The organism is Caballeronia catudaia, from assembly GCF_001544755.2.
Classification (GTDB): Bacteria; Pseudomonadota; Gammaproteobacteria; order Burkholderiales; family Burkholderiaceae; genus Caballeronia; species Caballeronia catudaia.
Genome location: NZ_FCOF02000014.1, coordinates 115,343 through 171,477, shown reverse-complemented (window position 1 = coordinate 171,477; position 56,135 = coordinate 115,343). Strand labels below are relative to the sequence as shown.

Genomic DNA, 56,135 nt, shown 5'->3' with positions numbered 1-56,135 from the left:
GAATAGACCCATGTCCTTCATCTTCTCGACGATCGCATGCGGGTATTCGTCCTTCGCATCGAGTTCGTGCACGTAGGGTTTCACTTCCGTCTTGAGGAAGCGGTCGAGCATGTCGAGAATCAGCGTCTCGTTCTCTTCGTAGTCGCTCATGTCCTGCTGTTGATCGGCGTCGAGGGTGGCCATTGTGTCTCCTGTAGTCGGGTGTGCTGCTTACGCGAGGGCTTTCGCCAGCGCGAGCGCGGGTTGCGTGTCGAGCGACAGCACCGCTTCGCAGATGCGCTCGGCGTCATGGCGCGAGACGTTGCGCTGCGCGTTGTCGAAGAACTTCGCGACGATGTCGTCGTTCGTGAGCGGCCGGTCCGACGAGCCGCGGTTGATCGACTCGCGATGCGTGAGCGTCCGGCCGTCGCGCGTATGAACGATCACCTCGCCCGTGTAGTGGCGCGGGAAGGTCGAGTCCGGGTCCGCCTCGTGCGTGACGCGGGCGGCCACGGCGCGCACGGCTTCGTCCGCGAGCGCATCGGCTTCGAGATCGTCGAGCGTGAAGCGGCCGCGCACGAGTCCGGTCGCGACGATATACGGGATGCTGAACTGCGCGTCGTAACTGTTCGACGGCTTCTGCTTCGGCGCGACCGGCTCGCAGACGATCGGGATCGTCGGGCCGGGCACGCGCACGATCACGCGCTCGATATCGCTTGCCTGCAAACCATGCGCGCGATGAAGGGCGACCGCCGCATCCGACGATGCATGCGTGAAGTGGCACGCGGGAATCGGCTTGAGCGCGACGCCGTCGATTTCCCATGTCTCGCCGAGGCCCGCCGTCGCGATGTCGATATCGCCGGCTTCGAGCGGCGTCTTCATGTAGAGCGCGTAGAGACCGAAGCGGCCTTCATAGGTTGCGCCCGGACCGATGTAGCCATGCTTCGCAAGCGTCGCGGCCGTCGTGCCCGCCACCGCGGCCCAGCCCGGATGCAGACGCTTGGTCCATGCGCCGTCCTGCAGGAATTCGAGGTTACCCGAAGCCATCGACAACACAATGCCCTGCGCATGCTCCGCCTGCCCGGCCGACAAGCCGAGAAGCCGCGCCGCGCCAAGCGAGCATCCGAACGCGCCGACGAGCCCTGTCGGATGAAAACCCGCGTTATGAAAGCCGCTCTTCGCGGCGGAGCCGACACGCGTCGACACTTCCATCGCGCAGAGATAGGCCGTGAGAAGATCGGCGCCGCTCGCGTTCTCGCGTTCCGCGAGATTGAACGCCACCGGCAATGCGCTCGCCGTCGAGTGGATCACGCCGCGTGCATGCGTATCGTCGAAGTCTAGGCTGTGAATCAGGAGCCCGTTGAGCAGCATCGCATCGCGCAATGCGAGTTTTTGCGTGTGGCCGAACACCGTCGCATCGCCTTTGCCGAGTTCCTGCATCGCGGCGAGCGTCGACGTCGCGCAGGGCAGCTTCAACGTCGCATAAGCCAGGCCGATGCTGTCGAGGATCAGATGCTTCGCGCGCTCGCGCACGCTCTGCGGCACGTCGCTCAATTGCAGATGCGTCGTGAACGCGGCCAGTCGTTGCGACACGGACTGCGCTCGTTGCTGGATATCATGGCGCGCATTCATCGTGCGGCTCCCTGTTGGTTGAACGAGAGATCGCTCGCCGTCGCGTCTTCATCGGGCGAGGCTTCTTCGAGTGAATACTGGTTCGCGTCCGCACCGAGGCTCAACACGGCGATCACGAGCAGCAGCAGGATGCCCGCGACCATGCCGAGCACGCCGAACAGGCCGAACTGCGCGAACAGGATCACGGCGATATACGACGTGAACATCGACGCGACGCGTCCGCACACGCCCGCCACGCCCGTTCCGCGCAGGCGCAGCGCAGTCGGGAACAGCTCGGGCACATAACCGAAGAGGCCCAGCGTGACGATGCCGAAGATGCAACTGACAAGCGTGAAGCCCACGATGGCGATCGCCGCATTGGCCGTCATCTGCGGATAGATGAAGCCGAGCACGATCGTAGCGATGCTGTAGAACACAATGCCCTTCGCGCGTCCGAGGCGGTCGGCGGTTGCGTAGCCGAGCAACGCGCCGAACGGGGCGCCGAACGACATCAGCGTCGTGAAGCCGAGCGAGGTCACGACGTCGCGTCCTTCACGAACGAAGAAAGTCGGCAGCCATGCGACGAAGCCGTACACCGCGGCATTCACCGCGACCGCCGTCAGCGCGGCAGTCAGCGTGCGGCCGATCATGCCGCGCCGGAACAGCGCGGACAGCGGCACACGCGGCACTTCGAGATTCTGCGTGCGCGCACACTCGGGCAGAGGTCCTTTGTGGCGCGCAACTTCGGCTTCGATCGCGCTCACCGTCGCTTCCGCCTCTTCGATACGCCCTACCGCTTCGAGCCAACGCGGCGACTCCGGCATGCTATGACGCAGCGCCCACACGATCAACGCGCCGATGCCCGCGATGCCGAACATCCAGCGCCAGCCGAGATGCGGAATCACCACGTAGCCGACGCTCGTCGCGATCACGAGCCCGGAGTTGACGATGAGCGCGAGCAGCGAGATCCATCGTCCGCGCCAGGCAGGCGGTATGAACTCGCACAGCGTTCCGGCCGCGACCACCAGCTCCGCGCCGAGGCCGATGCCCATGATGAAGCGCGCGCCGATGAGCCACTGGATATTCGGCGCGAACGCGGCGACGAACGACATCAGACCGAAGAGCGCCAGATTGAACTGATACGACGAGCGGCGTCCGAAACGATCGCCGAGATAGCCGGACAGGCCCGCGCCGATCACCATGCCGAAGAAGCCCGACGAGACGAACAGCGCATTGAGTTGCAGCGTCGAGAAGCCGCTCTTGAGCATCGCGGCGGACACGCCGCCCGCGAGGTAGACGTCGAATGCGTCGAGGCACGCGCCCGCGCTGATGAGACCGAGCATCTTCCAGTGAAAGCGCGACATGGGGAGCCGGTCCAGCCGGGCGCCAGAGCTTACGTAATGACTCACAGTTGTCTCCGGTACTGTGACGGTGAATGGCATCGCGGCCGCTCGTCGAATGGCGCCCTTGTCTGCGATGCGAAATGAGCAACCGGCGCGGATCAGGCCGGCGCGATGCGTTTCAGTCTTCGGCGGTGCCGTGGCCGCGCTTGGCGATCAGCGCGGTACGGATGAAGTCCATGACGGGCTTGCCGTCCTGATTGAACGCGCGCGTATGCACCGTAACGATGCCCTGCGTCGGGCGCGATTTCGATTCGCGCACTTCGAGCACCTCCGATTCCGCATAGAGCGTGTCGCCCGCGAAAACCGGGCCCGTCAGGCGGATTTCCTTCCAGCCGAGATTGGCGATCGCCTTGCCGCTCACGTCGTTCACCGACATGCCGAGCACGATCGCCACTGTCAGGCCGCTGCTCACGAGAAGCTTGCCGAACTCGCTCTTCGAGGCGTGATGCGCGTCGCAGTGCATCGGATGAAAGTTCATCGTCAGCAGCGAGAACTGGATGTTGTCCGCGTCCGTGATCGTGCGGCCCGGGCGATGCTCGTAGATATCGCCGACGGTGAAATCCTCGAGATAACGGCCGTAGCTGGCCCGGTAGCGCTGCTTGCCCACTCTGTCCGAATGCATGTTTCCGTCTCCTGTCTCAAACGTTGCTTTGTACGGACAAAGTATCCGGCGCTGAACCGCCAGCGTCAAGCAGGAATGCGCTGCGGTAAACCCTTGTTTAACTCGCGTGGGAAGGTGGTTCGCTGGCGTTCTGTAGCGTCTCCGATGGCTTCGGGCCGCTCGAATATAGTGTTCGAGTATTCGAGGGATCACAATGAAGGCATCCCTTTCGGCTTCGCCTAACGTTGAGAACGTTCAAGAGCGATCGTTCGTTTTCGTCAGGCACAGAACCTTTTGCTCACCCTGCGAGGAGACCGCATGACAGCCCATGACTTCTCCCAGTTTTCCTGGGACGAACAGGAAGACGTCAAAGCCGTGCTTGCGGATCGCCGGCTCGAACTTCGTGATTTCCAGATTACGGACAATGTGGTTGTTCCGAAGGACAGCGGAACCGGCGCCACGCGGCAGATCTCCGTCATGCGAATCACCAACGGCAAGAAGGCGAGCTACGACACCGATCACTTCGGCACCTGGCTCACGGATTTCGCTGATGCTGTGGACGCTGGCGAGTTCGATGACTGAGTGAAAGCGCTGAAGCGCTCAGCCGAAGCAGCCGCACGAAGCAAGTGCCTTCCTTTGGAAGGTTTGTAGTGCTTGCAAGCTCGCCTATCGTTGTCGGCGGCACTCGTCCCCACGGATCACGGCTGGCGTTTGCCGCGGCCACCAGCGGCCTTGTCAGTCGGCTCACGTGAACCTGCGGCCGGCTTGCTGGCGGGCTTGTTGCGTCGCTTTTGCACGCTGAATGGATTACTGGGGGACGAGCTTGTGACTTTACCTGCGGCCACCGCGCCTGGCGCCGCAGGCTTGCGTTTGTTTTCACCGCTTTGCAGGCGCGGTCTTTTACCGAGCACCTGAATGCCGCCCGGCGCAACTTGCGGCACTTTGGGCTTCTTAGGCTTTTTGGGTTTCTTGATGATCTGGCCTGTCGCGCTGGTTTGCGGCACACGGTGTTCGGCTTCAAAACCCGGCACTTCTTCACGGGGCAGCGTTTGCCGGATGAGCGCTTCAATCGCGGCCAGTTGCGGCGCTTCATCGGCACACACGAGGGACACCGCCACGCCGCTGGCGCCCGCACGCCCGGTACGGCCGATACGATGCACATAGTCTTGCGCCACGATCGGCAGATCAACGTTGATCACCAGAGGCAGGTCGTCGATATCCAGCCCGCGCGCAGCCACATCGGTGGCGACCAGCATATCTACTTCGCCTGTCTTGAAGCGCTCCAGAGCACGCAAGCGCGCGGGTTGCGGTCTGTCGCCGTGGATGGTGTCGATTGCATAGCCCGCTTCATCCAGCTTGGCCGCCAGGTAATCCACGCCATTGCGCGTTTTGACGAACACCAGCGCGTGTTCCCATTTGTTCTCAGCCACAAGGTGCATGAAGAGCTCAGGCTTGTTCCTTTTATCCACCGGCACGACCCACTGCCTGATCTTGCTGGCCGTGGCATTGGGCGGACTGACACTGATATTGATCGGGCCGCGTAGAATGCTCGCCGCCATGGCGCGGATATCATCGGTAAACGTGGCAGAGAACAGCAGGGTCTGGCGCTGAACGGGCAAGGCAGCAAACACAGCGTTGAGTTCGCGTGCAAAGCCCAGATCCAGCATGCGGTCGGCTTCATCCAGCACCAGCGTTCGTACCTGATCGAACTGCACCGCGTTCTGGCGATTGAGATCCAGCAAACGGCCCGGCGTGGCGACGAGCACATCCACGCCTTTGCGCAACTTCATCATCTGCGGGTTGATGCTCACCCCGCCGTAGGCGGCAAGAAATCGCAAATCGAGGCCTTTGCCGTAGTCGATAAAGCTTTGCAGCACTTGTTCCGCCAGTTCACGCGTGGGCACCAGCACCAGAACACGCGCGCGGTTGCTGGACACCGCCGGGCCGTCCTGCACCAGCCGCTGCAACAGCGGCAGTGCAAATCCCGCGGTCTTGCCCGTGCCGGTCTGTGCCGCAGCCATGACGTCCTTGCCACTGAGCACAGCAGGAATCGCCTTGGCCTGCACCGGCGTAGGTGTCTGGTAATTGAGGTCCTGCACATTGCGCAGCAATGGATCGATCAGGCCGAGCGAGGCAAAAGACATGCGCGTATTCCAAGCCAAAACCCCAATTTTAGCTGTTACCGCACTGATTGCACCGCGCAGATCGCGATGGTCAAATGATTAGACGGCCATCGGAACGCCGAGACCCCGGCACGAGTTTCACCTCGCCGCCATTCAAATCCAGCGAACGCATGAAGTGGAGGGCGTGGTTTTCGACGGGCGCCGGCTGCAGACCGTTCACGGCCCGCGCTATCGGATGCTCGTGATCGGCGGCGGCCAGCTTTCGCGCTATCTTTGCGAAACGGCGTTCTACGTCGGCGCGCTCGGCTCGCGCAGGAACAACACGGCGCGACGCGACCAGTTGCATCGCAGACGGCTTTCGTTAAACCTGACTACAATCGGCTTTTCCGTCTGTCACTGGAGGCGAGCGTGCCTGGATTACTTCCCGATGTCGACCGCGAGGGCCTGCTCGAATATTCGGTCGTGTACACCGACCGATCGATCAATCATATGTCGCAGCGCTTTCAGGGCGTCATGCGCGACATTTCCGATGGCCTGAAAAAGGTCTATAACGCGAAGTCCGTCATCGTCGTCCCGGGCAGCGGGACTTTCGGCATGGAAGCCGTCGCCCGCCAGTTCGCGACGAACAGAAAATGTCTCGTCATCCGCAACGGCTGGTTCAGTTTCCGCTGGTCGCAGATCTTCGACATGGGCGGTATTCCCTCCGAGTCGACGGTGTTGAAGGCGCGTCCGGTCGAACAAGGAAGGCAGGCCGCATACGCGCCGCCGCCGGTCGAAGAAGTCGTCGCTGCGATCATGAAGAACAGGCCGGACCTGGTCTTCGCGCCGCATGTGGAAACCGCATCCGGGATAATGCTGCCCGATGCCTATTTGCGCGCGGTGGCCGACGCGGTTCATGCCATCGGCGGAATGTTCGTGCTGGATTGCATCGCGTCCGGCACGGTCTGGATCGACATGCAGGCGAGCGGCGTCGACGTGCTGATCAGCGCGCCGCAAAAAGGATGGAGCGCGCCGCCCTGCTGTGCACTGGTCATGCTCGGCGCCCTCGCCCGCGAACGAATCGACGCGACGACCAGCACCAGTTTCGCCTGCGACCTTCGCAAGTGGCTGCAAATCATGGAAGCCTACGAAAATAACGGCTTCGCCTACCATGCCACGATGCCCACGGACAGTCTTGCGAAGCTGCGTGACGTCATCAAGGAAACCGAGGCTTACGGCTTCGACAAGGTGAGAGCGGAGCAGCTCGAACTCGGCAAGCGCATTCGCTCGCTTCTGGCTGACAAAGGCTTCAGAAGTGTGGCGGCCGAGGGTTTCGAGGCGCCCGGCGTGGTGGTCTGCTACACGGACGACGACGGCATTCGATCCGGCAAGAAGTTCGCCGATGCCGGCGTGCAGATCGCGGCTGGCGTTCCTCTTCAATGCGACGAGCCTGACGATTTCAAGACCTTCCGCATCGGATTGTTCGGCCTGGACAAGCTGCATGATGTCGACGGTGCGGTGGCCCGGTTCACCAAAGCGCTGGACAGCATCGTATAGAACGCGTTTCCGGCCGGCCCATGACGCGCGAGCATTGGCATGCACGTTTCCACAGCGATCCCGGCAACGTCTGGCTACGACACACCGTTGCCAGCCTCATGCCCCATGCTGTGTCGAGACATGCGCTATAAGTGCTTCACCGAACTCGCTATTTCGACAACAACCCGAACACCGCGACGCCGCTCCTCGTACCTACATACACCTTGCCGTTGGCGATCATCGGCGTGATGAATTTGTTGCCTTGGCCGAACTGGTCTCGTCCGCCGGCATCGTTGCTGCTGTAGAGCTCGCTGTCGAGGTTGGTCGCGTCGTAGGCGCGCAGCACGCCGACCGTGCCGTTCTCCGCCGCCCACAAGATGCCGTTCGTCGTGCCGTTGGCGGAGATGCCGGGCGTCACCCCCGGGAAGCCGAACGGCTCCCGCGTCTGACTCGTCGGCGTTCCCGAGAGCGCGGCGTTCGAAATCGTGAAGGCCTTGATCGTGTCGCCGACCGCGCCGAAATACACCGTGTTGTTGAAATAGGCGGGCGCCCCGAACATCGGTCCGCGTATCCGGCCGACGAGCTCCTGATAGATGTGATCTCCGTTCGAATCGAACTTGCCCAGCGAGTAGCGGTTCACGACATAGATGGTTGGGTTCTTGCCCGCGCCCACCGCGAGATGACGCACGATGCCGTTCGCGTCCGCGAAATCGGGCAGTACCATCGCGCCGCCCGAACCGAGATCCTCATCCTGATTCGATTCCTGCATCGTGTTCGACGGCTGGAAGTAGTCCTGCACGCGCAGCGGCGCCAGGTTGAGCCTCAGAAAGCCATTGCCATGATTCCCGTGGATCGGCATCTCGTGCTCGTTTTGCGTCACGTCGAAGGTGCCGTTGGCATCGAGCAAAAAGATCGCCTCGCCGTCCGACGCGGGTCCCGCGCCGCTCATCCAGATCGAGCCCATCTGGCCGTTCGGCGTCACGTTCAGCACGCTCGACTGCTGCAGCGTATTGGCGTCGTAGCCGATTACCCAGCCGGTGTACGGCATGAAATCGCAATGCGAGGTCCACGCGGTATAGACGGCGCCTCTGAGCAGAAGCAGCGACGCGCGCTCGGCGTACTGGCCCGGGTCGAACGTGAGCGTGCCGTTCTGGCTGCCCGCGCCGTTGCCCGGATAGGTCGCGCGGATTTCCGTGGGGCCGTTGAAGAGTTCGGCGCCCGTCGCGACGTCGAGGGCGTGGATGCGCTGGTGATAGCCGCCTGAGCCATCCTTCGACATGCCGACGACATACATCGCGCCATTCGGCCCGCGCGAACGGTCGATGACCGGCGTCGCCGTGATGCCGATCTTCGGCGTGATCTGGCTGCAACCGTGGTCGTCGCTCGGGCTCTCGCCGCTGCCGAGAGTCGAAACTTTCCAGAGCACCGTGCCGTTGTCGGCATCGAAAGCGTAGACACTGGCGTTTTCGGTCGCCACGTACAGCACGTTGTGCGTGCCGCCCGCGATCGACACGCCCGCGAGAAACAGCGGCTCGGCGTCGACGAGGCCATCGACGGAAAAGAACGCAAGTTTGCCGAAGGTGCTTGAACGGACGTTCGCGGGCGTGAGGATCGTTTCCGCCAGTTGCTGGCCGGTGCGAGCGATATCGTTGTGCCAGGTGACGACATCCATCGGGTTGCCGGAGGCCGCCGTGCCCGCGCCCGATGCCTTCGATACGCTTGGCGGCGTCCTGCTTGCGGCAGCCGATGTTGCATCGGTACTGGAGTCGCCGCCACTGCACGCGCCGATGATTGCCGCGATCAGCACGGCGCCGAGTGCCGCGGCATAAGCGGAAAAACGCGCATTCATTGCATTCTCCTTCTCCGGAGGGCCGGAACAGGCAACGCGGTGGCGAGCGACGAGGATGCCGCATTACAGCAATCGTCGTGCAAGGCAGCAGCCTGTATCCTAGACCAGCGCAACAGGAAAGCCAGGCGCGCTGCACGCTTGGATGAACAGCGAGCAGATCAAGAATAATACGATTGGCTTCGGTTCGTATTACCAGCGACTTGCATCGAAAAAGTTATCCGACGAGCATCGAAAGATTGACTGAATCGGAAGCCGCAATTTTCGACAGGAAAATTGCGTCTCGATGACGCGCTGTTCGGGCTCCGATAACGAATGTGTCCAAGGGCACACATTTATCTATCCATTTCGTGCGCAACACCTTATCTCTGAATTGGGCTGCTAATCTTCCATCCGATGGTAATGCCATATGAAAGAACCAGGTGGGCTGCGACAGTCTTTCGCGCCCGCCTGATTCACTGCTTTCGAAGTGCATTCACCGGGGACCATGGAAGTGCCGATGAGGACGATCTCGGTAAGTCGCGAAACGGTGGTGCCCGGCCGCGTTAAATCCGGCATGCGTGCGTTTGCTCCCTCACTAACTCGCCGCACTTTGCTTCGCGACATGGCCGCGCTCGCGCTTGGCGCAATGTCGCCTTTCTCGTTCGCGCAGCATGGCGGGCTGGGACTCGTCACGCCGCCGATCCGCCTCGACGATATCTGGCTCGTCGACCAGACCGGCAGAAAGCGCCTGCTGAACGACTCGCTTCGCCGGGGCATCACCGCATTGCAGACCGTCTACACCGGTTGCGGCACGGTATGTCCGCTGCAGGGCGCGCTTTTCAGCGCGGTTCAGGAGAGGATCCCGGGAATCCGCGCCCGTCATCCTTTGCAATTGTTATCGGTTGGAATCGATCCGCTTTCGGATTCACCTTCGGCATTGCGCGCCTGGCTCGCGCGGTTTCATGCGGGTCCCGCGTGGATCGCGGCGACACCGTCACTGACCGATGTAGACCGGATGCGCGTGGCGCTGTCGGGCAGCAAGACGCCCCTGGGCGACATCGCAGACCATGCCACGCAGGTCTATTGCTTCGATGCCAACGCGATGCTGCGCTGGCGAAGCGCCGACCTTCCTCGCGTCGACGATGTCTGCGATGTGCTCGGCGCGCTTGCACGTACATAACCCGACTCATGTACGGGAGCAACCATGCCAGGAATTTGTTCGAAAAGGCACGTCTCCAGCTTGCTCGTCCGATGCGTGCGCTTCTCGCTGCTGATTGCGTTATCGCTGGCTCTGGCAGGCGTATCGCCCGCTGTCCGGGCGCAAACCTCAGCGCCCATCACGCTGAGCGGCACCAGCATGTGCGCGGACGTCAGCGGCCAATCGCTGACGGCGGGAGCCCCCGTGATTTCCTGGCCCTGCTGGGGCGGCGCAAATCAGCAATGGCTCCCGATCGCGACCGGCGCGCGGTACAACCTCGTCAATCTGAACAGCGACCTGTGCATGGACGTGTCGGGTCAAAGCCCGGACCCGGGCGGTCCGATCATCCAGTGGACCTGCAATGGCGGCTTGAATCAGGCCTTCTCGTTGATGCCGCAAGGCACGGGCTACGCGATCGTCGCGGGACATAGCGGCTTGTGCGTGACCGCGTCGAGCACAACCTCCCAGGGTGTCCAGCTGACGCAGCAGGTGTGCAATGGAAGCGCGACACAGACGTGGCAAGTGAGCGGCCTGCCAGCGCAGAAACCTACCTTGCCTTCGAAGTGGTCGGCGCCCGTCACGCTGCCGCTCGTTCCGCTGCACGCTGCCAATCTCCCCAACGGCAATGTGCTGGTCTGGGCGGCTGACAGCCCGCTCAACTTCACCAATAGCGGGACCCCGCCGGGCCGGACGTACACGGCGATCTTCAATCCATCGACTGGCAATAGCACGCAAGTGATCGTGACCAATACCGGACATGACATGTTCTGCCCGGGCATCGCCAATCTCCCCGATGGCCGGATTTTCGTGACCGGCGGATTGAGCTCGAGCCGGACCAGCATTTACTCGCCTTCGACGAACTCGTGGACCGTGGGCGATCAGATGCACATTCAACGCGGCTATCAGGGAAGCGTGACATTGAGCAACGGCAATGTGTTCCTGGTGGGCGGCTCCTGGAGCGGAGGGCTCGGGGGCAAGACCGGTGAAACGTGGACACCGGGCTCGGGCTGGCAGATCAACGGGGCTATCGTCGACGATTCCATCCTCACGAACGACAATGCAGGCGTGTTTCGCTCCGACAATCACGCATGGCTGTTCGCGGTCGGCAATGGACGGGTGTTTCACGCGGGACCCAGCCGGGCCATGCACTGGTTCGATTCGGCAGGCAACGGCAGCGTCACCCCGGCCGGCAACCGCGGAAGCGACCGCGATGCGATGAACGGCAACGCGGTCATGTATGACATCGGCAAGATTCTCGCTGTCGGAGGCGCTCCGAGCTACGACCAGTCGCAGGCCACGTCCAATGCGACGCTCATCGACATCAATGGAACCGCGCAGACGCAAACCATCGCGCCGATGAGCTATCAGCGCGCGTTCAGCAATAGCGTCGTGCTGCCGAACGGGCAGGTCGTCGTGGTCGGCGGACAGACTTTTGCCGCGCCATTCTCGGACGACAACGCGATCCTCACCCCGGAGCTGTGGGACCCGTCGACCAATGCGTTTTCCCCGCTTGCCCGACAGGCCGTGCCGCGCACCTATCACAGCGTCGCGCTGCTCCTGAACGACGGACGCGTGCTGAGCGGCGGTGGCGGCTTGTGCGGAGGATGCGCGACCAATCACACCGACGTGGAGATATTGACACCGCCCTATCTGCTCAATACGGACGGGTCCGCCGCGTCCCGGCCGAGTCTCTCGTCCGTTCCGTCCGACGCGCAGCTCGGCACGACGATCGTCGTGACGGCCAGCAGGAGCGTGCGCGCATTCGCGCTGATGCGATCCTCGTCGGTCACGCATTCGCTGAACAACGAACAGCGACGCGTGCCGCTGACGTTCACCGTCGGCACCGCAGGCGAATTTCACTTGCGTATTCCTTCCGATCCCGGCGTCGTGGTCCCCGGCTATTACATGCTGTTCGCCCTGAACTCGAACGGCGTGCCGAGCGTCTCGCGCGTACTGCTCCTGCATTGAAATGGCGCGGCGACACCCCTTGGCAACGCGGGCTGCCGCGATCGGCCTTGCGCTTGCCGCAATGACGCCGCTTGCCCGCGCGGAGGCCACGTGTGACCCTGCCGATCTGGGATGTGCGCTGTTCAACGGACAGCATCCGATGGCCGCGCATCTGCGCGACGACGACCGCCCGTTGCCTTCCTGGACGACGCGATGCGTCAACTGCCACGCGAGCACGTCGAAGGCGCCCGCCTTTGCGCCGCCGCTGACGCACGACGCCCTGCTCGGCGCGACGAGCCGCCGGGGTGGACCGATCAGTCACTATGACGCGACGGCCTTCTGCCGTGCGGTCAAGGACGGCATCGACCCGGCGAGCGTCCTGCTACGCAAGTCGATGCCCCGCTATCAGATTGCCGATGCCGAGTGCATGGCGCTCTGGCGGTACGTCGTGCGTCAATGACCGTGTGCTGGTCGAAACTCACAACTTGTAGCGAAGCCCCGCACATATGAGCGCCTGCCGATCGTTGCTGGAAGGCGAACTCTGATTATTGATCGACGCAACCGCCGCACGCGTCACGCTGCCGCCATCCGTGTTCACGAGATAGATCGGGAACCATGGATGAAGAAGTACTGCAGCGACGTGAGAATGCGTCAGGCTGCGCGCAGTCCTGGCGCGAGCCTTGCTCCGGACTTGATCGAGGAAGATGGATTGGAGGGGAAGATGAAAACAATAAGAATCGACCGGCTGCGTCCGACTCAACTGACGCATGGCCTACGCGAAATCCGCGACAAGACCCAGGCGTACGCAAAGCTCGAGGGCCATGACCTGGAGATGGCAATCGCGGAAAAGCCGGTTCCAATCGTGTACGGCCCAGGCGCCGTGCCCTATGCAATCGATCATCATCATGTCGCCACCGCCCTCTGGCGGGCGCATGTCAAGCGCGTCCCGGTCGTCCTCGTCAAAGACCTCTCGACGCTTTCGATGGCCGAGTTCTGGCTCACGCTGGAAAACCATCGCTGGACTTATCCGTACAACGCCCGCGGTCAGCGAGTGCCCTTTCCCGAAATGCGTGAACACATCTGGGACCTCGAAGACGACGAATTCCGCAGCGTGTCGGCGTCGGTTCGCGACGCGGGAGGATATGAGAAGACGTCCGTTCCGCTCGAGGAATTCCGATGGGCGGACTTTTTCCGTCATGCCTTTCCGCTGCCTCAAAGCGACGCGGAGTTCGATTCGCTCGTCAAGAAAGCGTTGAAACTGGCGAAGAGCGAATCAGCAATAGGACTTCCGGGGTATTTGGGAGGTGGCTAACTGACCGGCGGTCTCAAGGAAAACGTCCACCCGTCGAGATGTTGGCGGCCTGGCTCCGATTCGGCCCGCGCATCGAAGAGACTGAGCCACGCCACGCCCGCCGCCGCCAGCGATGCGGCGATCGCCGATCCGACGCCGCCGCAACCCACGACGAGCACGCGCGCGCCAACAGCGCCACCGGACGTTTTTTCTAATGTGGTGCGCGCGCCGGCCGTTGCTTGAACATAAGCATGCACACGACGATGAACGTGAAAAGCCCGATCGACGCGCCGTAGCGGCTCATCGCCAGACCGCCGTGCGCAACGGGCTTATCCAGGAAATCGCCAACTACCGCGCCAAGCGGTCGCGTCAAAATGAACGCACACCAGAAGAGCATCGTGCGCGAGACGCGGGTTGCATAGGTCGCGATCGTCAGCAACAGCAACAAGCCACCGAAGATGCCGGCGGCGCCTGAATAGCCCAACCCAACGGTATCAGCGACCCAGTCACCCAGTGCGGTGCCGAGCGTCTGCGAAAACAGGATCGTGACCCAATAGAACATCTCCGCCTTCGGAGACCGTATTGCAGCGACGGACACCGATCCCATCACGCGACGCCACACAACGAGCGAAACAAGCAATAGGGCGAGTAAGTGCGCGCTTCCGCCTGCATACCCAATGCCGAGAGAACGATCCGCGAAATCAGCGAGGGTCGTGCCAACGGTCGTCGTCGCTATGATCGTGGTCCAGTAGAGCGGCGCATTGAAACGCTGCGCTTTGATCTGCGCGAACACCGCAACGATAAATACCGCTCCGAAAATAAAGCTGCTGACCAGATAGCCGAGGTCCATGGACATGGATACGGCGTCTCCACCCGTTTCGCCAAGGGTCGTCGCAGCGATCTTGATAGCCCAGAACGCCACGGTTATCTCGGGAACCTTGGCGTATGCGTTGCTTGCTCGATCCATCCCTTATCTCACTGTACTGAAACGGTTAAAGATAAAGGTTTCAAGCTTAAGAAAGGCTTAGGAGCGCGGAGAAATGTCGGAAGCCAGCCAGCGCCGCCATTCGCAGATAAAGAAAGATTGATGTTCAAAGAACATCAATCTTTCCAAAAGTCGCAATTCCCGTTTGTCGAAATTCCGGCGACTATCAGGTACACAACAATACGCCGGGATGCAGTGCATCCCTATCTGGAGACATTCGATGCACCCCTCCGCTCATACCGCGTCCCCCGGACACTCGAAGAGCGCCGCCGTGCTGCGCGTCACGGCTGGCAACTTCCTGGAGCAGTTCGACTTTTTCCTGTTCGGCTTCTACGCGACCCAGATCGCCGCTGTCTTTTTCCCTGCGGCGAGTGAATTTGCTTCGCTGATGCTGACCTTCGCCGTCTTCGGCGCGGGCTTCCTGATGCGGCCGCTCGGCGCGGTCATTCTGGGCGCCTATATCGACGATGTCGGCCGTCGCAAGGGTCTCATCGTGACGCTCTCGATCATGGCGAGCGGCACCATCCTGATCGCATTCGTGCCGGGCTACGCGACCATTGGCCTCTTCGCTCCGGCCCTCGTGCTGCTCGGCCGTCTGCTGCAGGGTTTCTCGGCGGGCGCGGAACTCGGCGGCGTGTCGGTGTATCTCGCGGAAATGGCGACGCCCGGCAAGAAAGGCTTCTTCACGAGCTGGCAGTCCGCGAGCCAGCAGGTCGCCATCGTCGTTGCCGCGGCGCTCGGCTTCGCGCTCAATCAATGGCTCGATACGGCGGCGATCGCCGCGTGGGGCTGGCGCGTGCCGTTTTTCGTCGGCTGCATGATCGTGCCGTTCATCTTCATTCTGCGACGCAATCTCGAGGAAACGCAGGAGTTCAAGAAGCGTCAGCATCGCCCGACGATGGCCGAAGTCTTTCGCACGCTCGTGCAAAACTGGAACGTCGTGATCGCGGGCATGATGCTGGTCGCCATGACCACCACGAGCTTCTATCTGATCACCGTGTATGCGCCGACCTTCGGCAAGACCGTTCTGCATCTGAGCACGGCCGACAGCCTCCTCGTCACGCTGTGCGTGGGCGTGTCGAACTTCATCTGGCTGCCGATCGGCGGGGCGCTGTCGGACCGCATCGGGCGCCGTCCGCTGCTGCTCTCGATGACGATTCTCGCGATCGCCACCGCCTATCCCGCGCTGTCGATGCTCGCGCACGCGCCGAGTTTCATCAATATGCTGCTCGTGCTGCTGTGGCTGTCGTTCATGTACGGCATGTACAACGGCGCGATGGTCGTCGCCCTGACGGAAGTGATGCCGGTCGAGGTGCGCGTGGCAGGCTTCTCCCTGGCATACAGTCTCGCCACGGCGGTCTTCGGCGGATTCACGCCCGCCATTTCGACTGCGCTCATCCACATGACGGGCGACAAAGCCGCGCCAGGCTACTGGATGAGCTTCGCAGCGGCTTGTGCGCTCGGTGCGACGCTCTTGCTCTACCGGCGCCGTCCGGCCGCGCTTCGAGCTGCCTGACCGATCAACCTCGCCAACCTCACATCACGCAAACCGATGAAAGCCATTCTTCTCAAGTTCTGTATCGCCGCGCTGCTTCCCGCCACGATTGCTTGCGCGAGCGTGCAAGCGGCTGAACTGCACGTCATGAGTTCGGGCGGATTCACCGCAGCCTATAAAGTGCTCGGTCCCAGGTTCGCGGCGGCGACGGGCAACACGCTCGATACCGCATTGGGACCGTCGATGGGCAAATCGCCGGAAGCCATCCCGAACCGGCTCGAACGCGGCGAGCCCGCCGATGTGGTCATCATGGTCGGCTACGCGCTCGACGCGCTCATCAAGGAAGGCAAGGTCGTGCCCGGATCGCGCGTCGAACTCGCGGACTCGCGCATCGGCGCGGTCGTGCGCGACGGCGCGCCGAAACCCGATGTCGCTTCGGTCGATGGGCTGAAGCAAACGCTGCTGCACGCGAAATCGATCGCCTACTCGGACAGCGCGAGCGGCGTCTATATCGAGCGTGAGTTGTTCAAGCGGCTCGGCATCGAGGACCAGGTGAAGGCCAAAGCGAAAATGATCCCGAAGATTCCCGTGGCGTCGGTCGTCGCCAACGGCGACTACGAAGTGGGATTTCAGCAAGTCAGCGAACTTCTTCCGGTGAAGGGCGCCGCGTTCGTCGGCAAGATTCCGGAATCGATGCAATCGGTCACACGTTATGCCGCCGGCATTCCCGTCGGCGCGCGGCATCCGAACGAAGCGAAGGCGTTGCTCGACTATCTCGCGTCGCCCGAAGTCCAGCCGGTCGTGACGTCGACGGGCCTCGATTCCGTGACGACACACTGAGCGCGGCACGACGATTCAGCCCGGCAAGTCCGCGGGCCGATCGAACGATTCGCCGGCGCGTGGCCCGGCGCGCAATGCGCTCGACAGACGCGCCCTGTCGCATGAACGCTCCCATATCGACACGAAGATCACCGCGCAGGCATTGCTGATCACGCTCGTCATGGCGCGGGCCTCGGACATGAAGCGATCGATGCCGACCAGGAGCGCGACGCCCGAAAGCGGCAGGTCGGGAATGACGGACAGCGTCGCGACGAGCGCGACCAGTCCGCTGCCCGATACGCCCGCCGCGCCCTTCGATGTGAGCAGCATCACCGCGAGCATGGTCGCGATCTGGGAAGCCGACAACGGCACGTCGCAGGCCTGTGCGATGAACATCGATGCGAGCGTGAGATAGATCGCGGTGCCGTCGAGGTTGAACGAATAACCGGCGGGCAGTACGAGCCCGACGAGTCCCTTGTCGCAGCCGAGCGCTTCGAGCTTGACGATCAGGCGTGGCAGGACCGGTTCCGTCGACGATGTCGCAAGCACGATGACGAGTTCCTCGCGGATATAGCGCAACAGCCGCCAGAGCGAGAAGCCGTGCAGCCGCGCGAGCGGACCGAGCACGAACACGACGAACGCCGCGCACGCCGCGTAGAACGTCACTATCAGCATGCCAAGCGAGCCGATCGAGTGGATGCCGAACCGTCCGACCGTGAAGGCCATCGCACCGAATGCGCCGAGAGGCGCGAGCCGCATGATCATCGCGAGGATTCGGAACAGCACGTTCGCGAAGCCGTTGATCAATTCCTGTACCGGACGCCCGGCGCTTCGGCTGGCGTTCAATGCAAAGCCGAACAGAAGCGCGAGCAGCAGCACCGGCAGCACCTCCCCTTTCTCGAAGGCGCCGACGAGCGTTTCAGGAATCGTATGCAACACGAATTCGACGAGTCCGCGAGGCTGCGTATGCGTCGCGTACTGTGCGAGAAACGTGGTATCGAGATGCCGCGCGTCGATATGCAATCCCGCGCCTGGACGAAGCACGAACGCGGCGGCAAGTCCCAGAACGAGCGCGGCGATGGTGAGGAAGTAGAACAACGCCAGCGCCTTCAGAATGGCCTGCCCTATCTTCGAGCCGCTCGCCAGCGAGGTGATGCCGCCGACGATCGTGCAAAACACGATCGGGGCGATCATCATGCGGACCAGGCCAACGAACGCATCGCTGAGCAGTTTGAGCGATGCACCGGCTTGCGGCCAGAAGTGGCCGACTGTCATTCCGAGCGCCATTCCAAGCAAGACCTGCACATAAAGCAGCCTGACCGACATCGCCCACTTCATTTCGATGCCTTCGCTGTCTTGGCGCCCGCAACGGCGGTGTGCTTCGTGTCGAGGATCGTCTGGTAGAACTGCTGCGCCGCCGGCGTGAGCGGACGCCCCCGGCGCCTGACGATTCCAACGCGCCGGGTCACGACCGGATCGACGAGCGGCACGCCTGTGAGGATCGGATGATCGTGGGCGGGCATGGCCATCGAAGGCACGGCGGCGACACCCAGCCCCGCTTCGATCAGCCCAAGCAGGGTCGTGACATGGCGAGTCTCGCAAACGCTCGGTTGCTTCGGAGACACGGCGGTCAGCGCCTGATCGAGCAGCAGCCGGTTTCCCGACGTCTTGTCCACGGAGACGTAATCATGCTCATAGAGCTCGCTCCATGACACGCGCTTTTTCCGGGCAAGGGGATGATCGCGGCGGCAGGCCGCGACGAACCGCTCCTGAAGGAGAATCTTGAATTCGACCTCGGGCTCCTGACTGCCCATGAAACTGACGCCGAAATCGGCTTCTCCGCTGATCACCGCGCCGAGCACTTCATTCGCACCCGAGTCGAGCAGCTTGACCCGGATCCGTGGATAGCGGCTGTGATAAGTCGCAACGACGTTCGGCAGGAAATAATACGCAACCGATGGCACGCATGCGATCGTCACATGGCCCAGACGACTCGTGGAAACGTCGCGTATGCCGAGCAGCGCGACGTCGAGGTCGTCGAGGAGTTGTTCGGCGCTCGGAGCGAAAACGCGCCCCACCGTCGTGAGCGTGACACTTCGGGTCGTTCGCTCGAAAAGCCGCACGCCAAGGGCCTCTTCGAGCTTCTCGATGCGGCGGCTCAAGGCGGGTTGGGAAATGCTGACCGCCTCGGCGGCCTTACGGAAACTCCCCAGTTCCACCACCGCTCGAAACGCCTGCAAATCGTTCAGGTCGAAGTTGACGCCCACGAGCCATCCCCCGTAAATGCGGCTATTTTGCACGATGCGCGCAAGAATGCCTCAGGCACCATCGGCAGAAACAGCGACGTCACTCCGCAGGAAAGAGATGCTCGCTCATAAAATCCACGAACGCGCGTACCTTCGGCGGCGTCATGCGTCCCGAGGGCCATTGCGCGCGAAACGGAATGCGGTCGTTCAGGTCATCGCGCAAGACGGTCGCGAGCGAGCCATCGGCCAATTGCGTGCGTACCGCGAAATCGGGCCGTTGGTCAATCCCAATCCCTGCTCGGCCAGGGCGATGAGCGGTTCGACCGCGCTTGCCACGGCCGTCGATGGCAGTTCGACTTCGAGCGGCGTCCGCCAATTAACGTTCCTCACGATTCCGGGGCAATCCGAAGAAACTATTTATATTCAGTAAGTTAAGGTCATTTCTCGTCCGTCGAGGTCTATAATGTTCCGACCCAATCCGGCATTTTCAGAACCGATTTACTGGAACAGCGCCGTTCCGCTGATGGAAGCATGGGCGAAGCACGTTCTTGGCAAGTGATCGCGCCGCCCTCCTTCTTATTGAGATTCGGCTCGAAATATACATGTTCACCCGGTTACGATTTGTACTCCTGTTAAAAACGGAGGTGACATGTCGTTTCCAGAATGGGGGCGTTCGTATAACGCGCTGTACTTACCGTTAACGAGCGACTGGCAATGTTCGCTCGTCCCGATCCGCGACATGCCGGACGTTGATCGCGGCTGGAAGCTCTCTTATGACGAGCGGCAGAAGGCACGCAAGCAGCGCGAAGAACAAATCGATCAAGACCGCCAAGACTTCGACCGGTTATTTCGGGTTTCCATCGATCGCCGCACGGCGCGCTCCCGTAGAGATTTCGCGATGCGTATGCGGCATTCATCCTCCGCGATGCGGTACGCGATGGTCAACTCGTCCCTGCCATCAGCCGCGCTTGGCGGGGTAGTCGGCGGGTCGCCCGACAATACGCGCCGCAAAGCTGGCCGAAGCGAGCGCCCGATCCAAAGCCGACCGTGTACGGGCTCCGCAACGGCCAGTACCTGCCGCTCGATGCGGAGGGGTTCTTTTTCGGTGACACTCCATATGTGCCCGCACGAGTTGCGGCCAAAATTGCCGCCACGGCGAGCGCGGGCGCTCGTTCCGGCGGCGTTGATGGCGAAAGCGGTTTCGACTGTCTCGGCGCGGCTGAAACGGTCGCCGGGGCCGTGCTTGGCGGTGCGAGTCCGCGCGGCGATGACGGCGGCAATTCGATGCTGAAAAGCTTTGGCAATGCTGACGGCAGCGATGGCGGTTCGTTGCTCGGGGACGCGCAGCCGTTCGAGTATCAGCCGGATGCTTTCGACGATGATGTAACGGAACCAGCGGCGCGGGGTGTTCGTATGACGGGGAATGAGCCGGGAGGTTTTGCCATTAACCCCAATGGCCAAGATGTTGATTACTTCGATTCAAACGGCAATCTCTCGGCTCAATATCATGGAAGCCACGGTGATCCGCACGGACATAATATTTCTGGCGGCGTGCGGGACAACACGCATCTTCCAATGTCGCCGATCAATTTTAATTAGACTCGCGCCAAATAGAGGGCTGTCATGAGCAACGCAAACAAGACATGGGGTTGGCATCATGCAAAAGGCGCCGAATGGATCAAAGCCGTTCTAGGCGGATATTCGTCTTTCCACGACTCCGCCGTACGTTCATTCTGTCTGCGGAGAATTCGACAAACGCACGTAGATGCTAATGGCCTACCCTTAACGGGAAATCGCATGCGCGAATTGCTCGACCTTCGGCTGGAAGTGCTTCACAACCGCTATGGTGCACCGCCCGTTTCGGATCGCCCCGATTACATCGCCGTGCTTGATTTCCTAGACATTCGAACATCGGATATTGACGTAAATGGCATGATTGAAGAGGCGACGATCATGGAAATGACACTTACGGAAATGCCCGGTGAACTAATTCAACTGGACCTTACGCCAAATGTCGGCCTCGATATTCGGCTAACGTGCAAGGAGGTCGTGGTAGTCGATATGCGCCCATACAAGCACGATATTTTGTAGAAGTGGTGGCATATCGTTGCAAAAGACCGCTCCTTTTGCAACGGATTTGGGTCCGCGAAAAGGCGCGAACTGTCCGCATCCGGCAGCGTGCATTCGCATCAGCAGGGCGCATGGTTCTCGCTCGCGACGGTCATCGGCGTGCCGCTCGGCACGTTCATCGCCGAGCCGCGCTTGCGGTGATCGCGTCGATATCGCAGGCGATGTCGCTGCCCGACCTGCCGCCCCGCGTGGCTGCGCGCATCGGGGACTTCGGCCGCAACCGCCATGCTTCAACGCGCCGTAGAACGCGCGCAGGTTCGCATCGAGTTGCCCGTCCTTGATCCAGTTATGGATGTTTCGAAACGTCAACACACGGTCGAATCGCTCATGCGCGTCGAAGCCGCGGAACTGGCCTGCGTGCAATCTATGCGGGCAACACGATCGCCCGGAAAGAAGTTTCGGGAGGTCATGACGCCGCTGGCCGACAGACTCGGCGCCGCCATCGGCGCCAGCCGCGCGGCAGTGGACGGCGGGCTACGCGCCCACTGCCGCGCGGCGCGCCTGAGGCGTCTGGAACGAAAAGCGCGCCGAATGCTTTCCCTGCGCCCGCGGCGCCCGCTGCATCAAGCCGGCTTGATATTCGACGCCTGTTTGCCCTTGGGCCCCATTTTTTCGTCGTAAGTCACCTTCTGCCCTTCCGCCAGGGTTTTGAAGCCATCTGAACGGATTTCAGAGAAGTGCGCGAAAAGATCGTCTCCGCCGGCGTCCGGCGTGATGAACCCGAATCCCTTTGCGTCGTTGAACCACTTGACCGTGCCAGTTGCCATGATGAACGTTACCTTCGTGAATTGGTTGAAAGCGGCCGCCCCTTGCGGTCGCCAACTCCATATTGGCCTGAAGGCATCGTTTCGGCAACTGTCGCGATTTCCGCGATTGCGTCGGACGTGCCGTACCGCATTCGTCCACGCCGGGATGATCTTCGGCGATTCTGTCGTGATGATCGGCCGGGAATGGAGCGACGATCATCGAAGCCCGCGTTCCGTCGACGGCAAGAAGTTCACGAATCAGCTCACAGCGCTTCGGCTCGACCCAGGATTGCGCCGGTATCACCGTCCGAAAGGTCTGAAGGTTGTCATCGAGTTGGGCGACTGTGCGCACGCCCGGAATGTTCGTCGGGATGGCAGGGTGGCCGAGGACAAATTGCAGTGCCGCGGCTTTGAGCGGGAACGCGTATTCCTCGAAGACCTGCACCATCTGCGGCGACGTGAGCGCTTTCTGCTTGTGGGTGAAAAGTCTCGATTACAGGTCGAGCCCGAGTTGAGTCCGGCCGAGCGGCGTCAGATCGTCGACCGTGGCACGGCCGGTGAAATCGACTTCGAAATGATCCGCCGGGAAGTCAGGCGGGCTTTCGCCCTTCAGGAAGCTCGGCAACTGACGCTTCAGATATGCGTCATTCTTGGCGCACGCGGGCGCGGAAGCGATGTACATCACGTTGCTGTAGCCCGCACCCTTGTGCTCGTCCTCGACCGCATGGATGACGTCGCTGTGCCAGAACACGGTGTCGCCCGCTTCCATCTTCGGGATGGACGACAACGCCTCGAACAGCGGCGCATGAAATTCCGGCTTGATCGAGAGCGCGCGGCCGGGCATGGCGCCGCACAGGTCGTCGTCGGCGACATCGTCCTGAAGGGCGCGCAGCAGGATATACACCATCGAATCGGCGATGGGCACGAGTTGCAGCGTGCCGTCGCCCGGGCCTTGCGGCGTCAATGCGGTCCAGCCCTGAAACGTGCGGAACATCGAGCAGACGGCGGGCGATGCGATCTCTTCCACATCGGGCCGGAACGCAGCGTCGAACGCATCGTACTCGCGCCAGTCGCCGGAGAACACATGGCGATACACCTTGCGGAAATTGCTTTCGATCCATCGCTCGACCGAGCCGCCATCGCAATGCGCCGAGAGGCCGAGCGACGCCGAACCGGGCGGCCGGCGACGCAGACGGTCGGCATAGACGGGCACGCGCTCCGGATCGAAGTGGACGCGTCCTTCGCTTTCGCTGCGCCAGAGCTGGTTGAGGAAGACGCGCGCGGCGGTCAGCGACTCGGACTGACGCGCCAGCACTTGCGGCTTCGACCAGTACACGCCATAAATCTGCGGCTTGCTCGATGCCAGTTGTCCGAAGTATTTGTCTTCGGCGCGGTTTTCGAGCCGCTTGTCGAGATGATTCCGCTCGACGTAGTGCGCGATCTCCTCGTCCCAGTCGCGCACCTGCGCGCGAGGAAAGACATTGCGGATCACGCATGCGCCGCGCGATTTGACGAGCGCGATCTCGTCGGCGCTGACGCGTCGTTCGGTGATGTCGGCAAACTGGATCTCGGGGATGACGTTCTCTCCCCGATCACGCTGCGCGGCGATCCGCTTCGCTTCCTTGCCAATTGCCTTTTCGACCTCGGCGAAGACCTCGCGGTAATTCGGCAGCGCGGCGCGCAGTTCTTTTTTTGCCTGTCGGATCGCGCTCGGCAAGTCATCGATTTTCAGCGCCATGATCGTCTCCATGTGAATTTCCATGCGAAAAGCATATGACGTCGACGCGTCCCACGGTGATACTATTCAGGCAATTCATTTGCGCTTTCGGCCATGAAACCAGCGTACGAACATGTCGAGTTCGGCGACGACTGCTCGGTCCGGGTTTACCATCGGCGGCTTTCGCGTATTCCGTTCGAATGGCATCACCATCCGGAGTACGAGTTGACGCTGACGATGAACAGCCACGGCAAGCGCTACATCGGCGACTCGGTCAACGACTATCAGGCCGAGGATCTCGTTCTCGTGCCGCCGGATCTGCCGCATACGTGGTCATCGAACCGGTCGATCGATTCCTCGCTGCCACAAGTCGCCATCGTCATCTGGTTCGACGGCGAGTGGGCGCGACGCATGGCGGACTGCTGCCGCGAATACGAGCCGATTCGCAAGCTCCTGCGCCGTGCCGCGTGCGGACTCGCTTTCGAGCCGCCTGCCGGAGAATGGATGCGCGGCCGCCTGGAGCTCCTGCTCTCGAACGCGCCGCGCGAACGCCTGAGCGCGGCGCTCGACATTCTGTGCACGCTCGGCGACGCGCCCGGCCATCCGCTCGCCTCGCCGAGCGCCTTCAATCAGACGAACACAGGCCCGTCCGGTCACGAGCCCGAGCGGATCAACCGCGTCCTGTCGATGATCGATGCCCGCTTTGCCGAACCGTTGCGGATCTCGGAGCTTTGTGCAGCCGCCAGCCTGTCGGAACGCACGCTGACGCGTTACTTCGTGCAGCATATCGGCGAGAGCGTCGGACGCTATATCGCCCGGGTTCGCATCGGGCATGCGTGCCGGATGCTGGGTGACACGTCCCTGCCCGTTTCCGTCATCGCTGCGCGCTCGGGTTTTGCGAATGTCGCGAATTTCAACCGGCAGTTCAAGGCGGCGAAGCAGGCGACGCCGGCCGAGTATCGGCGGCAGTTCCGGGTGGCTGGCAGCGCGGACAAGGACACGGCGACGAGCCTGACCGAGCGGCCTCCGTCGCTGCAGCAGAAGCGGAAAGTCGCCGGGCGGCGCAATGTCGGAGCGGGTGCTGTTTAGCCTGCATCACTCACGTCGACTGTGCGCGATGCACTCCGAAATCCGCGGCTCGTTTCTCCCGAAATGCGGCGACGCCTTCCAGACGATCATCGCCATTGAGTCATGACGACCGGTGTTTCAAGGCTGCGGACAAGGTCATCCGGATGGAGGAAGGCAAGGTGCAGCGGGTGTCGACTGCGGCGGATGTGTGAGGGGGAACGGAACGAAACGCCCGCCGCCCCCACCAAGAGCGTCCACCCGCAGACGCAACTCACGCACCGATGATATTGCGCTCCGGCCCATACGGAAAACCGGTGATATTCGTCGCGCCCTTTTCACCGACGACGAGAATGTCATGCTCACGATAGCCACCCGCCCCGGGCAGGCCTTGCGGCAGCATGATCATCGGCTCCATCGATACGACCATGCCGGGTTCGAGCACTGTCTCGATGTCCTCGCGCAGTTCGAGCCCCGCTTCGCGCCCGTAGTAATGCGAGAGCACGCCGAACGAGTGGCCGTAACCGAATGTGCGGTATTGCAGGACGCCATATTCCGCATAGATCTTGTTGAGCTCGCTGGCGATATCGCAGCAACGCGCACCCGGTTCGATGAGTTTCAACCCCGCTTCATGCACTTCGACGTTGATTTTCCACAGGCGAAGATGCGCGTCTGAACAGTGATCGAAGAACATCGTGCGTTCGAGCGCGGTGTAGTACCCGGCGATCATCGAGAAGCAGTTCAGGCTGAGGATGTCGCCCTTCCGTACCCTGCGCGTCGTGACGGGGTTATGCGCGCCATCCGTGTTGATGCCGGACTGGAACCATGTCCAGGTGTCCATCAGTTCCGAATCGGGAAACCGCCGCGCGATCTCGCGCACCATCGCCTGCGTCGATGCGAGCGCAACTTCGTGCTCGGGCACGCCTTCATGCACCGCCGCCGCGAGCGCCGCGCCGCCCACGTCGCACACATTCGCGCCGTGCGTGATGACGTCGATCTCTTCGGCCGACTTGATCATCCGCATGCGCATGGTCGGCACGCTGATATCGACGAATTCGACGGACGGCAACGCGGCCTTCAGCTTCGAAAGCGTTTCAACGGGAAGCTGATCGAACTCCAGGCCCACGCGGCCTCTGTTCTCGATCTCCCCTTGCACCCCGCGGAAGAAGTTGTCGCGCTGCCAGTCCGTATAGACGACGTTATAGTCACCGACGGTGCGCCGCCAAGGCTGACCGCCATCGATGTTCGCCGAAATCGACACGACCTTCCCCGGCGTCACCACGAGTCCGTACTTGCGCCCGAACGAGCAATACAGGAAGTCGGCGTAGTAGTTGATGTTGTGATACGAAGTGAAGAGCACCGCGTCGATGTTCTCGCGCGCCATCATCTCGCGCAGCTTGCCGTGACGGTTCGCATACTCGGCGTCGGAGAACGTGTGCGTGGCCTTGTCGCCGTTCTCGATCCGGATGAGGTTCTCCATTTTCATGCGCTCTTCTCCTTTGAAGATTCGGGTGATGTGAGCGAATGTTAAGGAGCCTCAGGCTTTGGAACGTTTCCGGATTCGACACTGAACGCCGCCGTTTTCGACATCGAGGGTTAACGTGATCTAACGGCCGCGCGCCTCGCGAAGACACGCATCGCCTTTGCGTTTCGCGATGGCGGCGCTCGCGGCGGCATAGTCCTCCGAGAACGCCCGTTGCGCGAAACAGGGCGCGGAGCGCGATAGCAAGGCATCGACCGCCGCGAACTGCTTGTCGAACACCCACGGCCGGCGTGCGAGCGTGCGGTCATTGAGCCAGTAAGGACTCCAGTCGCGTGTGGTCTCGATGATCTCGCGCGCGAATTCCGGACCGTATTCGAGCCCGCCCTCGATCACGACATCGATATACGACTCGACGAGCGGAAACCTGGCGTCCGCCGCCGGAAGCCCTTCGCCGGGCGCCTCGCCGTCCGCCTTCGGCACATAGACCCAGACCGTTCCCTGCGCCGGCAACTGCTGCCACGACACGGCCTCGATCAGCGCGCGCGGCACCTCGACGCGCACGTATCCCTTCTCGCGCTCATCGAACGCGGACATGTCGTTGCCGGCAACGGGATAGATCACGCCATTGATCGTCATCGGTCCTTCGCCGTCGAACGGACGTCGCAGGCCGAGCGCGGTGAAGCCCGAGCGCGCGCGGTCGCTCCAGCTTCGCACATAGCCGAAGGCCGCCGAGACGCGCACCGGAATGGCCGCAACGGGCTTGGCAACCGTGGCGTTGCGCGATGGCGTGTTGATGAGCGAGCCGTAGCCGAAGATGAACTGCGTCGGCTGATCGGGAAGACGCGTGCCCCAGAAGTCGGCGGTCTGCGCGTGCGCCGCGGTGCCGACGAGCGACAGCGTCAGGATGAATCCTCGAAGCGTTGGCATCGATAACTTCGTCAGGTATCCGACGTTTATTGACTTGCTCATATGCGCCCCGGAAACCGCACGGCAAGCGCGCTCCTGAAGCGCGCGCCGATCTTCGCGAAGCCGGCGCCGGTCGGATGCAGCTCGTTGGCCCATTCCTCGGGCGCTAGCGTGCCCTGCGTCTGGACCAGCACCATGTCGTTGGCCGGGTCGCTCGCGAGCCGCTGCAACATGGCGTGGAAGTGGACGAGAATCGTCTTCACGATCAGACTGCCGGGCGCAAGGTCGGGCCAGCCACGATCGACGAGCGATGGACGCAGCCACGGCCCCGCGAGATGGCAGGCTCCGGTGCCGGAAGGAATCGCAAAGTCATACGCATGTACGAAGATCGTCGCATGCGGCGCGAATTGGTCGCGAATGCGGATCAGGTCGAGATAGGCGCTCTCGACCACGCCGAAGATATAGCCGAGGCGCTGCAAGTCGATGCCGCGCGCGGGATCGTTGCGGGCCGCGCTTGCATCGTTGAGCCAGAAACGGAACTGGTCGCCGACCACGTCGTTGCCGCCGCCGGAAAAAAGCAAGCCGTCGATGGGGCCATTGGCCGCATCCCGCAACTGCGCGATGAGGCGGTTGCGTTTGGTCACGCCGAGGAGCGTCGTGGTCGCGTCGCTGTAGTGCGCGAGCTTGAGGATCAGCGGCGCGGGCGTGCCGGTGGTCTTCAGCGCCTCCAGCACGTCCGTGGCGTGAAGCGGGTCCGGCAGCGGATAGTCGAACCAGGAATCGCCGTCGCCGAGCAGAATGAGCGGCCTGGATGCGCCGGGCTGGGCCTGAAGCGCCCTCGCCTTGAGCACTTCCTGCTGATGCGCCTTCACGCGCGCCATCAAATCCTGCTGGATCTGCTCCTGCCAGCGCTCGTAGAGGTTGTTCGCCGGAACCGTCATGGTGTCTCCGTCTCCGTTGCCTTGCAGGGAGTGCGCCGATGCGCGCGCGTTCACCGGCCATTGTACTTGCGCGGGCGCGTGGCCGAAATCGGATCGAGGCGGCGTGCGGCACGCCAGATCGTGATCGGATAGCTATACTCGAAGGGCGCGCCCAAGCGTGCGACGATTCCACGGGAGCGAACATCTTGCGCGTCGTCGACGAGATCCTGCTGGCTATCGCGGTGACCATCGTCTATCTGCTGCCAGCGATACTGGCGGACCGGTCGAAACGACGCTCCGTGCTGGTGCTCGCCTTGTTCAACGTCCTGCTCGGCTGGACCATCATCGGCTGGTTCGCCGCGTTGTACTGGGCATTCCATCCCGAGAGCGCCAGACAGCTAGCACGCATCGCAAGGCGCAATCGACAGGCGTCGGCACGGCATACCATCGACGCAATCGTGTCGCGCTCGACGTCTCACCGCGGAAACCTGGCCAGACGCGAAACAGAACGTGGAGCCGAGCGGAGTCATCGCGACGAATGAGTCGTCGTATGAATGCCGCCGCGCGAGAGCGTTCGAGTGAATCCCGGTGCGACGCCTACTCGACGCGCCGCCGCGTCGAAATGGCCGATGCCGTCGAGATCACGAGATCGGCGAAGCGTTTTTCATCGCGATCCGGCTGCCAGCGCGAGCGCGCCACCGCGATGTTCACCGCGCCCATCGCGCGTCCGCTCACGTTCGTGATGGCCGCGGCCGTCGAAATGTCGCTGACGAAGTATTCGTCTTCCGTATGCGCGTAGCCCTGCTTGCGGATCTGTGCGATGCGTTCCCTGATCTTGCGCGGCTGATACACGGTCGACGCCGTGTAGGGCACGAGATTCGTGCGCGAGAGAATGTCGTCGATTTCGCCGTCCGCGAGCGTCGCGAGGATCGCAAGGCCGGGCGCCGTGCAATAGGCGGGCAGACGCGAGCCGGTGATCACATGGGCGTTGAACACGTTGCGGCTCACGATGCGCAGCACGAACACGATGTGGGTATCGTCGAGCACGGTGAGATTGGTCGCTTCTTCCGTCTCCGAACCGAGTTGCTGAAGATACGGCGTCGCACGGCTTACAAGCTCGTTCGACGTGAGGTAGTGGTAAGTGAAGTCCAGAAGACGCGGCGACAGCTCGTATTTGCGGCTGTCCGGATCTTTGAAGAGATAGCCCAGCGCGGACAGCGTGTACGTGAAGCGCTGCGTCGCGCTCAGGTCGAAGCCGGTGATCGACGAAATCTCCGAGAGCGACAACTGACGCTTGCTGCCGTCGAAGGCGGTGAGCACTTTCATGGCCTTCTCGACCGACTGCACGTAAAGCGACGACGCGCTCGGGTCCGCCGTCTCGCCTTGCGGCTTCGCCGCGGGAGTCTTGCGCTTGCGCGGGGCTTTGGGCTCGTCGTTCATCGGTCTTGTTGTCGTTCGGTTCCAACCGCAAATTATCTCACTGCGCCTGCACTTTCCCCAGCCGGTCCCATGCGCCCTCGATGTTGCGCGGCAACAGATGCTTCTTGATGCGCTCGCTCGCCGTCAGTTCGAATGTCTCCACCGCGCGGTAGTAGCGCGGCAACTGAAAGCTCGCGAGACGCTCGCGCGCCCAGGCGTGCATCGCGTCCCAGTCGACCGGCTCGTCCTTGAACTGGACGTTGAGCAGAATGTCCTGTTCGCCGATCGCGGAGGTCACGCCGATCGCCGCGCTCGCGCGAATCGCCGGATGCGCCGCGAAAATGCGCTCGATTTCCCATGCGGACACGTTCTCCCCGCGCACGCGCATGCTGTCCGTCTGCCTGCCGATGAAGTACAGATCGCCGTCGGCGTCGCGGCGCGCGCGGTCGCCCGTGTGCAGCTTGCCGTTGCGCAGCGCGGCCCGGGTCGCGTCGGGGTTCTTCAGATACGCCGGCAGAAAGGTGCCGTCCACCTTGCTTGTCAACACGATTTCGCCATCTTCGCCTTCCTTCGCGGGCTGGCCGTCCGCGTCAAGCAATTCGACGCCGATCCACGGCAGCGCCCGGCCGATCGAACCCGGCTTGCCGGTGGCGTTCATCGTCGCGAAACTCGAGCATTCGGTCATGCCGTAGCACTCGCGCAGGCGCACCCCGAGGCGGTCCTGAATCCGTTCCCACGCCGGCGCGCTGACACCCGCGCCCCACGCGACGCGCAACGTATGCGAGGTTGGCTGCGCGTCTTCGGGCAACTGCATGAGGATGTCGAGCACGCCGCCGAGATAGTGCAACTGCGTCGCGCCGGCGCGTTCGATCTGCGCCCAGAAATGCGATGCCGAGAATCGCGGCACCGCGCACAGCGTGACGGCCTCGAGAAACGGCAGCAGCAGCATCTGCGCCCCGCCGATATGGCATAACGGCTCCCACAGGAAAAGACGATCGCCCGCGCGCGCATCGGCGACCTTCAGCGCCGCTTCACTCGCGATGCGCATCATGCGGTGCGTGAAGACGACGCCCTTCGGCGCGCCCGTCGTGCCCGACGTGTAAATGATGCACAGCGGATCGTGCACGCCGATGTCGGGCGTCGTGAAGCGCGCGTTCGTCTCGCTCGCGTCGAAGGCGGGCAGACGCACGCGGCGCGATGCGCCGCAATCGATCGATGCGGTCACGGCGTCGAAGTCGCCGTCGATCACGAAGAGCTTCGGCTCCGCATGTTGCAGCAGATATTCGAGGCCAGCCGCGCGCAGCTTCGTGTTGACCGGCACCCAGACGAGCCCGCTCAACACGAGCGCGTAGATCAGGTGGATATGCTCGGGGCTGTTGCCGAGCATCACGGCGACGCGGTCGCCCTGCACGAGTCCGACATCGGCGAACCAGCGCTGCAACTGCGCGATGTGCCGCGCGGCGTCCTCGCAGGTGATCGCGTGATCGTCGAAATGCACGACGGTGCGCGCGGGCGCCATGCGCAGGCCCGCCGCGAGCAGCGGCACGCAATCCAGTTCGTCCTCTGCGTGACGATGAGCGAAATAGTCTGAGTAACGATGCATGTCCGAACCGGTTGAAAGCCCGTGACTCAGCGCGCGCGGCGCTTGAGCCAGGAAGAAATCGCGACGACGAGCGCGATGAGGATGACGAGCGTGGTCGAGACCGCGGCGAGCGTCGGCGTGATCGCGAGCTGAATGTCGTCCCACATCTGTTTGGGCAGCGTCGAGTTGATGCCGCCGCTCACGAAGATCGCGATGGTCAGATCGTCGAACGACACGAGGAACGCAAACAGGAACGCAGCGGTCACGCTCGCCATCAGGAGCGGCAGCACGACCGAGGTGATGCGCCTGAGCGGAGAAGCGCCCATGACGCGCGCGGCATCGTCCAGACGCCAGTCGAAACGCTGGAAGCCCGCGGCGAGCGTCACGACCACATAGGGAATCGCGAGCACCGTATGACCGATGACGAGGCCCAGATTGTGCCCGTGAGCCCGAAGCGCCCGAACAGATACAACAGCCCGACCGCGACGACGATGCGCGGCACGATCAGCGGCGCGACCAGCAGCGCGAACAACGGCTTGCTTGCGCGGCGCGGCATACGCGTCATCGCGAGCGTCGCGCCGAAGCCCAGCAGCAGCGACAGCAGCGCCGTGCCGAGACCGACCTCGAAGGAGCGGATGACCGCGCTGTGCCACACCGGCGAATCCATGAAGGTGCCGAACCATTTCATGCTGAAGGGCTTCGGCGGGAACGCGATGTAGTCGCTCTTCGTGAACGCGTACGGGATGACCGACAGCACCGGCGCGACCAGCACCGCCATGATCACGCATGTGTACAGCCCGAGCGGGCTCGCGGCGCGCGCGGACGGTTCGGCGTGCGTCCTGCGCCGCAGCATGAAGGGCGCGAATACGTGGCCCGCCGTCAACAGAAGCGCCAGCTTGAAACCGGCCGCACGCGAGCCGCGCGAACGCTCCGTCGTTTCGCCCGTGAGCGACGTGAGGCCGACCATACGGTCGTACACGAAGAAGATGACGATCGAGCAGACGAGCAGCACCGTCGACAAGGCGCCTGCGAAACGCATGTCGAACAGTTCGAGCACCGAGGAGATGACGAGCTGCGCAATCATCGTTTCCTTCGGCGAGCCGAGCAGCGCGGGCACGATGAAGAAGCCGAGACTCGAGATGAACACGAGCAGCCACGCCCGGCGACGAGAGCGGCAGAAACACCGTGAAGAAGCTCATGCTGCGTTGCGCGCCCAGCGTTTCGGCGGCTTGCGCGAGGCGATCGTCGATGCCGCGCATCACGGGAAGCATGGTCATCACGGCGAGCGGCAGCATCGAATGAACCATGCCGATGAGCACGCCGGTCAGCGACGGGATCGTGCCCGTCGTCTCGTGCACGAGACCCAGCGACAGCGCGATGGTCGAGAGCACGCCGGTCTTCGAGAGCAGCAGCATCCACGCGTAGGTCTTCACGAGATAGCTGGTCCAGAACGGCAGCATGATCCACAGCAGCCAGCGTTCGCGCACGCGTTCCGGGAGACGGCTCAGCATGTACGCGACCGGATAGCCGAGCAGGATCGAGAGCGCCGCCGTCATGAACGAAATCGCGAACGTGATCCACAGCACCTTGGCGTAGACCGGCGTGCGCGCGATGCGCTCGAACTGCGCGAGGCCGATCTGCCCGTCGGCGCTTACCAGACCGCCTTGCAGGATCTCGCCGACCGGCACGATGAAGAACACCAGCAGGAACAGCAGCGTCGGCACGGCCGGCAGAAAGCGCGCGCAGCGCGCCAGCCGCACGGACCATGCGCGGCGCGGGGCATCCTTCTCGCGATGCGCGTGTAGGGCAATGGTCATGACGTTTCCTCAGGCGTGCAACAGGGTCGTGCGATACGGGTCCCACACGAGACCGACTCTGTCGCCGATACGCGGGCTGAGGCTGCGCTCGCAGCGCACGGTGAGCTCGCTGCCGTCGCTCATCGACAGCTGCACGCGCGTGTCGCTGCCGAAGAAGACGACATCCGCAATCGTGCCGTCGACGAAACCGCCCTGCGGCTCGACGAGACGGGGCGCCTCGGGACGCAACAGCAGCGTATGGCGCGCGGTGGACGCGGCCGATGCGCCCGCGTTCATCGGCAAGGGAATACGTCCGCCCGCCGCCAGCAGAATCGGCTCGCCGCCCGCGCCGCGCGTCTCGTCGAGGGCGCCTTCCAGCAGATTCGAATGGCCGATGAAACCCGCCGCGAAGCGCGTGGCGGGGCGGTCGTACAGGTCGGCCGGCGTACCGACCTGCTCGATGCGCGCCTGATTCATCAGGCAGATGCGGTCGGAGAGCGTGAGGGCCTCGTCCTGATCGTGCGTCACATAGACGAAGGTCGCGCCCAGCTCCTTGTGCAGACGCCGGATCTCGGACTGCATGTGCTCGCGCAGTTTCTTGTCGAGCGCGCCGAGCGGCTCGTCGAGCAGGATCACCGACGGCCGGTACGCGAAACAGCGCGCCAGCGCGATGCGCTGCTGCTGGCCGCCCGAGAGCTCCTTCGGGAAGCGCTTCGCATATTCGGTCATGCGCACCATCGCGAGCGCGTCGTCGACGGCCGCGCGCACGGCATCACGCGATTTGCGGCGCATGCGCAAGCCGTATGCGACGTTGTCCCACACGCTCATGTGCGGGAAGAGCGCGTAGCTCTGAAACACCATGCCGACGCCGCGCTTGCCCGGCTCGACATGCGTGACGTCGCGCCCGTCGATCTCGATGCGCCCCGCGCTCGGCGCGACGAGCCCCGAGATCATCTGCAACAGCGTGGTCTTGCCCGAACCCGAGGGACCGAGCAGCGTCAGGAATTCGCCCGCCTGCACGGCGAGATCCGTCGATTCCAGCGCGACTGAATCGCCGTAGCGCTTCGCAATGCCGATCGCCTCGAGTTTCGAGCTCATCTTGCCGTCCTCAGGAAATGATCCACGAGTTGAACCGCTCGGTGACCTTCTGACGGTTCTGTTCCCACCATTGCGGACTCGGCAGCTTCATGTCCCGGATGTTGTCGGGCGCCGTAGGAAGGAGCGTCGCGCGTTCCTTGCTGATGGTCTCGAACGCCTTCTTGTTGGTCGGGCCGTAGGCAAGCGTGCGCGTGAGCAGCGCCTGGCGCTTCGCATCGGCGCAGAAGCGCACGAACTGCTTCGCGGCATCCGCGCGCGGCGTGCCTTTCGGAATGCCCCAGCCTTCGATCGAATACAGGCCCTGATTCCACACGATGTTCACTGGCGCGCCGCCGTCCCTGGCGGCCTGCGCCCGGCCATTCCAAGCCGAGATCATGTCGACGTCGCCGCTCTGGATCGCCTGCATCGCCTGCGCGCCGGAGGTCCACCAGATATTGATGTGCGGCTTGATCCTGTCGAGGCTCTTGAACGCGCGATCCACGTCGAGCGGATAGAGCTTGTCGAGCGGCACGCCGTCGGCGAGCAGCGCCTGTTCGAGCGTGTCGAGCGGACTGCGGCGCAGGCAGCGGCGGCCAGGAAATTTCTTCACGTCCCAGAAGTCCGCCCACGATTTCGGCCCGTTGTCCTTGAACTTGTCAGCGCGATACGCGAGCACCGTCGAATACACATCGACGCCGAGCCAGTTCGGCGTGATCGCCTCCGGCATGATCTCCGGATAATCGCTCGCCTTCAGGCCGATCGGTTCGAGCAGGCCTTTCGCTTCGAGATACGGGATGTCGGCGGACAGCGTGAGCGTCGTCACGTCCCACACATAGTTCTTCGTCTGCACCATCGCCGCGAATTGCGCGACCGGCTGCGATTCGCGCGCGACGCTCACCACCTTGATGCCGGTGGCCTTCTCGAAGGGATCGTAGAACGCTTCGCGATACGCCGTCGTATAGGGACCGCCGGGGTCGGATACCACGATCTGCTTGTCTTGCGCGCGCGCCGCGAAAGGCACCGCGCCGGCCACCGCGAGCGCGCCCGCGCCTTGCAGAATGCGGCGCCGCGCCGGGTTGAAGTCTTGCGTCATTGTTCAGGTCTCCCGCATGGGGTTCAGAAAGAAACGGCTCGACTCGGGTTCGACGGGGCTTCGCTCTACCTAGCGCGCTTGCTGAAGAACGCTTCCATCATTCGCGCGGGTTCGCCGGAGTCGTATGCTTCGCGCTGAATGCGCTCGCCCGCTTCGATGCAGTCGACGAATCCCGGCTCCGTCATTTCGCGGAAACGCTGCTTGTCCAGACGCATCGCGACGGGCGGCTTCCCGGCCAGGTCGGTGGCGATTTCCAGCGCCTTCTCGAACACCTTGTCTTCGTCGACGAGGTGATGCAGCAAGCCGATGCGATAGCACTCGTCCGCCTCCATCAACCGGCCGGTGAGCGTGAGTTCGATGGTGCGCGACATGCCCAGCATCGAGTTCATGATCCACGGGCCGGTCGTGCTGGCGATGCCCGCGTTGATTTCCGGCTGGCCCATGCGCACGCCCGCGTGACCCACGCGGATATCGCCGAGCAACGCCACCTGAAACGCGGAGCCCGCCGCCGTGCCATTGAGCGCCATCACCAGCGGCTTCTTCAGGTTGCGCAGCGCCGCGTAGTAGCGCTGCCATTCCTTGACCCACGCGACCGCGCGCTCGCCGTCGAAATCGTGCGCCTCCGACAGGTCCTGCCCCGCCGAGAACGCGCGGTTGCCCGCGCCCGTCATGATGATCGCGGCCACTTCGTCGTCGGCATTGAAGCGATCCAGCGCCGCGATGATCTTCTCGCGCATCGGCGTGGTCCACGCGTTCAGACGCTCGGGACGATTCAGCGTGATGACCGCGACGCGGCCGTGACTGGAAAACAGGACGTCTTCGCTCATAGTTTATCGCATAGCAATAGTTGATGGTGAATAGCAATATAGGCGCATCAAAAACTTGGTGCAATAGGGTTTACGCCCTCGCCGGCGCCGTTGATGCAAGGTCTTTTTCGAGCGGCAAGCGCCACGCCCCGCCGACTACAATGAAGCTAGCCAAACAGCCGGAACCGACACGCCATGCGTATTCCTTCGACCGCACGCACACGAAAGTGGCAAGCCGGGCGCGCCGCGATGGCCGTGTGCCTCGCGCTCCTCATGTCGCCGCTGTCCGCGCTGGTCCACGCCGAAAAGCCGGGCGTCAGTTTCTCGAACCTGGAGCCGGGCGCCCCACTGCCCGCGGGATGGAAGAACCTTCCGGTCGTGCGCGGAAAGCCGATGACGCAATACACGCTCGTTCGCGACGGCCAGACGACCGTCCTGCAAGCCGACGCTGACCGCTCGGCCTCCGCTCTGATGCACGAGGGCGATATCGACCTGGCTCAGACGCCCGTCGTCGCATGGCGCTGGAAAGCGGAGAAAGCAATCGAAGGCGCGGACAACCGGACGGGATCGAAGGAAGATGCGCCGGCGCGGCTGGTGTTCGTCTTCGACGGCGACAAAAGCAAGCTGTCGCTTTTCGACCGTACCAGCATGGAAGTGGCGAAGCGCATCGGCGGGCAGGATCTGCCCTATGCCACGCTCATGTACGTGTGGTCGACTACGGCCGCGCCGGACAGCGTGATCGCGAATCCGCATACCAAGCGCGTGCAGATGATCGTCGTCTCCGGTCAGCCCGGCGATGCGGGTCAATGGCAAAGCCTGCGCCGCAACATCGCGCAAGACTACGAGCGCGTCTTTCACGAACCGCCCGGACGCATCACGGGCTATGGTCTCCTGACCGATACCGACAATACCGGCGCCACGGCGCGCGCGTGGTATGGAGACATCCGGCTGCTGCCCGGGCCGTGACGAGCGCCGATGGCGCCATGTAATCGGGCAGACGCGCGTTCAAATGCTCACGAAGATCACCAGCGTCGACCTTGGAAACCGTGACATAGGCGAAAAGCGTTCACCCGGTCGGCGGACTCGCCTGGAGCTATGCGGGTCTTGCGCAGATCATCGCGATGGCGACCGCCCGGTCTCTTCCCGATGCACGGGACGCACGTAGTCGATGAATGCGCCCTCTTCGCCGCGACTTTCACGAGCATGTCACCGCATCTGATGCTTTCGCTTCAGGCCATGCAATCGACTTCGGAACGCGTCATCGCCGAGATGTGTCTGCCTTCATCGCTTGCGAGGATCGGACAGAACCTCGCTTCGTCGAATGTCATCGCAGCAGGTAGAAACGCCGGTGGCGATGCGCTTTAACGTAAGAACAGGAGCAAGAGAATGAAACCCGCCTAGCCTTCGCGACGCTGCTTGCGGTCGCTGTGCTTGCGCACGTTGCTGGCGAGTTCGGAAATGATCTCGGTGGCCGCACCGATGATCTGATTGAAGTTGAAACCCGCGCGCGTCATCTCGCGATAGAAGGATCGTGCAAGCATCTTCGAAAGTTGACTTGGGTTCTGCACCGATTGAGCAACGATGTCACCGATCGTCTGATCCGACGCTCGCCTGAGCGTCATTCGGGTGAAGGGCGAGGCGACGAGCCTCTGCAGTCTGTCGGCCTCGACTGCTTTCGTGACGAATGTACCGAGAATGCGGAGCAATTGCAGATCATGATCATCGAAACGCCGCCGGTCTTGCGGCCCCGACACCTGCACGACACCGATCGCCCTTCCGTTCAGCGCGAGAACGGCGAACATCTTGTCGCGTGTGTCCGAGTATTCGACGATGGCCGTCTTTTCTCCGACATGCACTTCGCCGAATGCCGCGCTATGCCCGGAGCACACTTCCGCGACCCGCTCGTCGAGCGGTATCGACACCACACAACGCTTCACGCGCAGCGCCTCGGCTACCATCGCCGCGAGTTCTTCCGGCGAACCGGCTGCATCCTGGGTGTCCGCAAACTCCGCCAGCTGAGAATCCTGCTCTTCGAAAGCATGTTCAGAACTGTTCATATGCACTCCACCGGAAGGTTTCAGTGTGCGTCAGATTGAGCATGAGAAGTTAGGAGCCTGCTAGCGCATTTCGTGCCCAGACCAGGGACGCGGCGGCTCTGCCGTTGCGGAGTGATGTCGCCATCGCTCGAACGCCGCGGCTCGCACCGCGGCGTTCGTCTTCAGGTTACTGCGGCTCGTACCACGAATAGGTCGGCAGCGTCGTCAGCGACGAGCCGATCTGGAACGTGATATCGCGCAGCGACGTCAGCGGAATGGCGCGCGGATCGCCGGTATAGCGGCGCACATCGCCGTTGTCGTTGATATAGACCACGACGTTGCCCGTGACACCCGCCACATTCGTGCTCGAGAGCGGCACGCCCCAGATATCGAAGACCTGGCCGAGCGTGAACGGCTTCACGTTCGGTGTTTCGATATGAATGATGCCGGTGTTGTCGTGCGTATGCAGCTCGTAGTTGCACCCGGAGGTGATGCCGACGTTCTTCGGGAACGCGAGCCATTGGCCGTCCTTGAAGATCGCGACATGCGAGTGCACGTGGAACGTCTCGGCCATGCCTGGCGCGCAGACTACGCCATCCACAGGCGCACCGGTGCTGCCGATCCCCGTGCTGCCGTCCTGAAAGTACAAGGTGCCGAGCAAGCCGCCAAAACTGAGCGTGCTGACCGTCGACGTGAAGGGCGGCGGATCGGTCCATGCGTAGGTCGCGATCTGGGCCGGCGGCGTGCCGATGACGAGCGTCACTTCACCGTGCTGCGTCAGCGAGAGGCTCGCCAGATCGCCGCTGTATTGCTGAAGCGCGCCGCCCGTGTTCACCCACGCGGTGACGTTGCCCGTGAGGCCTGCCACGTTCGTCGTGCTGAGCGGCTGACCCCAGACGGCGAAGAATTGACCGAGCGTGTACGACCCGCCGGACGTCACATCCATGCGGACCTTGCCCGATGCATCGACCGTATGGACCGGATAGACGCAGCCCGTCTGCCGCGCCATCGTCGGCGCCACGGTGCCGATGTTCGCCGGCAAGGCAAGCTGTTTGCCGCCCTGATAGATCGACAGGTGCGCATAGCTGTACTTGGCGCCCGCCACCGCGCAGTTGAGGCCGTTCACCGCCTGGCCGGTGCCGCCGCTCGATGTCGAGCCATCGCTCCATTGCGGGGTGCCGATCGTCGTGCCGTCGACGACCGCGGTCGCCGCGGCGAGCGTCGGTGAAGTGTTCGTCGGCGACGTCTGCGACGCGGGCGTGGGTGCCGACGCCGGCGTTGCGCCTGACGCGGGCGTACTTCCCGCAGTGGTATTCGAACCATTGCCGGATCCGCCGCCGCCGCCGCAAGCGGCAAGCAAGGCGAGCGCGGCCGCCGAGGCTGCGGCGCTAATCCATCGAATGTGTGTGTGTTTCTCTGTGAGCATGGGTCGACTCCGCCTCTTCGTTTGAAAACCTGAACGTGATGCCGGCAGCACTGCGGACGCAGGCACGCGAGCTTGCATCGAGTGCGCCTGGCATCGGAAGTAACGCGATGCGCTCCAGAGCAAAAAACGTTTGCTCCGCGAGACGATCTCGATACGATTGACGCAAGTATTGACGCCTGTCGCTGCGACGTACGGTTGAAATGACCGAATTGCCTTCGGTCAGACGCACGCCGATGGAGTCCAGCGAGTCATCGAAAAGAGAGAAACCAGTCCGGCGAATTGATTACCGGCGAAAGGGAATGTAACGTCGATGCTTCAACGTCGCAAGTAGAAGTAATGCGCGGGTTTCGTTCCACTAATTTCGTAATCGCGTGTGTGCGGTCGCGCACATACGCGTGATGGATCATTCGGCTGAGATCTAGGTTTTCTGTTTGAAGTGTGCACAGACGAACCAAACCCTCGAACCGACCCCGCACGTGCACGTCTAACGAATACATCCGAATACATCTGAAGCAAGATGAAATTGATCCACTCCAGCCGAGAATTGGAGGCAAGCGAATGACTTTATCAAAGGCGCTGTTTCACAGCGTAAGGGATTGGTTGCCCGACAACCTGTTGCTGAGCATTTATCATCGGCGCAGAATCGGGCGCTTTCCAAACCTGCGCCATCCCACGACGTTCAACGAAAAAATACTGGAACGCTGTCTTTACCCCGATCCCCGCTACGTCGATCTGAGTGACAAGCTGAAAGTGCGCGATTACGTCGCCAGAAAGATCGGCAGCGAATATCTCGTGCCGCTCGTCGCCGAGCCATCGGATTTCACGGAGGACGTTTTCAACGCGCTTCCATCTTCCTTCGTGATGAAAGCCACTCACGGAAGCGGATTCGTCAAGCTCGTAAGAAACAAGGCAGAGACTTCGTTCGAAGAACTTCATGCGCTCGCGCAACGCTGGTTATCGACCGACTTTTATTGGGTGTATCGGGAACGTCATTACCGCCCGATCGAGCGGCGCATTTTCTTCGAAGCGCTTCTTCTCAACGAGAATGGCATCGTCCCGGCCGACATGAAGTTCCATGTCTTCAACAAGGAGTCGGGCAATCCCAAGATTTTCATTCTCGTCATCTCCGACCGTTTCGGCGAACGTCCGCGCGGCGACATTTACGATGCCGACTGGAATCTTCTCGACATTTCGATGGGCAAGTACGCGCGCAGCACGACCCCGGACCCGCGCCCGAAGAATCTCGACACGCTGCTGTGGGCCGCACGCGAGCTGGCAAGCGACTTCGAGTTCGTGCGCGTCGATCTCTACGATTCGAACGACGTCATCTACTTCGGTGAGCTGACTTTCACACCCGGCGCGGGCATGTTTGCTCTGACGCCGGACCGGGTCGACTACGAGTGGGGCAGCCTGATGTAAGCGCAAAAGACGCGGCCATCCACAAGATGAACTCGCGATAGGCGATACGTGTCGCGTCTTCGGCGACCACATCGCCCTTCTCCGCGTCTTCGATCATCACCGGCCCGTTCTGCGGATTGAGAAACGGCACCTCGAGCACTTGCGACGGCTTGTCGCTTTCGCTCGTGAGCTTGCCGCCGAAGGCATCGCGCGTGTCGACGACGATGCGAAACGTCATGTGGCCTCGGTCGCTGTGCCGGGATCGGTTGCTCGATGTAGCCTACTTCACCCATCCCCGTTCGATGAGCGGCACGTCCCACGCCGGCTCGGGGCTCACTTGCCCGGCGAGAAACTCGACCAGCGCCTTCACCTTGAGCCCCTGACGTTGCGTCTCCGGATACACGGCCGCGAAGTTCATGGGCGACAGCGCGTAGTCCGCGAGAATCGGCACGAGCGCGCCATCGAGCAGCGACGTGCTCGCCACCAGCGTCGGCAGACAAACGATGCCGCCGCCCGTCAGCGCATAGTCGTGCAGCAGATGAACGGAATTGGAGCGGATGATGCCGGGCAGTTCGAGCTCGACGGCCTCGTCGCCGCGCGTCATCGTCCAGCGGTTGCGCGACGGATAGCCGGAATACAGCGCCGTTCTGTGCGCGAGCAAGTCGCGCGGGTGCTGCGGTGCGCCATGCTCGCGCACATACGCGGGCGCGGCGCAAAACAGCCGCCGCACGGTGAAGAGGCGCCGTTCGATCAGCGAATCGGAGATGGCGGGGAAGATTTGAAACGCGACGTCGAAGCCTTCTTCGATCGGATCGACGACGCGGTCATTGACGATCACGTCGAGCTGGATACCGGGATAGCGCCGGTTGAATTCGGCCAGCGACGCGCCGAAGTGGCCCAGCGCGAAGCCCGGCAGCATCTGTATGCGAAGGCGGCCGGTAGGCGTCGCGCGCAGCTCGCGCATCTGGTCCGTGAGTTCGTTGACCCGCCCCACCACTTCGGCGCAGTCGCGATAGAAGGCCTCGCCGACATCGGAGAGCCGCACGTGCCGCGTGCTGCGATGAAACAGCGGCGCATTGAGGAAGCGTTCGAGCTGCTGGATGCGGTTGGTGACCACCGATCCGGTGACGCCGAGCTGCCGCGCCGCCTCCGCGAAGCTGCTGGTTTCCGCCACCCGCACGAAGGCCTCGATGCTGAGAAAACGATCCATGCTGGTCCCTTTCGCTCGCGTCCAGCATGGAAGTGTATCCGCTTGCGGCGTGCGCGCACGCCGCATGTTCACTCGGGTTGCGCGCCGCCCGTCAATGCCATTGCCTGCGCTTTGCGTCGCAATTTGGCCGGCGCGGTTTCTTCGAGAAACAGGCTGACGCCGATACCGAGCAGCACCGCGAAGATCGGCAGCCACATGATATTCTGGATTCCGAACTTAGTTGCGACGAAACCGGCAAGTGCGGGCGCCACGCCGCCGCCGAAGATCTCGCCCGCGCCCACCACGATGCCGATTGCCGTCGATACCATGCCGACAGGCGCCGCCTCCGTCGCGACCGGTCCCGAGAGCAGCGCGACGAGGCCCAGCGTAAAGAACGATGCGACGAACAGCACGATGAACAGAATCAGCGGCTGCGCGCCGACGCCGCGAAACACGTACAGCATGATCGCCGTGCCCGCGAAACCGGCGATGCTCGCAAGCCGCCGGCCGACGATATCGGAGAGCCCCGGCAGACCGAATTGCCCGACGAAACCGCCGAAGCCGATCGCCGATACGACGATGCCCATGCGCTGCGTATCCAGCGAAAGATAGTCGGTGAGGTAAAGCGGCAGCATCGCGCCGAGCACGAAGACGCCTGTCATCGCGCAGAACAGCGCGACCATCGCGACGGGAATGTTGCGGCTCTTCAGCACATCGCGCCAGTTGCCCGGCGCGGGGCGTGCAGCCGCCGGCTCGGCCATCGCCTTCGGCTCGCGGATCACGAAGTACATCGCGAGCCCGAGAATCAATCCGGGAATGGATACGAGCGCGAACACCCAGCGCCAGGACACGACGCCGAGCAGTTGCGTCGCGATGATCGGCGAAAGGGCGAGTCCGAACAGCGCGAAGCCGCTTTGCTGAAGCCCGAGATTGAAGCCGCGCCGCTTCGGATGGGAAGCGTCGGCGGTCGCGGCGAAACTCGTCGGACAGAACGATCCTTCGGCGACGCCCATCAACGCACGCACGGCGAGCAGGCTCGCGAGGCCGCCCGCGACGCCCGAGAATCCCGACAGCAACGAAAACGCGATGATCGCGGGAATCAGCACCTTGCGCCGCCCGATTTTGTCGGAGATGCCGCCCATCAGCGCGGCGAAGACGCCCCACGACAGACCCAGTATGCCGATGCAGTTGCCGACATCCTGCGCGGTCAGATGCAGGTCCTTCATGATCGATGGAAACAGCGGCGCGATCAGCCACCGGTCGAGGCCAACCAGGCCGAATCCAAGCGCAAGCAGCGTGACGGCTTTCCATTCGTAGGACGTATCCCACCGGTTCGATTTCATCTTCGTCTCCTGAGTCAGAGTCGGCGGCAACCATGCACGACAGCACGGCAGTACCGACGGCATTGAGAGTGACTCAGCCGCGGATCGAGAGGAACGGCAGAAGCGGCGAATGCGTCATTCGCGATATGCAAACAATGGCGCGGCAGGCGTGAGCGCCCGCCTCGGACAAGGCGCGGCGCATGTTTGCGGGTCGCGCGGCAAGGCTTTGCGCGCGCGCTAGGGATTAGTTCGGATGGACGCGCGCGAACGCGCGGCCACGCCTGCGTTATTTCGTTCCGGCGACGACGAAGGCATCCGAGCGATCGGGCAGCGTCAGTCCGGCGAGAACCTCGTTGCTGGTGAAGAACACGACGCCCGTGAGTGTCATGCCCGGATAAAGGCACGGCGCCGGGCCGAACTTCACCGTGGCGTCGAGAAAATTCTTGTCCCCGTGGGGCGTCGTCGTTCCGCTAAAAGCGTAGCCGGTCACGCCCGAGCCCTGGATCGAGCCGTCCTGACCGACAGCGAACCTCGTCGTCTCGCCGCCTTTCGTCGACCCTGCCGCTGGTTTTTTTGTCGAGGCTGATAGAGAAGCGCCAATAGGCGCACGCTCGACATAACGGCAGCGAAGAGGAAAACTTGAGGATGGATGCGACGCCATCGCGATCATCGACATCGCGACAGCAGCGCTGCCGCGATGAGCGCACGTATTACCACGTTCCGCTAAACGCCTGCTGGACCTTGCCCGCATCGGTCACGCCGTTCGCGATGAGCAACTGCGTGAGCACCCGGGCCTTTTGCGGATTCAGATCGAGCGACACGACGAAGCCGCGCTTGTCGTCATCCACTTCGACGTTGCGGTTCACGAAGCCGGAGACCACGCGCGTCGAACGAACGACGACGATGCCCTTCTTCACCGCGCGATCGAGCGCGGCGAGCGCTTCCTTCGACGCATCGCCGTCGCCTTCGCCCGCGATGACGATGCCCTTCGCGCCATCGGCGATCGCGTGATCGATCTGACGTCCATCCATATTGGCATGGGCATACACGATATCGACGCGCGGCAACGGTGCGTCCGCGGGCAGGCTCAACACTTCGCGCGGCGCTTGCGGCACCTGCGCGACGAAGCGCACGCTCGCGGGATCGACATAACCGATCACGCCCGCATTCGGCGAGGCGAACGCCTGCACCGCTGTGGTATTCGTCTTGGTGATCCAGCGCGGCGCGTGAATCTGGTCGTTCATGACGACCATTACGCCCCGGCCGCGCGCTTGCGCGCTCGCCGCCACTTCGACGGCTTCGTACAGGTTGTTCGGGCCGTCGGCGCTCGTCGTGCCGCCGGGACGCATCGAGCCGACCAGCACCACCGGCTTGTTCGAACGCAGCACGTTCTGCAGGAAGAACGCGGTTTCCTCGATCGTATCGGTGCCATGCGTGATGACGATGCCGTCCGCCTCGTTCTTGTCGAACGCCTCCTGAATGCGCCGCGCGAGTTGGAACCAGATCTTGTCGTTCATGTCCTGCGAGCCGACATTCGATATCTGCTCGGCGTCGATGCTCGCGAGCTTCTCGATGCCCGGCACGCCGCGCACGAGTTCCTGACCCTTGACGTTGCCCGAGTTGTAGCCGATCGCCGAGCGCGGATCGGCCGTGCCGGAAATCGTGCCGCCCGTCGCGAGCACGAGAATGCGCGGCATCGTGGCAGGCGCCGATGCGCTCGCTGGCTGCGATGTTGCATCGGCGGCAAAAGCGCCTGCGCTGGCGACAAGTCCCGCAACGAGCATTGCGGCCAGACGGTAACTGATGTTGATGTTCATTACTTGGTTCTCCTCTAAAGACGAGAGCATCTTACACCGCCGATGGGGACGCGAATTTGCGCGGCTGCGTGAGCATCGCGGGCTGAAGGATTTCATCGAGTTGCGTCTGACTCAACAATCCCTTTTCGATGACGATCTGCGCCACGCTCTTGCCGGACGCGAGCGCTTCCTTCGCGACTTCCGTCGAGTGCGTATAGCCGATGTACGGATTGAGCGCGGTCACGATGCCGATCGAGTTCTCGACGATCGCGCGCAGCCGGTCGCGATTCGCGGTGATGCCATCGACGCATTTCGACGCGAGCGTAAGGCACCCCGCCCGCAGATGCGCGACGCTTTTGAAAAGGCTATGCGCGATGATCGGCTCGAACGCATTGAGCTGAAGCTGGCCCGCTTCGGCGGCGAAGGTCACGGTCACGTCGTTGCCGATGACTTCGAACGCGATCTGGTTGACGACCTCCGGAATCACCGGATTCACCTTGCCCGGCATGATGCTCGACCCCGCCTGCACCGGCGGCAGATTGATCTCGCCGAGGCCCGCGCGCGGACCGCTCGACAGCAGCCGGAGATCGTTGCAGGTCTTCGAGAGCTTGACCGCGACGCGCTTCAGCACGCCGGAAAGCTGCACGAAGGCGCCGACGTCCTGCGTCGCTTCAATCAGATTCGGCGATGTCGTGAGCGCGATGCCGGTCACGTCGCTCAAGTGCGTGCAGGCAAGCTGCGCGTATTCCGGATGCGTGTTGATGCCCGTCCCGATCGCGGTTGCGCCGAGATTGATTTCGCAGATGAGCTTTGCCGCTTCCTTGAGCCGCTCTTCGTCCTCGCCGAGCATCACGGCGAACGTGCTGAACTCTTGCCCGAGCGTCATCGGCACGGCGTCCTGAAGCTGCGTGCGGCCCATCTTCAGATCATTGCCGAACTCCAGCGCCTTGCGTTCGAACGACGCGCGCAGCACGCCCATCGCGTCGACGAGCTGCATGATGCCGGCGTAAGTGGCGATCTTCAGCGCGGTCGGATAAACATCGTTGGTGCTCTGGCCGAGATTCACGTCTTCGTTCGGATGCAGCACCGCGTATTCGCCGCGCTCATGCCCGAGATGTTCGAGCGCGAGATTGGCGATGACCTCGTTCGCGTTCATGTTCGTCGACGTGCCCGCGCCGCCTTGAATGACATCGACGACGAAGTGATCGTGCGCCGTGCCCGAGCGCACTTGCCTGCATGCCTGCACGATGGCCTGCATCTTCACTTCGCTCAACAGGCCGAGGTCGTGATTCGCGAGCGCCGCGGCTTCCTTCACGCTCGCCAATGCGTTGACGAGATTCGGATACGCGGAAATGGCAATGCCCGTGATCGGGAAGTTATCGAGCGCGCGCAGCGTATGCACGCCGTAGTATGCTGTCGCGGGCACGGCGAGATCGCCGAGAAGATCGTGTTCGATTCGTTCGGTGGGTGCAAGCATGGTGTCTCTCAGGTTCTAGATGAAATCAGATTTGCGTGGCGACGAGATCGCATACGCGACGCATTGCTTCGCGAGCACATCGGTCGGATCGACGATGCTCACGCGCGCGCCGTTCGCGCCGACGACATGCGATTCGCGCAGCAAAAGCGGCAGTTCCGTGCAGCCGAGAATGACGACTTCGACGCCCTCGGCGATAAGCCCGTCGATGGCCGCCGCGATATCGTCCTGGCATTGCCCGGTCGTGAATCCGGCTTTCACGCCTTGCTCGCCATAAATGGCCTGCATCACGCGCGCCTGCAATGCGGGACCGGGAACGACCTGCCGCAAGCCTTGCGATGCGAGCGCCCTCTCATAGACGCCGCTTGCGATGGTGCCGGACGTCGCGAGCACGCCCACGTCACGCAGCGACGGAAACGACTCGCGCAGATAGCGCACCGTCGTCGTCAGCATGTTCACGATGGGAACGCCGAGATACGGCTGGATGCGCTCGACGAATGCATGCGCCGTGTTGCAGGGAATCGCGATGAGGTCCGCGCCGCCCGTCTCCAGCTTCTTGCAGGTCGCGTAAAGCGATATGGTCGGATCGGGGCCGTCGCCTACGAGGTTCTCCGTGCGATCCGGGATCTGCGGATTCTGTTCGACGAGCAGCTTGATATGGTCCTGATCGCGTCGCGCGGGCGTCGCGCGCACGATCTTGTGAATGAAATCGACGGTGGCCGCCGGGCCGACGCCGCCCACCACGCCGACCTTGAAGATCGTTTCGGGCGAGCGGTACTGGCCGGAGACCACGTATTGCGCATAAGCGAGATTCGAATCGACGAGCGGAACGCGCATTGCACCCAGTTCATCGGCGACGAGCGCGATCTCCGTGAGTCCCGGCATGATGAGGTTGGCGCCTTGCGCAACGAGGTCCTCGCACGCTTCGCGCAACAACTCGACCGGACGTCCGCGCAGATTGCCGCTTTTCACGCCATCGGCGCCATAGATGGCTTCGGTGACGAGATCGACGCCGTGGCTTTCGCGCGGATGAATCACTTCGAACTCGGGCGCGGCGAAATACTTTTCGAACAACTGCTTGCGCCGCGTGTACGCCGATGCGAGCACGCCCACGCGCCGCACGGCCGGAAACTTTCTGCGCACATGGCTGCGCACCGCTTCCATCATGTCGACGATCTGCAACGGCGAATTGGCCTTCAGTTCGTCGATGAACGTGTGGCTCAGAAAGCAGGGCAGCACGACTGTCGTGACATCGCGTTTCTCGAAGCTGCCGATCAGATCGAAGATGTAGAGCTTGCGCTGCGTCAGCGTCTCGCTGTCCGCGTCCGCGCTGCGAAACGGCTGCTGCTCGAAGATCGCATCGAAGTGCTCGGCGTCGCGCGTGGCGGGCGTCGACTTGATCAGCTTGAAGAAGACGTCCGCGCTCGCGAGCGGTCCGAGCCCGCCCACTACGCCGAACTTGCGCGCGGGCGTGGCGTCGGTGGCGTGCATGCCGCTCATTTCGTTTCGCCTTCCAGTTCGCCGAAGGAAGGCGTGCTCATCGCGACGCGATGCTCCTGCCGTGCCGCGCGCCTGGTCTCCCACTTCGCGATGGCCGCCGTCGCGATGCTGTTGCCGATCACATTGGTCGCCGTGCGCCCCATGTCGAGAATCTGGTCGATGGCGAGCACCAGCACGACGCCCGATGGCGGCAGATGGAACATCGGCGCGACGGCCGCGACCACCACCACCGATCCGCGCGCGACGCCGGCCATGCCCTTGCTGCTCACCATGAGCACGAGCAACATCACGATCTGCGTGCCGATGGGCATGTCGATGCCGAACGCCTGCGCAATGAAGATCGCCGCGAACGCCTGATACATCATCGAGCCATCGAGATTGAATGCGTAACCGAGCGGCAACGTGAAGCCGACCACTTTCTTGTCGACGCCGAATTCCTCCAGCTTTTCCGTCAGGCGCGGATACGCCGCTTCGCTGCTGGCGGTGGAGAACGCGAGCATCGCGGGTTCGCGAATCTTCTTGAGCAAGGCCCAGACGGACTTGCCGAGAAACGCATAACCGGCGAGGATCAGCGCGGCCCACAAGAGCGCCAGCCCCGCATAGAAGCTCGCGACGAGCTTGCCGTAGGTGGTGAGCACGTCGAGTCCGTGCACCGTGATCGCCGATGCGAGCGCGCCGAACACGCCGATGGGCGCAAGGCGCATCACGTAGTCGGTCAGCTTCAGCATCGCGGGCACGAGCCCTTCCACGCCTGCAATCAACGGAGCGACGCGCGGGTCCGACTTGATCACGCTCAACACGATCCCGAACAGCACGGAGAAGACGAGGATCTGGAGAATGTCGTTGCGCGCCATCGCATCGAGCAGGCTCGTCGGAAACGCGTGCGTGATGAAGTCCTTGAAGTTGAGACCGGCGGTGTTGAGGCCGGTGGCGACATCGGAACTCGTCTGCGTCATATGCAGACCCGCGCCCGGCTGCAGCAGGTTCGCGAGCACGAGGCCGAGCGCAAGCGAGAACAGCGAAGCGCACACGAACCACGCGATCGAGCGCAAGCCGATTCTGCGCACGTCGCTCGTGCCTTCCATGCCGGCGAGCCCCGACACGAGGGTGGCGAAAACCAGCGGCGCGATGATCATCTTCACGAGCCGCAGAAAGATATCCGTGACGATGGAAAAGTAGCCGGCGATCTCCTTGGCGTGCGCGGCGTCCACTGCCGTGCGATGGCAGACATAGCCGACCGCCACGCCGAGCACCATGCCCGCGAGGATATAGAGGGTGAGTCGATTTTTCATGTGTCTCCGTCCTGGGATGACGCACGAACGGTCGGTCGCGACCGGTGTGCGCTCGGGATTGGCAGGCGCATCGACGTAACGTGATGCGCCGCTTTCTTGTGTCAGGACGGAATCTTAGGGAAGGCAGAAAAAACGTGAATGCTAGTGCTGCATATGGCTATGCAATTTTCGCATAGCCTTTAAAAATCCCTTACATTGCGGGTGCGGACGAGGCGCGCAGGTGACGCCAGAGCGTGTCGAGCAATTCGCTGCGATTGGCGATGTCGCGGTACACGCGCAGTTCGAGCGCGAGTTGCCATTCGACGGGCCCGGCGGCGACGAGTTCGCTGGCATCCAGTTCGGCGACGATCGAACTCTTCGGCAGCCACGCCACGCCCTCGCCTTCGAGAACGAGCTTCTTCACGACCTCGGCCATGTCGGATTCATAGTGCAGGCGCAACGCGGGCGATGCTTTCGTTTTTTCAATCAGGAGGGCGAAGCATCGTCCGAAATAACTCGTCTCCATGTAGGCGATGAACGGCATCGGGCGATCCGTCGTGCCGGGCAGCCGGTAGATCGGCGCGAGTCGCTGGTTGGGCTTGCAGACCGGCATGAACGTATCGACGCCCACGGTCACGTATTCGTATTTCTCGGGGTCGAGATGCAGCGGCAATTGCGGATGATGATAGGCGAACATCAGCTCGCAATTGCCGTTCACGAGCTTCAGGATCGAGTCGTGGACGTTCGCCGGAATCACGCGGGCGCGCACTTCGCCGATATGTTTCTCCAGCGTGCGCAGCCAGCCGGGCAAAAAATTGAGCGCGATGGTATGGCCCGCCGCGATCTGCAGACTCGTGCCCGCGATCCGCTGCTCGGTGCGGATGATGGCGCGCGTGTCGAACAGCTTGTCGAGGATATCTTCGGCCGCGTCGCGGAACAATCGTCCTGCGGGCGTGAGCGTCGGCGGAAAACCGCTGCGGTCGACGAGATCGGCGCCGACCCATTGTTCGAGCGACTGGATGCGCCGGCTGAAGCCCGACTGCGTGACGTTACGGAACTCCGCCGCGCGCGAAAAGCTTTGATATCGGGCGAGCGCGATGAAGTCTTCGATCCACTTGATTTCCATGAGCCAGCCATCTCCCGATTCCGGCGACGAACGGGCTCGCCGCCGCGAGCCGAAATTCTACGCTTGCCGTGCGCGGTTTTTACTCGCACTGCGGCGATAAAACGGCTGCTAAACTGGCGTCATCGTCAACTTGGATTCACGAATAGCCGCGATGCCCGATACCGTCCAGGCCGCCGATCTGAGCTTCTTTTCGACGCTGTCCGCAGCGGGCTCCCTGAGCGCGGCGGCGCGCGAGCTGGGCCTCACGGCGGCGGCCGTCAGCAAGCGCCTGTCGCAGATGGAGACGCGCGCGGGCGTCGCGCTCGTCAACCGCACGACGCGGCGGATGATGCTCACGCCGGAAGGCGAGCTATACCTCGAACATGCGCGCCGCATTCTCGACGAAATCGATGAATTGTCGGAGCTGCTCGGGTCCGCGAAGCGCAGCCCGAAAGGACTGCTGCGCGTGAACGCGACGCTCGGCTTCGGGCGCAGTCATGTGGCGCCGGCGATATCGAGGTTCGTCGCGAAGTATCCGCAGGTGTCGGTGCAATTGCAGTTGTCGGTCACCCCGCCGCCCCTCACCGACGATGCCTTCGATGTCTGCATCCGCTTCGGCGAGCCGCCGGATACGCGCGTGGTCGCGCGGCGGCTTGCCGGAAACCGGCGGCTGCTGTGCGCGGCGCCTTCCTATATCGCGGCGCGCGGCATGCCGCTCACGGCGCACGATCTCACGCGTCACAACTGCATCGGCATTCGTCAGGGCGATGAAGCGTATGGCGTATGGCGCCTGACATCGGGGCGCGGGACGTCGCGCAAGACGGAGGCGGTGCGGATCAACGGCACGCTGACGACGAACGACGGCGAGATCGCGGTCAAGTGGGCGCTCGAAGGCCACGGCATCCTGATGCGCGCCGAATGGGACATCGAGCACTATCTGGCGGACGGTTCACTCGTTCGCGTGCTGCCCGACCACGAAACGCCGAACGCCGATATCTTCGCCGTCTGGTCGCAGCGGCATCAGATGTCCAACCGGATTCGCGCGTTCGTCGACTTCATCGCGCATGAGCTCAAAGGCGAAGTGGCCGCGCGCGGGTAATGACCGCGCGCGGCCGGTTCAGTCCCGTTCAGGAGGCCGGTCGCAGATACCCGAGCAGCATGTCCAGGTGCATGGCGGCAATCGACTCGTGATGGGCGGATTCGGCGTAGTTCCGGCCCGTGAACGCGTCGATGGTGAAGCGGTTCGACACGATGTAATACCCCATGCCGACCACCGTCACGTAGAAATCCAGCGGATCGACGCCCTGGCGAAACTGCCCGGCCGCCGCGCCGCGCTCGAGGGTGACGCGCACCAGGTCGACCACGGGCGAGATCGTCTCGCGCAAGCCGCTCGAGCGCTCCAGATAGCGGCCTTCATGCAGATTTTCGTTGTTGACGAGGCTCAACCATTGGGGATTTTCCCGCAGATGCGTCCAGATGGACTTCGCCAGCTCGCGGATCGCTTCGGCCGGTTGCAGGCCGGACAGGTCGAGGCTTGCCTCCCGCTCCGCGAAATGCACGTACATGGCTTCGAGCACCGCGACGTACAGGCCTTCCTTGCTCGCGAAGTAGTAGTAGAGCATGCGCTCGTTCGTGCCCGCCGCCGTGGCGATGGCGTCGACCCGTGCGCCTGCGAGGCCGAATCTCGTGAATTGCTCGGTGGCGGCTTCGAGAATGCGCCGTCTCGTGCCTTCCGGATCACGTTTTGCTCGTTGTTCGCTCATTTCGCGGCTACCAATGGAATTGCAACCCTTAATTAATAGCCGACATTATGCCGAGCGTCACGGTCCCAGGCATAGGGCGGCATATACGGATTGTTGCCGCCTTGACGAAGGTAATATGAAACGCTAGCTTCGCAAACCCAACGCAACTCAGTGCAGCTTGACCCGCGGAGCCAGCAGTCTCCCGAGACCATGCGCGGCGATGCCGAAGACCGTTCGACGCAAGCCCGACACGGCCATCAGATGCTTTCGATAGAGCGCCGCATACATCAGCTTCGCCACGAAACCTTCGACGAAGAACTTTCCCGTGCTGGTGATGCCGGCCACACTGCCCACCGCCGTCGGTGAGCCCAGCGAAACCAGCGAGCCGTGGTCCTTGTACGTGAACGCGCCGACGGCCCGGCCTTCGATGCGCGCGCTCAGCGCCTTGCACAAGAACATCGCTTGCTGATGCGCGGCCTGAGCACGCGGCGGAACCAGCACATCGGCGGTCCACGCACAGCTCGCGCAATCGCCCAGCGCGAAGATGTTCCCATCCGTTTCGCTCTGCAACGAACGCGTGACCTTGACTTGATTGACGTGATTCACCGTAAGACCTTCGAGCGATGCAAGCACGGCCGGCGCCTTGATGCCCGCTGCCCATATCGTGATGTCGGCGGCAATCGCTGCCCCGCCCGCCACTTCGACGCTATCTGGCCGCACGCTCGTCACCGACGTCGACACGCGTACCGAAATGCTCATCTTCTCGAGGATCGCACGCGTCGTATCGGACACGCGCCGGGGAAGCGCGGGCAACACACGGTCGCCGCGTTCGAGCAGCGTGATGCGCATCGCGGAACGCGGGCTTCCGGAAAGCAGCCTGAACTGCTTCAACGTGTGTTCCATGCGCCGCAACTCCGCAGCGAGCTCGACACCCGTCGCGCCGCCGCCGATGATGGCGATATCCACCGCCTCGTCCGCTTCGCCCGTGCCTTGCGCGTGCTTTCTCAGGCAGACCCGAAGCAGACGCTTGCGCAGATGCTCCGCCTGTTCGAGCGTATCGAGCGCGATGGCGTGCTCTTCCGCGCCCGGCACACCGAAGAAATGCGTGCGGCTGCCAAGGGCGAGCACCAGCGTGTCGTATTCGAGGTCGCGAGACGGCAGCACTTCGGCGTCACGGTCCTCGGATTCGAACGTCGGACCGATCTTCACGCGGCGGCTTTCGCGGTCGAGGCCGGTCATCTCGCCATGCACGAACGCGAAGCCGTTCCAGTGCGAGTGGGCTGCATAGGCGATTTCGTGCGCGTGCGTATCGAGGCTGCCGGCAGCCACTTCGTGCAAAAGCGGCTTCCACACATGCACGGCGCAACGGTCGACCAGCGTCACGTGCGCTCGTCCCGCCTTGCCGAGCTTGTTGCCGAGGCGCGTCGCCAGTTCGAGCCCGCCGGCGCCTCCTCCCACGATGACGATGCGATGCATCGGCAGCCCTCCCGCTCAGTTGTAGCCCAGAATGGCCGCCGAAATGGCGTCCGCGCGTTCCGGAACGTTGCCGGCCATGACCGAGACCGGCCCTTCCAGCAGCTTCGAATACGACGAGCCGCGCACTTTATCGACGGAACGCTTCGACGTGGAGAGATTGCCCTGAGACAACGCTTGAAAGGAGAGTGCGGCTTCGTCGATGAAAGGGTTCATGGTTCGAATGAGAACGTTCGTTAGGAAGTAAATGCCGTTGCAACGATTCTCATGGCACCATTAATGGCCGGCAAACGATATAAACACTCAACGTTGTGCGTAACAGGAAGGATGTGTGAGACGCAAAATACCGAGCATCGACGCCCTGATCGCGTTCGAGGCCGCAGCCCGGCACCTGAGCTTCACGCGCACCTCCGAAGAACTGTCGCTGACGCAGAGTGCGGTGGGCCGTCAGGTCGCGAGCCTCGAGGAATATCTGGGCACGCCGCTTTTCAACCGGCACAAACGGCGAATCAGCCTGACCGAAGCCGGCGAGATCTATGCGAAGCGGGTCCGTGAAAATCTCGAACGGCTCGAACGCGACACGCTCGCCGCGATGGCGCACCGCAACGCGGGCGGCATTCTGGAACTCGCGGTCATCCCGACATTCGCCACGCGCTGGCTCATCCCACGCCTCCCGGAGTTCTACGCGCAGCACGAAGACATCGTCGTCAATCTGACCACGCGGGCGGCGCCGTTTCTCTTCAAGGACACGCCTTTCGATGCGGCCATTCATTTCGGCGATCCGGTCTGGCCCGGTTCGGTGACCAAGTATCTGTTCGGCGAGGAAATCACGGCCGTATGCAGTCCGCGCCTGCTCGCCGGGCGGAAGAAGCTCGCGCCTCGCGATGTCGCCGGCTTCACGCTGCTGCATCAGTCCGCGCGTCCCGACGCATGGCGGCAGTGGCTCGCACAGGCAGCCGCGCATGACGTCGACAGCATGAAGGGCCAGCGATACGAACTCTTTTCGATGCTCGTCGAAGCAGCGAAGGCCGGCCTCGGCATCGCACTCGTGCCGCGCTTTCTCGTCGCGCACGAACTGCAGACGCGCGAACTCGTGCGGCCTTTCGAACTGTCCCTGCCCAGCGACAAGGGGTATTACCTCGTCTACCCCGAACGCAAGCAGAACTCGCCGTTGCTGCGGACCTTCGAGCACTGGCTGCTGACGGCCGCGCAGTCGTATGTCGAAACCGAACGACGGTCCGATTAGTGAGCGCCATGTCATCGGAAAACCCATCATTCACGCGACGGCTCGCGACGGCTGGATGAATTGCGGCGCGGCGCCGACGTGGACTTCGACTGAAGCGCGGCGGCGAACCCAGCCGCCCGACCGGTGGTACTCTGTGCGGTGGTTCGCCGAATGCTTACCGAGGAGGAGCCCATGCCGGCACGCTCGATTGCGTCTTTGTCACTCTCGTTCGGACTCGTCTCGATACCCGTCAAGCTTTATTCGGCGACCGAGAGCGCATCGGACGTCCGCTTCAATCTGCTCGCGCCCGATGGCTCGCGAGTCAAACAGCAATACGTATCCGACGCGACGGGCGAGCTCGTCGAACGGTCCGCCATGAAGAAGGGCTACGAGTTCGAGAAGGGCCGCTATGTCGTCTTCACCGGCGACGAGCTGAAGGCGCTCGAAGAAGGCGCGAGTCATGTCGTCGAAATCGTCTCGTTCGTGCCCGAGAAATCCGTCGATCCGATCTTCTATGACAAGGCCTATTTCATCGCGCCCGACAAGCGCGGCGGCAAACCGTATAGCCTGCTTCAGCAAGCGCTCGCGCAAAGCGGACGGTGCGCGCTGGCCAAGTGGTCCTATAAAGGCAAGACGCGCGTCGTCCAGGTGCGCCCCGCCGATGACGGCATGGTCTTTCAGCAGCTTCTTTTCGCCGACGAAGTGCGTTCCCTCAAGGATCTGAACATCGAGCGCGTGACGGTGTCGGACGCGGAACTGAAGCTCGCGCTTCAGATCATCGAGCAGGGCGCCGAAGACGCCTACGACGCAGCCGCCTACGAAGACGAGGAAAAGAAGCGCGTCCTCGCCGCCATCGACCGGAAGATCGAGGGCAAGGAAATCATCTCACCGGAAGCCGAAGAACCGGCTGCGGGCGGCGAAGTCATCGACCTGATGGATGCGTTGCGCGCGAGTCTCGCCAAGACCAGCGCGAAGCCGAAGGCCGCGTCGCCCGCCAGGCGCAAGACGGCGGTGGAAGCCGAGGAAGCCGTCGAGGTGCCGAAGGTCAGAAAGCCCGCCGCGCGGGCGCAGAAAGTGGCGGCCGAAGCGCCGGCCAGGACGCGCGCCCGCAAGTGATCGCTCACGATCTACCGCTGGCGAAGCTCGTGTCGATGCTGGGCGTGACGCGCCGGGTCGTCACCGGCCTGATCGATGCGGGCTTCGTCACGCCCGAACGCGGGCCGCGCAAAGAGCTGCGCTTCTCGTTTCAGGATGTCGTCCTGTTGCGCACGGCCTTGCGCCTTCGCGCCGCCGATGTTCCGCCGCGCAAGATCAGCCAGGCGCTTGCAAGATTGAAGTCGGATCTGCCTGACGAGCTACCGCTCTCGGGCTTGCGCGTGACGGCCGAGGGCGGCTCC

Annotated in this window: 53 protein-coding genes and 4 pseudogenes (2 of these 57 running past the window's edge); 19 read left to right on the top strand and 38 right to left on the bottom strand. The window is 62.8% G+C overall.

Features of this window, described 5'->3' with window-relative positions; translation table 11 throughout:
• The 4 genes from AWB75_RS17515 to AWB75_RS17500 all read right to left on the bottom strand — a co-directional run.
• A protein-coding gene (locus AWB75_RS17515; RefSeq protein ID WP_061125344.1) for an acyl-CoA dehydrogenase family protein crosses the window boundary here: on the bottom strand, positions 1–183 show its 5' portion. Its footprint begins 1,002 nt before the window's first position; 183 of the gene's 1,185 nt are visible here — the first part of the coding sequence; it begins with the start codon at positions 181–183; the stop codon falls past the left edge of the window.
• A 27-nt stretch (positions 184–210) separates the two neighbouring features.
• The gene (locus tag AWB75_RS17510; RefSeq protein ID WP_061125343.1) at positions 211–1,611 is read right to left on the bottom strand and encodes an MmgE/PrpD family protein; all 1,401 of its coding nucleotides are present in this window, start codon (positions 1,609–1,611) and stop codon (positions 211–213) included.
• A complete protein-coding gene (locus tag AWB75_RS17505; RefSeq protein ID WP_200822995.1) occupies positions 1,608–2,954 on the bottom strand; it encodes an MFS transporter in 1,347 nt (448 codons plus the stop codon). The genes AWB75_RS17510 and AWB75_RS17505 overlap by 4 nt, the downstream gene beginning before the upstream one ends.
• Positions 2,955–3,111: 157 nt before the next feature.
• On the bottom strand, positions 3,112–3,615 hold the full coding sequence (locus AWB75_RS17500) for a MaoC family dehydratase (RefSeq protein ID WP_008346896.1): 504 nt from the start codon (positions 3,613–3,615) through the stop codon (positions 3,112–3,114).
• Between the two features lie 297 nt (positions 3,616–3,912).
• Here AWB75_RS17500 and AWB75_RS17495 point away from each other — a divergent pair, with 297 nt between their 5' ends.
• Complete coding sequence (locus tag AWB75_RS17495) at positions 3,913–4,176, top strand: hypothetical protein (RefSeq protein ID WP_061125341.1); 264 nt, start codon at positions 3,913–3,915, stop codon at positions 4,174–4,176.
• Positions 4,177–4,292: 116 nt separating this feature from the next.
• Here AWB75_RS17495 and AWB75_RS17490 read toward each other — a convergent pair whose 3' ends face one another.
• Positions 4,293–5,738 (bottom strand): DEAD/DEAH box helicase, encoded by a 1,446-nt coding sequence (locus tag AWB75_RS17490; RefSeq protein WP_061125340.1) that lies wholly within the window; start codon positions 5,736–5,738, stop codon positions 4,293–4,295.
• Positions 5,739–5,865: 127 nt separating this feature from the next.
• Between AWB75_RS17490 and AWB75_RS39450 the strand changes: the two are divergent.
• Positions 5,866–6,060, top strand: a pseudogene (locus AWB75_RS39450) (hypothetical protein); the annotation flags it as partial.
• A gap of 65 nt (positions 6,061–6,125) precedes the next feature.
• The gene (locus AWB75_RS17485) at positions 6,126–7,253 is read left to right on the top strand and encodes an aminotransferase class V-fold PLP-dependent enzyme (RefSeq protein WP_061125338.1); all 1,128 of its coding nucleotides are present in this window, start codon (positions 6,126–6,128) and stop codon (positions 7,251–7,253) included.
• Positions 7,254–7,401: 148 nt separating this feature from the next.
• On the opposite strand, the gene AWB75_RS17480 is transcribed toward AWB75_RS17485, so the two are convergent.
• Positions 7,402–9,081, bottom strand: coding sequence for an outer membrane protein assembly factor BamB family protein (locus AWB75_RS17480; RefSeq protein ID WP_061125337.1), 1,680 nt, complete (start codon positions 9,079–9,081; stop codon positions 7,402–7,404).
• A gap of 496 nt (positions 9,082–9,577) precedes the next feature.
• Here AWB75_RS17480 and AWB75_RS17475 point away from each other — a divergent pair, with 496 nt between their 5' ends.
• From AWB75_RS17475 to AWB75_RS17460, 4 genes are all read left to right on the top strand, one after another.
• On the top strand, positions 9,578–10,240 hold the full coding sequence (locus tag AWB75_RS17475; RefSeq protein ID WP_061125366.1) for an SCO family protein: 663 nt from the start codon (positions 9,578–9,580) through the stop codon (positions 10,238–10,240).
• A 24-nt stretch (positions 10,241–10,264) separates the two neighbouring features.
• Positions 10,265–12,226: an RICIN domain-containing protein gene (locus tag AWB75_RS17470; RefSeq protein ID WP_061125336.1), complete on the top strand. Its 1,962-nt coding sequence runs from the start codon at positions 10,265–10,267 to the stop codon at positions 12,224–12,226.
• A 139-nt stretch (positions 12,227–12,365) separates the two neighbouring features.
• Positions 12,366–12,665, top strand: a complete 300-nt coding sequence (locus tag AWB75_RS17465; protein WP_235012141.1) for a hypothetical protein — start codon at positions 12,366–12,368, stop codon at positions 12,663–12,665.
• Positions 12,666–12,926: 261 nt separating this feature from the next.
• Positions 12,927–13,517: a ParB-like protein gene (locus AWB75_RS17460; protein WP_061125365.1), complete on the top strand. Its 591-nt coding sequence runs from the start codon at positions 12,927–12,929 to the stop codon at positions 13,515–13,517.
• On the opposite strand, the gene AWB75_RS39175 is transcribed toward AWB75_RS17460, so the two are convergent.
• Entirely contained in the window at positions 13,514–13,675 is a 162-nt protein-coding gene (locus tag AWB75_RS39175; protein WP_268807839.1) for a ThiF family adenylyltransferase, read from the bottom strand. The genes AWB75_RS17460 and AWB75_RS39175 overlap by 4 nt on opposite strands.
• Before the next feature lie 32 nt (positions 13,676–13,707).
• A complete protein-coding gene (locus AWB75_RS17450) occupies positions 13,708–14,463 on the bottom strand; it encodes a COG4705 family protein (RefSeq protein WP_061125334.1) in 756 nt (251 codons plus the stop codon).
• A 238-nt stretch (positions 14,464–14,701) separates the two neighbouring features.
• Between AWB75_RS17450 and tcuC the strand changes: the two genes are divergently transcribed.
• Together tcuC and AWB75_RS17440 are read left to right on the top strand one after the other, a co-directional pair.
• Positions 14,702–15,997, top strand: coding sequence for an MFS transporter (gene tcuC / locus AWB75_RS17445; protein WP_061125333.1), 1,296 nt, complete (start codon positions 14,702–14,704; stop codon positions 15,995–15,997).
• A gap of 36 nt (positions 15,998–16,033) precedes the next feature.
• Complete coding sequence (locus AWB75_RS17440; RefSeq protein ID WP_061125332.1) at positions 16,034–16,816, top strand: substrate-binding domain-containing protein; 783 nt, start codon at positions 16,034–16,036, stop codon at positions 16,814–16,816.
• 15 nt (positions 16,817–16,831) lie between these two features.
• Here AWB75_RS17440 and dctA read toward each other — a convergent pair whose 3' ends face one another.
• From dctA to AWB75_RS38555, 3 genes are all read right to left on the bottom strand, one after another.
• Positions 16,832–18,133, bottom strand: coding sequence for a C4-dicarboxylate transporter DctA (gene dctA, locus AWB75_RS17435; RefSeq protein WP_061125331.1), 1,302 nt, complete (start codon positions 18,131–18,133; stop codon positions 16,832–16,834).
• A complete protein-coding gene (locus tag AWB75_RS17430) occupies positions 18,130–19,062 on the bottom strand; it encodes a LysR family transcriptional regulator (RefSeq protein ID WP_061125330.1) in 933 nt (310 codons plus the stop codon). The genes dctA and AWB75_RS17430 overlap by 4 nt, the downstream gene beginning before the upstream one ends.
• A gap of 79 nt (positions 19,063–19,141) precedes the next feature.
• Positions 19,142–19,291 carry a type 2 periplasmic-binding domain-containing protein gene (locus AWB75_RS38555; RefSeq protein ID WP_235012143.1) on the bottom strand — a complete coding sequence of 50 codons (150 nt, stop codon included), beginning with the start codon at positions 19,289–19,291 and terminating at the stop codon, positions 19,142–19,144.
• A 797-nt stretch (positions 19,292–20,088) separates the two neighbouring features.
• Between AWB75_RS38555 and AWB75_RS38120 the strand changes: the two genes are divergently transcribed.
• Both AWB75_RS38120 and AWB75_RS17415 read left to right on the top strand, forming a co-directional pair.
• Positions 20,089–20,640, top strand: a complete 552-nt coding sequence (locus AWB75_RS38120; protein WP_200822994.1) for a hypothetical protein — start codon at positions 20,089–20,091, stop codon at positions 20,638–20,640.
• Positions 20,641–20,664: 24 nt separating this feature from the next.
• Entirely contained in the window at positions 20,665–21,132 is a 468-nt protein-coding gene (locus tag AWB75_RS17415; protein ID WP_087086667.1) for a hypothetical protein, read from the top strand.
• Between the two features lie 258 nt (positions 21,133–21,390).
• Here the strand turns inward: AWB75_RS17415 and AWB75_RS38550 are convergent.
• From AWB75_RS38550 to AWB75_RS17385, 4 genes and pseudogenes are all read right to left on the bottom strand, one after another.
• Positions 21,391–21,534, bottom strand: a pseudogene (locus AWB75_RS38550) (methyltransferase); the annotation flags it as partial.
• A 200-nt stretch (positions 21,535–21,734) separates the two neighbouring features.
• Positions 21,735–21,938 carry a cold-shock protein gene (locus AWB75_RS17400; protein WP_061125326.1) on the bottom strand — a complete coding sequence of 68 codons (204 nt, stop codon included), beginning with the start codon at positions 21,936–21,938 and terminating at the stop codon, positions 21,735–21,737.
• Positions 21,841–22,365 (bottom strand): hypothetical protein, encoded by a 525-nt coding sequence (locus AWB75_RS38545; RefSeq protein WP_235012144.1) that lies wholly within the window; start codon positions 22,363–22,365, stop codon positions 21,841–21,843. The genes AWB75_RS17400 and AWB75_RS38545 overlap by 98 nt, the downstream gene beginning before the upstream one ends.
• 45 nt (positions 22,366–22,410) lie before the next feature.
• Complete coding sequence (locus tag AWB75_RS17385; RefSeq protein WP_061125364.1) at positions 22,411–23,655, bottom strand: DUF1479 domain-containing protein; 1,245 nt, start codon at positions 23,653–23,655, stop codon at positions 22,411–22,413.
• Between the two features lie 93 nt (positions 23,656–23,748).
• On the opposite strand from AWB75_RS17385, the gene AWB75_RS17380 reads away from it, so the two are divergent.
• Positions 23,749–24,723, top strand: coding sequence for a helix-turn-helix domain-containing protein (locus AWB75_RS17380; protein WP_061125325.1), 975 nt, complete (start codon positions 23,749–23,751; stop codon positions 24,721–24,723).
• A gap of 250 nt (positions 24,724–24,973) precedes the next feature.
• Here AWB75_RS17380 and AWB75_RS17375 read toward each other — a convergent pair whose 3' ends face one another.
• From AWB75_RS17375 to AWB75_RS17365, 3 genes are all read right to left on the bottom strand, one after another.
• Positions 24,974–26,185 (bottom strand): M24 family metallopeptidase, encoded by a 1,212-nt coding sequence (locus tag AWB75_RS17375; protein WP_061125324.1) that lies wholly within the window; start codon positions 26,183–26,185, stop codon positions 24,974–24,976.
• Between the two features lie 120 nt (positions 26,186–26,305).
• Positions 26,306–27,109 (bottom strand): gamma-glutamylcyclotransferase family protein, encoded by an 804-nt coding sequence (locus tag AWB75_RS17370; RefSeq protein WP_061125363.1) that lies wholly within the window; start codon positions 27,107–27,109, stop codon positions 26,306–26,308.
• 38 nt (positions 27,110–27,147) lie between these two features.
• Positions 27,148–28,029, bottom strand: coding sequence for a hypothetical protein (locus tag AWB75_RS17365; RefSeq protein WP_061125323.1), 882 nt, complete (start codon positions 28,027–28,029; stop codon positions 27,148–27,150).
• Positions 28,030–28,214: 185 nt separating this feature from the next.
• On the opposite strand from AWB75_RS17365, the gene AWB75_RS17360 reads away from it, so the two are divergent.
• The gene (locus AWB75_RS17360) at positions 28,215–28,550 is read left to right on the top strand and encodes a superinfection immunity protein (protein WP_235012140.1); all 336 of its coding nucleotides are present in this window, start codon (positions 28,215–28,217) and stop codon (positions 28,548–28,550) included.
• A 55-nt stretch (positions 28,551–28,605) separates the two neighbouring features.
• Here the strand turns inward: AWB75_RS17360 and AWB75_RS17355 are convergent, their stop codons facing one another.
• The 6 genes and pseudogenes from AWB75_RS17355 to AWB75_RS17330 form a co-directional block, all read right to left on the bottom strand.
• A complete protein-coding gene (locus AWB75_RS17355) occupies positions 28,606–29,448 on the bottom strand; it encodes an IclR family transcriptional regulator (protein ID WP_061125322.1) in 843 nt (280 codons plus the stop codon).
• Positions 29,449–29,485: 37 nt separating this feature from the next.
• Positions 29,486–31,030, bottom strand: a complete 1,545-nt coding sequence (locus tag AWB75_RS17350; RefSeq protein WP_061125321.1) for an AMP-binding protein — start codon at positions 31,028–31,030, stop codon at positions 29,486–29,488.
• A gap of 26 nt (positions 31,031–31,056) precedes the next feature.
• Positions 31,057–32,826, bottom strand: a pseudogene (locus AWB75_RS17345) (ABC transporter permease subunit).
• A gap of 9 nt (positions 32,827–32,835) precedes the next feature.
• Entirely contained in the window at positions 32,836–33,903 is a 1,068-nt protein-coding gene (locus AWB75_RS17340; protein WP_061125320.1) for an ABC transporter ATP-binding protein, read from the bottom strand.
• A 10-nt stretch (positions 33,904–33,913) separates the two neighbouring features.
• Positions 33,914–34,975 (bottom strand): ABC transporter substrate-binding protein, encoded by a 1,062-nt coding sequence (locus AWB75_RS17335; protein WP_061125319.1) that lies wholly within the window; start codon positions 34,973–34,975, stop codon positions 33,914–33,916.
• 65 nt (positions 34,976–35,040) lie between these two features.
• Positions 35,041–35,802, bottom strand: coding sequence for an enoyl-CoA hydratase/isomerase family protein (locus tag AWB75_RS17330; protein WP_061125318.1), 762 nt, complete (start codon positions 35,800–35,802; stop codon positions 35,041–35,043).
• A 174-nt stretch (positions 35,803–35,976) separates the two neighbouring features.
• Between AWB75_RS17330 and AWB75_RS17325 the strand changes: the two genes are divergently transcribed.
• Entirely contained in the window at positions 35,977–36,747 is a 771-nt protein-coding gene (locus AWB75_RS17325; RefSeq protein ID WP_061125317.1) for a DUF3047 domain-containing protein, read from the top strand.
• A gap of 431 nt (positions 36,748–37,178) precedes the next feature.
• Here AWB75_RS17325 and AWB75_RS17315 read toward each other — a convergent pair whose 3' ends face one another.
• Both AWB75_RS17315 and AWB75_RS17310 read right to left on the bottom strand, forming a co-directional pair.
• Entirely contained in the window at positions 37,179–37,838 is a 660-nt protein-coding gene (locus AWB75_RS17315; RefSeq protein WP_061125315.1) for a hypothetical protein, read from the bottom strand.
• 166 nt (positions 37,839–38,004) lie between these two features.
• Positions 38,005–39,243 carry a hypothetical protein gene (locus AWB75_RS17310; RefSeq protein WP_200822993.1) on the bottom strand — a complete coding sequence of 413 codons (1,239 nt, stop codon included), beginning with the start codon at positions 39,241–39,243 and terminating at the stop codon, positions 38,005–38,007.
• A gap of 558 nt (positions 39,244–39,801) precedes the next feature.
• On the opposite strand from AWB75_RS17310, the gene AWB75_RS17305 reads away from it, so the two are divergent.
• Positions 39,802–40,662 carry an ATP-grasp fold amidoligase family protein gene (locus tag AWB75_RS17305; protein ID WP_061125314.1) on the top strand — a complete coding sequence of 287 codons (861 nt, stop codon included), beginning with the start codon at positions 39,802–39,804 and terminating at the stop codon, positions 40,660–40,662.
• 34 nt (positions 40,663–40,696) lie between these two features.
• Here the strand turns inward: AWB75_RS17305 and AWB75_RS39285 are convergent.
• From AWB75_RS39285 to AWB75_RS17260, 9 genes and pseudogenes are all read right to left on the bottom strand, one after another.
• Positions 40,697–40,870: pseudogene (locus AWB75_RS39285) on the bottom strand (acetamidase/formamidase family protein); the annotation flags it as partial.
• 51 nt (positions 40,871–40,921) lie between these two features.
• Positions 40,922–41,851, bottom strand: a complete 930-nt coding sequence (locus AWB75_RS17295; RefSeq protein WP_061125312.1) for a LysR family transcriptional regulator — start codon at positions 41,849–41,851, stop codon at positions 40,922–40,924.
• A 68-nt stretch (positions 41,852–41,919) separates the two neighbouring features.
• Positions 41,920–43,173, bottom strand: a complete 1,254-nt coding sequence (locus AWB75_RS17290) for an MFS transporter (protein ID WP_061125361.1) — start codon at positions 43,171–43,173, stop codon at positions 41,920–41,922.
• A 265-nt stretch (positions 43,174–43,438) separates the two neighbouring features.
• The gene (locus AWB75_RS17285) at positions 43,439–43,828 is read right to left on the bottom strand and encodes a hypothetical protein (RefSeq protein ID WP_235012139.1); all 390 of its coding nucleotides are present in this window, start codon (positions 43,826–43,828) and stop codon (positions 43,439–43,441) included.
• 34 nt (positions 43,829–43,862) lie between these two features.
• On the bottom strand, positions 43,863–44,969 hold the full coding sequence (locus tag AWB75_RS17280; protein WP_061125311.1) for an asparaginase: 1,107 nt from the start codon (positions 44,967–44,969) through the stop codon (positions 43,863–43,865).
• Between the two features lie 31 nt (positions 44,970–45,000).
• Positions 45,001–46,425 carry an aspartate ammonia-lyase gene (aspA, locus tag AWB75_RS17275; protein WP_061125310.1) on the bottom strand — a complete coding sequence of 475 codons (1,425 nt, stop codon included), beginning with the start codon at positions 46,423–46,425 and terminating at the stop codon, positions 45,001–45,003.
• 15 nt (positions 46,426–46,440) lie between these two features.
• Complete coding sequence (gene cuyB, locus AWB75_RS17270; protein WP_061125309.1) at positions 46,441–47,922, bottom strand: cysteate racemase; 1,482 nt, start codon at positions 47,920–47,922, stop codon at positions 46,441–46,443.
• The gene (locus AWB75_RS17265) at positions 47,919–49,214 is read right to left on the bottom strand and encodes a dicarboxylate/amino acid:cation symporter (protein WP_061125308.1); all 1,296 of its coding nucleotides are present in this window, start codon (positions 49,212–49,214) and stop codon (positions 47,919–47,921) included. The genes cuyB and AWB75_RS17265 overlap by 4 nt, the downstream gene beginning before the upstream one ends.
• Positions 49,215–49,404: 190 nt before the next feature.
• Complete coding sequence (locus tag AWB75_RS17260) at positions 49,405–50,319, bottom strand: LysR substrate-binding domain-containing protein (protein ID WP_061125307.1); 915 nt, start codon at positions 50,317–50,319, stop codon at positions 49,405–49,407.
• A 151-nt stretch (positions 50,320–50,470) separates the two neighbouring features.
• On the opposite strand from AWB75_RS17260, the gene AWB75_RS17255 reads away from it, so the two are divergent.
• On the top strand, positions 50,471–51,397 hold the full coding sequence (locus AWB75_RS17255) for a LysR substrate-binding domain-containing protein (protein WP_061125306.1): 927 nt from the start codon (positions 50,471–50,473) through the stop codon (positions 51,395–51,397).
• Between the two features lie 28 nt (positions 51,398–51,425).
• Here the strand turns inward: AWB75_RS17255 and AWB75_RS17250 are convergent, their stop codons facing one another.
• From AWB75_RS17250 to AWB75_RS17240, 3 genes are all read right to left on the bottom strand, one after another.
• Positions 51,426–52,061 carry a TetR/AcrR family transcriptional regulator gene (locus tag AWB75_RS17250; RefSeq protein ID WP_061125305.1) on the bottom strand — a complete coding sequence of 212 codons (636 nt, stop codon included), beginning with the start codon at positions 52,059–52,061 and terminating at the stop codon, positions 51,426–51,428.
• A gap of 147 nt (positions 52,062–52,208) precedes the next feature.
• Positions 52,209–53,516 carry an NAD(P)/FAD-dependent oxidoreductase gene (locus AWB75_RS17245; RefSeq protein ID WP_061125304.1) on the bottom strand — a complete coding sequence of 436 codons (1,308 nt, stop codon included), beginning with the start codon at positions 53,514–53,516 and terminating at the stop codon, positions 52,209–52,211.
• Positions 53,517–53,531: 15 nt separating this feature from the next.
• Entirely contained in the window at positions 53,532–53,729 is a 198-nt protein-coding gene (locus AWB75_RS17240; RefSeq protein WP_061125303.1) for a hypothetical protein, read from the bottom strand.
• Between the two features lie 115 nt (positions 53,730–53,844).
• Between AWB75_RS17240 and AWB75_RS17235 the strand changes: the two genes are divergently transcribed.
• The 3 genes from AWB75_RS17235 to AWB75_RS17225 form a co-directional block, all read left to right on the top strand.
• Positions 53,845–54,759: a LysR substrate-binding domain-containing protein gene (locus AWB75_RS17235; protein ID WP_061125302.1), complete on the top strand. Its 915-nt coding sequence runs from the start codon at positions 53,845–53,847 to the stop codon at positions 54,757–54,759.
• A gap of 171 nt (positions 54,760–54,930) precedes the next feature.
• The gene (gene ku, locus AWB75_RS17230; protein ID WP_061125301.1) at positions 54,931–55,854 is read left to right on the top strand and encodes a non-homologous end joining protein Ku; all 924 of its coding nucleotides are present in this window, start codon (positions 54,931–54,933) and stop codon (positions 55,852–55,854) included.
• Positions 55,851–56,135, top strand: the 5' end (the start) of a protein-coding gene (locus tag AWB75_RS17225) for a tetratricopeptide repeat protein (RefSeq protein WP_407642148.1). The gene runs 546 nt beyond the window's last position; only the first 285 of its 831 coding nucleotides appear in the window; its start codon is at positions 55,851–55,853; its stop codon lies beyond the right edge, outside the window. Before ku ends, AWB75_RS17225 begins: the two co-directional genes overlap by 4 nt.

Excerpts from the sequence above, each read along its gene's own strand:
- aspA (WP_061125310.1), bottom strand. The coding sequence starts at position 46,425 with ATGCTTGCACCCACCGAACGAATCGAACACGATCTTCTCGGCGATCTC.
- tcuC (WP_061125333.1), top strand. The coding sequence starts at position 14,702 with ATGCACCCCTCCGCTCATACCGCGTCCCCCGGACACTCGAAGAGCGCC.
- AWB75_RS17245 (WP_061125304.1), bottom strand. The coding sequence starts at position 53,516 with ATGCATCGCATCGTCATCGTGGGAGGAGGCGCCGGCGGGCTCGAACTG.
- AWB75_RS17310 (WP_200822993.1), bottom strand. The coding sequence starts at position 39,243 with ATGCTCACAGAGAAACACACACACATTCGATGGATTAGCGCCGCAGCC.
- AWB75_RS17290 (WP_061125361.1), bottom strand. The coding sequence starts at position 43,173 with ATGAAATCGAACCGGTGGGATACGTCCTACGAATGGAAAGCCGTCACG.
- AWB75_RS17255 (WP_061125306.1), top strand. The coding sequence starts at position 50,471 with ATGCCCGATACCGTCCAGGCCGCCGATCTGAGCTTCTTTTCGACGCTG.
- AWB75_RS17385 (WP_061125364.1), bottom strand. The coding sequence starts at position 23,655 with ATGGCGCTGAAAATCGATGACTTGCCGAGCGCGATCCGACAGGCAAAA.
- cuyB (WP_061125309.1), bottom strand. The coding sequence starts at position 47,922 with ATGAGCGGCATGCACGCCACCGACGCCACGCCCGCGCGCAAGTTCGGC.
- AWB75_RS17465 (WP_235012141.1), top strand. The coding sequence starts at position 12,366 with ATGGCCGCGCATCTGCGCGACGACGACCGCCCGTTGCCTTCCTGGACG.
- AWB75_RS38545 (WP_235012144.1), bottom strand. The coding sequence starts at position 22,365 with ATGGTGCAGGTCTTCGAGGAATACGCGTTCCCGCTCAAAGCCGCGGCA.
- AWB75_RS17375 (WP_061125324.1), bottom strand. The coding sequence starts at position 26,185 with ATGAAAATGGAGAACCTCATCCGGATCGAGAACGGCGACAAGGCCACG.
- AWB75_RS17495 (WP_061125341.1), top strand. The coding sequence starts at position 3,913 with ATGACAGCCCATGACTTCTCCCAGTTTTCCTGGGACGAACAGGAAGAC.
- AWB75_RS17415 (WP_087086667.1), top strand. The coding sequence starts at position 20,665 with ATGAGCAACGCAAACAAGACATGGGGTTGGCATCATGCAAAAGGCGCC.
- AWB75_RS17330 (WP_061125318.1), bottom strand. The coding sequence starts at position 35,802 with ATGAGCGAAGACGTCCTGTTTTCCAGTCACGGCCGCGTCGCGGTCATC.
- AWB75_RS17505 (WP_200822995.1), bottom strand. The coding sequence starts at position 2,954 with ATGTCGCGCTTTCACTGGAAGATGCTCGGTCTCATCAGCGCGGGCGCG.
- AWB75_RS17295 (WP_061125312.1), bottom strand. The coding sequence starts at position 41,851 with ATGGATCGTTTTCTCAGCATCGAGGCCTTCGTGCGGGTGGCGGAAACC.
- AWB75_RS17470 (WP_061125336.1), top strand. The coding sequence starts at position 10,265 with ATGCCAGGAATTTGTTCGAAAAGGCACGTCTCCAGCTTGCTCGTCCGA.
- AWB75_RS17490 (WP_061125340.1), bottom strand. The coding sequence starts at position 5,738 with ATGTCTTTTGCCTCGCTCGGCCTGATCGATCCATTGCTGCGCAATGTG.
- AWB75_RS17285 (WP_235012139.1), bottom strand. The coding sequence starts at position 43,828 with ATGTCGATGATCGCGATGGCGTCGCATCCATCCTCAAGTTTTCCTCTT.
- AWB75_RS17460 (WP_061125365.1), top strand. The coding sequence starts at position 12,927 with ATGAAAACAATAAGAATCGACCGGCTGCGTCCGACTCAACTGACGCAT.
- dctA (WP_061125331.1), bottom strand. The coding sequence starts at position 18,133 with ATGAAGTGGGCGATGTCGGTCAGGCTGCTTTATGTGCAGGTCTTGCTT.
- AWB75_RS17510 (WP_061125343.1), bottom strand. The coding sequence starts at position 1,611 with ATGAATGCGCGCCATGATATCCAGCAACGAGCGCAGTCCGTGTCGCAA.
- AWB75_RS17280 (WP_061125311.1), bottom strand. The coding sequence starts at position 44,969 with ATGAACATCAACATCAGTTACCGTCTGGCCGCAATGCTCGTTGCGGGA.
- AWB75_RS17350 (WP_061125321.1), bottom strand. The coding sequence starts at position 31,030 with ATGCATCGTTACTCAGACTATTTCGCTCATCGTCACGCAGAGGACGAA.
- AWB75_RS17400 (WP_061125326.1), bottom strand. The coding sequence starts at position 21,938 with ATGGCAACTGGCACGGTCAAGTGGTTCAACGACGCAAAGGGATTCGGG.
- AWB75_RS17365 (WP_061125323.1), bottom strand. The coding sequence starts at position 28,029 with ATGACGGTTCCGGCGAACAACCTCTACGAGCGCTGGCAGGAGCAGATC.
- AWB75_RS17450 (WP_061125334.1), bottom strand. The coding sequence starts at position 14,463 with ATGGATCGAGCAAGCAACGCATACGCCAAGGTTCCCGAGATAACCGTG.
- AWB75_RS17265 (WP_061125308.1), bottom strand. The coding sequence starts at position 49,214 with ATGAAAAATCGACTCACCCTCTATATCCTCGCGGGCATGGTGCTCGGC.
- ku (WP_061125301.1), top strand. The coding sequence starts at position 54,931 with ATGCCGGCACGCTCGATTGCGTCTTTGTCACTCTCGTTCGGACTCGTC.
- AWB75_RS17340 (WP_061125320.1), bottom strand. The coding sequence starts at position 33,903 with ATGAGCTCGAAACTCGAGGCGATCGGCATTGCGAAGCGCTACGGCGAT.
- AWB75_RS17335 (WP_061125319.1), bottom strand. The coding sequence starts at position 34,975 with ATGACGCAAGACTTCAACCCGGCGCGGCGCCGCATTCTGCAAGGCGCG.
- AWB75_RS17240 (WP_061125303.1), bottom strand. The coding sequence starts at position 53,729 with ATGAACCCTTTCATCGACGAAGCCGCACTCTCCTTTCAAGCGTTGTCT.
- AWB75_RS17325 (WP_061125317.1), top strand. The coding sequence starts at position 35,977 with ATGCGTATTCCTTCGACCGCACGCACACGAAAGTGGCAAGCCGGGCGC.
- AWB75_RS17500 (WP_008346896.1), bottom strand. The coding sequence starts at position 3,615 with ATGCATTCGGACAGAGTGGGCAAGCAGCGCTACCGGGCCAGCTACGGC.
- AWB75_RS17305 (WP_061125314.1), top strand. The coding sequence starts at position 39,802 with ATGACTTTATCAAAGGCGCTGTTTCACAGCGTAAGGGATTGGTTGCCC.
- AWB75_RS17480 (WP_061125337.1), bottom strand. The coding sequence starts at position 9,081 with ATGAATGCGCGTTTTTCCGCTTATGCCGCGGCACTCGGCGCCGTGCTG.
- AWB75_RS17355 (WP_061125322.1), bottom strand. The coding sequence starts at position 29,448 with ATGAACGACGAGCCCAAAGCCCCGCGCAAGCGCAAGACTCCCGCGGCG.
- AWB75_RS17380 (WP_061125325.1), top strand. The coding sequence starts at position 23,749 with ATGAAACCAGCGTACGAACATGTCGAGTTCGGCGACGACTGCTCGGTC.
- AWB75_RS17370 (WP_061125363.1), bottom strand. The coding sequence starts at position 27,109 with ATGCCAACGCTTCGAGGATTCATCCTGACGCTGTCGCTCGTCGGCACC.
- AWB75_RS17440 (WP_061125332.1), top strand. The coding sequence starts at position 16,034 with ATGAAAGCCATTCTTCTCAAGTTCTGTATCGCCGCGCTGCTTCCCGCC.
- AWB75_RS17315 (WP_061125315.1), bottom strand. The coding sequence starts at position 37,838 with ATGAACAGTTCTGAACATGCTTTCGAAGAGCAGGATTCTCAGCTGGCG.
- AWB75_RS17250 (WP_061125305.1), bottom strand. The coding sequence starts at position 52,061 with ATGAGCGAACAACGAGCAAAACGTGATCCGGAAGGCACGAGACGGCGC.
- AWB75_RS17260 (WP_061125307.1), bottom strand. The coding sequence starts at position 50,319 with ATGGAAATCAAGTGGATCGAAGACTTCATCGCGCTCGCCCGATATCAA.
- AWB75_RS17475 (WP_061125366.1), top strand. The coding sequence starts at position 9,578 with ATGAGGACGATCTCGGTAAGTCGCGAAACGGTGGTGCCCGGCCGCGTT.